The following is a 55,433-nucleotide window of genomic DNA, read 5'->3' on the forward strand; positions in this document are numbered from 1 at the left end:
GAAGAACAATAAGAAAAAGGCGAAGAAGTAACTCTTCTTCGCCTTGTCAATCGGGAACCGGCATCATCGATGCCGGTTTTGTTATGCCAGTTTACCGTCGATCTGTAGCGTAAGCTTGCCGCCCAGATAGGGGCCCAAGGCTTCAGGCAGGGTCACCGTGCCATCTGCGTTTTGGCCATTCTCAAGCACGGCGATCAGGCAGCGCCCGACAGCCAGACCAGACCCGTTCAAGGTGTGAACATATTCCGGCTTACCGCCAGCTTCTGGCCGGAAGCGTGCGTTCATGCGACGGGCCTGGAAATCACCGCAGGTCGAAACCGAACTGATCTCGCGATAGGTGTCCTGACCGGGTAGCCAAGCCTCGATGTCATAGGTGCGACGTGCGCCAAAGCCCATGTCGCCCGTGCAAAGAATGACGGTGCGATAGGGGATGCCCAGTTTTTCCAGAATACCTTCGGCGCAGCGCAGCATGCGTTTTTGCTCGTCGTCCGATTTGTCCGGATGCGTGACCGAGACCATCTCGACCTTTTCGAACTGGTGCTGGCGCAGCATCCCGCGCGTGTCCCTGCCTGCCGAGCCCGCTTCGGACCGGAAGCACAGGGAATGCGCGGTATAACGGCGGGGCAGATAGCTTTCCTCGATCATCGTGTCGTTGACGATGTTAGTCAGCGACACTTCGGAGGTTGGGATCAACCACCAGCCCTCGCGGGTCTGATAGCTGTCCTCGCCGAATTTCGGTAGCTGGCCAGTGCCTTGCATCATTTCCGAGAGAACCAGAACCGGGCCGTTAACCTCGGTCAATTCATTCTCATTGATATGCGTATCCAGCATCAACTGCGCCAGAGCGCGATGGATGCGCGCGACGCCGCCCGAGAGCAGTACAAAGCGAGAGCCGGACAGCTTGGCAGCGGTTTCGAAATCCATACCGCTCTGGACGGCTTCGATTTCAAAATGCTCTTTCGGTGCAAAATCCAATGCGCGCGGAGTGCCCCAACGGCTGATCTCGACATTGTCGTTCTCATCCGCACCTTCGGGCACATCCTCTGCCGGCAGGTTGGCGATACGGATCAGCTGGTCGGTCAGCAGAGCGTCCAGGTCCTTGGCTTCGGTCTGCATCTGGGCCACTTCGGCCTTTTTCTCGGCCACGAGCGCGCGCAGACGTTCGAATTCAGCCTCATCGCCGCGCCCTTTGGCGGCACCAACTTCTTTGGAGGCCTTGTTTTGCTCGGCCTGAGCCGTCTCGGCTGCCAGAATCTTGGCGCGGCGACTTTCGTCCAACCTCAGCAGATCTGACGACACCGGCGCGTCCCCACGGCGCGCAAGGGCGGCGTCGAAGGCGGCTGGGTTTTCGCGAATGGCGCGGATGTCGTGCATGGTTCAGATCCTTAAATGCGTGAATCACTGAAACCGCTTATGCACCATCTGAAAGGAAGGGTGTAGCGCCGGTTACGACTTATCCGCTTCGTCGTGCGTTTCATGTGCCAGATGGCCATCCCACTCTTCCGCTGGGATCTTCGGCTCGGGCGGATCAGCCATGTACGAAGGTGTCATGATTTGCACGTTGTTTTCGTTGAACACGGCAACGATGTTGCGATGCAAATCCGAGCGGATCTTCGGGATGATACTGCCCCGTGTGCTATATCCGTTGATCTGATAATTGATCGCGTAATCCGCCAAAGCAGTCCACAAAACAAAGGGTTCGGGTTTGGCTTTGATGCTCTTGGTACGATGTGCGGCCTCGATCAGCATCGCTTCGACCTTCTCGGGCGGTTCTTCATATCCGATCCCAACCGTTGTATGCAGCAGCAACCCATTGCCATCGGTTTTTTTCGAGAAGTTCACCACGTCCGAATTCATCAATTGCGCGTTCGGGATCGAGATCAGCTCATTCTTGATCGACTTCAGATGTGTCTCCATCAGCTTGATCTGCACTACATCTCCGATGTGGTCTCCGATCTGGATACGGTCCCCGAGCGAAGTCGAGCGGCGATAAATCACGAAAAGCCCCGCCAGCATATTCGAGACCACCGAGTTCGCGCCCAGCGAAAGCATCGCGCCGACAAGGATAGTCAGTCCCTGAAAGGCCGCAGAGTCTGATCCGGGAATGTAAGGGACAGCAAAGACCAGTGCGATCAGTATCACAACAACCCGGGCAATGTTAAACGTGGGGCCAATCCAGTGTTTCTCGAAATCGCCAAGATCGAACGATCCCGCTTCGACTGCGTCAAAGAATACGCGCATTCCCCGGATGATATACATCGTTATCCAGGTGATAAGCACCAGCATGATCAGGTTCGGGAAATAGCTGAGGATACCCTTGAAGATCAGCAGGACCGGCTCGGTCAGGTAGGTCAGCAGCAATTGCGCAAAGTATCGCGTTTCGGCAAAGGCCAGCAGAACGAAGGAGAGATAGTAATAGAAGCCAAGGAAAAAGATCACCAGCAATACGAAATTCAGGGCATACCGGATCAATGCCGCTATGGCCTCGGCCTGGACGCTCTTGGCGGTCGCGGTTTCGACGTTTTTGAGATAGCGTTTAACCAGTTTAAGCGTCCGCCGCCTGATGCGTCGGTGTAACCAGAGAATGATGACAACGAATAACGCGAAGCCGAGCGTCCAGGCCAGGGCCTCGATAGCACCCGAAACGCGTGCTTGTTCCGTGCGATTGGCGCGGTAGTTTTCGATCGCCTGTTCAATAGCTTGGCCGTGCAATAACCCGAGAACATTCAGATCCATTTGTTCAAGTTCGGAATCCGCATCGGTCACGATCGAAACCTGGATGCCATCGGCAAATATCCGGATCCCGAATTCAGAGTCCTCGAAGGTTATCGAAACTTTCTTTGCATCCGAGGATTCGGCTACTTCTATGATCTTGTTCTGAACACCCTCCGCCCGCTCGTTTGCGGGCAAAGCGCTGGAGCCGCGCACATGAAACAGGGTATCGCCATCAACGATAACCGGAGCCTGAAAGGTCTGTGTTTCAGAATCCTCTGTGTTTTGTTCTTCTCCGATTACGTTCTGTGACCAAAGTGGTGGTGCCAAGAGACAAAGAGAAACCGTCAAAAGGATTAGGCGAATAAACTTGCCAAAGGTCTGGATTAATTGAATCATTGGGCCCCCCTGGCCACAACTATATCCGACTTGCCGGGGCTGCCTAGAACATATCTGCAACGTCCCGCATCAATCCTGTGCACTTGATAGGTGAATTGCAGATGCGTTTGCTTGCAAACGTCTGAACCAAAGCATAGGTTCGCGCCAACTTTGCAGAGAGCCCTCTGCATTACCAGAACAAAGGAATATGTCATGGAAGGTGGCGCAATCGCCCAGTTTCTCCCGCTGATCCTGATTTTCGGGATCATGTATTTTCTGCTGATCCGCCCGCAGCAGAAGAAGATGAAGGAACATCAGGCCATGGTCGAAGCTGTGCGCAGGGGTGATCAGGTTGTCACGCAAGGTGGGCTGATCGGCAAGGTGTCCAAAGTCAAGGAAGGCGATAACGAGATTGAGGTCGAGATTGCAGAAGGCGTGAAGGTTCGCGTGGTCAAATCGACCATCGCTCAGGTTCTGAATAAGACCGAACCGGCGAAGTAACTTCGCGCGTCAAATCCTTGAAAAGGCAGGGTAATGCTGCAAATTGATTCCTGGAAACGGGTCCTAATATGGTCGGTCTGCGTGATCGGCCTACTGTTGGCCCTGCCGAATGCGTTCTATACACGCGTTGAGCAATCGAATGATGCCAAAGCCGCAATTGAGCTTGGCATCGATACACCTGAGATGCAGGCAGAGGCGGCGCAATGGCCGAACTGGCTGCCTTCATCGCTTGTCAATCTGGGTCTCGATTTGCGCGGCGGTGCGCATCTGCTGGCTGAAGTTAAGGTTGATGACGTCTACGAATCTCGGATGGAGGCGATGTGGCCCGAAATCCGCGATGCGTTGCGCGATGAGCGCGCCACGGTAGGCACCATTCGCCGCCAAGACTCGGCCCCTGATGAGATTCGCGTGCGCATCAGTCAGCCCGAAGGTATGTCGCGCGCGTTGGAAGTCGTGCGCGGTCTGGCACGTCAGGTGCAAACACTGACCGGGGTTGGGGCCACTGACATCGAAGCCCGCGCCGAAGGAGATACCATTGTTGTACAATTGTCCGAGGCCGAAAAGCTCGCCTCGGATGACCGTACGGTGCGTCAGGCGCTTGAGATTATTCGTCGCCGCATCGACGAAGTCGGCACGCGAGAACCGACAATCCAACGCCAAGGTGCTGACCGGATACTGATACAGGTGCCGGGCATCGGTAGCGCAGGTGAGTTGAAAGACATTATCGGCACCACGGCTCAGCTGACGTTCAACCCCGTGGTGGGGCGCGGTACTGATTCTGACGCCATCGCGGGTGTGGGTGAAGAAGTTGTTCCTTCGATCGATGAGGACGGGGTTTATTACACCTTGGAATCAGCGCCGGTGGTAACCGGGGAAGAGCTGGTCGACGCACAACCGTCATTCGATCAGAACGGACGCCCTGCGGTCAGCTTCCGTTTCAATACTTCTGGTGCCCGCAAGTTTGGTGACTACACGCTAGAAAATATCGGCGCGCCGTTCGCCATTGTTTTGGATGATGAGGTGATCTCGGCCCCTGTAATCCAAAGCCATATTCCTGGCGGTTCCGGCATCATCACCGGTAACTTCACGGTTGAGGAAAGCACCAATCTGGCGGTCCTGCTGCGTGCGGGGGCCTTGCCTGCGGGCCTGGAATTTCTTGAAGAGCGCACCATCGGCCCGGAGCTGGGGCAAGACAGCATCGATGCGGGTAAAGTCGCTACCATTGTGGCGTTTGTCGCAGTATTGGTGTTCATGGCGCTCAGCTATGGCCTGTTTGGCATCTTCGCCAATATTGCGCTGATCCTGAATGTGGGCTTGCTCTTCGGACTGCTCTCTTTGATCGGTGCGACGCTGACCCTTCCAGGTATCGCTGGGATCGTACTGACGGTCGGTATGGCTGTGGACGCCAATGTGCTGATCTTTGAACGCATTCGCGAGGAACTGAAATCTGCCAAAGGCCCTGCGCGCGCAATCGAGCTGGGCTATGAAAAGGCGCTTTCGGCCATTCTAGACGCGAACGTAACCACATTCATCACCGCAACCATTCTGTTTGCCATGGGTAGCGGGCCGGTACGCGGGTTCTCCATTACACTTGGTCTGGGTATTCTGACCTCGGTCTTCACCGCGATCTTTGTGACGCGCCTGATGATCGTAATCTGGTTCGAACGCCGCCGTCCGAAAACGATCGAGGTTTGACATGAGACTGAAACTCGTACCGCAAAACACCTCGTTCGATTTCTTCAGCCGCTGGAAGATCTGGCTGGGTATTTCGGGCCTGATGATGGTAATTGCGTTTACCTCGTTCCTTCTGCAGGGGCTGAACTTCGGCATCGACTTCCGCGGGGGCACCACGATCCGCACGCAATCCGCGCAAGAGATCGACGTGGGCGCCTATCGCGACGCCATCGCGCCGCTGGAACTTGGCGACGTGACCATCACGGAGATTTTCGATCCGACATTTGGCGAGGATGAAAACGTCGCGATGATCCGTATTCAGGCACAGGATGGAGCCGAAGCTGTGTCTGCAGCAATCGTGACCGCCGTTGAAGAAGCGTTGACTGTTGCAGCGCCGGACATTCAGTTCGTTTCGGTCGAATCCGTGGGCCCCAAGGTCTCGGGCGAGTTGATCCAGACCGCAGTGATTGCTGTCGCCTTGGCCATCGGCGCGGTGCTTGTCTATATCTGGCTCCGGTTCGAATGGCAGTTTGCTCTGGGTGCGGTCGCTGCGCTGGTGCATGACGTGATCCTGACCATTGGTATCTTCTCGGAACTGCAAATTCGCTTTGACCTGGCCATCATCGCGGCGCTCCTGACCATTGTCGGCTATTCGCTGAATGACACCGTGGTTGTCTTTGACCGCGTTCGCGAAAACCTTCGCAAATACAAGAAGAAAGACCTCAAAGAGGTTTTGAATATCTCGATCAATGAAACGCTCAGCCGGACGGTGATGACCTCGGTGACCACGCTGCTGGCGTTGATTTCACTCTATGTCTTAGGCGGGGATGTGATCCGCGGCTTCGTCTTCGCGATGATCTGGGGCGTGATTGTCGGGACCTATTCGTCGGTCTTCGTGGCCTCGACCATCCTGCTGTGGCTGGGGGTCAAACGCGACTGGTCGAAACCGTCGAATACGGCGGGCAACCAATTTGCCAACATCGATGCCTGAGTATTTCGGCCAGACCCCAACCGGTCTGGCCGTACTCATTTTCGCTGCTTTTATTGGGGGCATCGTGCGCGGCTTTTCCGGCTTTGGCACAGCCCTGATATTCTTGCCCATCGCCAGCCTCTATCTTGGACCTTTCGGCGCGATCATCGCGCTGACAGTTATGGACATATTCGGTCCCATCCCAAACCTACGCCGCGCATGGTCTGTGGTCGACAAAGGAGATTTGGCGCGCCTTCTACTCGGATGCGCATTAGTCCTGCCGGTCGGCTTATGGCTTCTGACGCGTACGCAACCCGAAGTATTTCGCTATTTGGTCAGTGTGATCTCGTTGTCGATGCTTGTCGTACTGATATTTGGTCTGCGCTATCGCGGGACGGTGCGGCGCCGCATGGTTGTAGCAATTGGCGGGGCAGCGGGGCTGCTCGGTGGAGTGGCCGGGATACCGGGACCAGCTGTCATCCTGTTCTACATGTCGCGCCCATTGCCGGTTGAGATAATCCGCGCGACGATCCTACTGTTCCTGTTTGTTTTCGATTTGCTGATCCTTGGATACCTCAGCGGGATGGAGCGTCTTTCGCTGGCAAGCATTGGATTGGGCCTCGCGCTGGCGATCCCCAACATCGCCGGTAACTGGCTGGGGGGCTGGATGTTCCGACCCGAACATGAAAGGCTGTACCGCGCCGCAGCCTATCTGGTGATCGCAACAGCGGCCTTGTCCGGCCTGCCGCTTTGGGGCTAGAACCCTCCGCATGCGCTTAAATGAGATCACATATACAAACGCTCAACCCGTCGATGGCTATGGCCCTGGGTTCTTTCGGATCGGTGGGCAGGTTCATAAAGGGGCAGTCTTGACCGGCCCCACCGGAACTTCGATTTGGGCAGGATTCTCGGAGGCGGATCCGCTTTTGGCCTTGTCCGAACATGTCGACGTTCTGTTCATCGGTACGGGCAAAGACCTGACCCACATCCCCACCGACCTACGCACTAGGCTAGAAGAGGCGGGGCTGGGTGTCGAAATCATGAACTCTCCGGCTGCCTGCCGCACCTACAACGTGCTACTTTCCGAAGGCCGCCGCGTTGCGCTTGCGCTAATTCCGGTCTGAGGATCTGTTCTTCATCTGGCTAAAAATATCCCAGGGCGTGTGAGGGGCCGGCCCCTCACTGCGATCCAACCAGCCGCTCTGCGGCAATTCCGACCTTTTGCCCACACGCACAATCCGCTAAGCGGGCTTCATGACTTTGAAGGTAACCGATCTGGCTATCGCACGCGGCGGTGTTCCCGTGCTCGAAGGGCTGAGCTTCTCGCTTGAGGCCGGAAGGGCGCTGATCCTGCGGGGGCCGAATGGGATCGGAAAGACAACATTACTGCGTACGCTTGCGGGCCTGCAGCCGCCGCTGGTGGGACAGATCGAAGGGGCAGAAGACCAGATCGCTTATGCGTCCCATTCTGACGGGTTAAAGCCGACCCTCACCGTGGTCGAAAATCTCAACTTCTGGGCGTCGGTCTTTGGCACCCGTGATATCCAGCATGCTCTGGATGCATTTGAGCTGAATGAGTTGGCTGACCGTCATGCGGGCAGCCTCTCGGCGGGGCAGAAACGGCGTCTGGGATTGGCGCGAATGCTGGTTACCGGGCGTCCAATCTGGATGCTGGATGAGCCGACGGTCTCGCTGGATCGTCACGCCGTGCAGATGTTCGCGGATGCGGTACGCGCGCATCTGGGGCAGGGTGGTTCGGCCCTCATCGCGACCCATATCGATCTTGGATTGGACGGCGAGGTTCTGGACGTTGGCCCCAACAAGGCAAAACCCAAACCCTTCGACGATTTCGACGGAGGCTTCCTGTGATCGCTTTATTGCTGCGTGATCTGAAATTGGCCTTCCGCGCAGGGGGTGGCTTTGGCCTCGGTCTTGCTTTCTTCCTGATCGTCACCGTTCTGGTGCCATTCTCGGTTGGCCCGCAATCCTCGTTGCTTTCGACCATCGCGCCGGGCGTTCTTTGGCTGGGCGCGCTTTTGGCGTGCCTGCTTTCGCTGGACCGTCTGCTGGCGCTGGATTGGGAAGACGGCTCGCTTGATCTGCTTGCCACCGCACCGCTGCCGCTGGAATCGGTCGTGACCATCAAGGCGCTGGCCCATTGGCTGACCACCGGATTGCCGCTGGTGCTGGCTGCGCCGTTCCTGGGCGTGTTGCTAAACCTACCTGTGCCCGGGTTTTCGTGGCTGGTAATCTCACTGTTGCTTGGCACCCCTGCGATGAGCGTTATCGGCACTTTCGGCGCCGCACTCACTGTTGGTCTGAAACGGGGCGGTTTGCTCCTTTCGCTTCTGGTTCTGCCGCTTTACGTGCCGACTTTGATTTTCGGGGCCGAGGTTGCCCGACGCGGTGCGACGGGGATGGAGACGCAAACGCCCCTGCTTATGCTGGCAGGGATTACCGCCGCTACGGTCGCACTTTTACCCTTTGCCAGCGCAGCAGTACTGCGCATCAATCTTAGGTGATGGCAACAAAGCTTGACTGAGGTCAATTGAGAACCATGCCGACTCGGACTAGATAGGGCCCATGACAATCGCAGCCAAAGCCAACGCCCTTTGGGAATACGCCAACCCGCGCAAGTTCCTCGCCACCAGCGAACGGGTCCTTCCGTTCTTCTGGATCGGCGCAGGCGTGTGTCTGGTCGTAGGATTGATCTGGGGCTTTTTCTTTACCCCAGATGACTACAAGCAAGGCTCGACCGTAAAGATCATCTACCTGCATGTGCCTGCCGCGCTAATGGCGATCAATTGCTGGATCATGATGCTGGCGACCTCGCTGGTCTGGCTGGTGCGTCGCCACCATGTCAGCGCGCTGGCCGCGCGCGCCGCAGCGCCCATCGGCATCGTCATGACACTGATCGCATTGGCCACCGGAGCGATCTGGGGTCAACCCATGTGGGGTACATGGTGGGCCTGGGATCCGCGCCTGACCTCGTTCCTGATTCTGTTCCTGTTTTATTTGGGATATGTCGCGCTATGGGAGGCGATCGAAGATCCGGACACCGCGGCTGATCTGACCTCGGTCCTTTGCCTCGTGGGCTCGGTCTTTGCATTCCTCAGCCGGTATGCGGTGAATTTCTGGAATCAGGGGTTGCATCAGGGGGCTTCCGTGATGCGTGCAGGGGCGATCACAGGTACGGATACCGAGGAGAAGGTTAGCAACATCTACTTCTATCCGCTGCTCCTGTGTATTATCGGCTTTGTGCTTCTGTTTATCGCGCTGGTCTTCTATCGCACGGGCACCGAAATCCGAGCCCGTCGAACCAAGGCGCTGATGGCGCGGGAAAGGGTGAACGGATGATCCCTGATCTTGGAAAATATGCCGATACTGTTTTGTGGTCCTATGTTGTATCCATCGGGCTTCTGATTGCGCTGGTGGGATTCAGCGTGATCAGAGGCCGCAAGGTGCGGGCTGAGATGGAGAAAGTCGAACAGAGGATGTCGCGCAATGGCTAAGTTTTCGCCCCTGATGATCGCGCCTCCTCTGATTTTCGGAGCCTTCGCTGTGCTTGCTGGCATTGGCATGTTCCGCGACGATCCCAACGCCTTGCCTTCGGCGCGCGAAGGGCAGCCTGCTCCGCCCGTCGTTCTGACAGAATTCGCGGGTAAACCCGGTTTCGACGATGCCACCCTGCGTGATGGTGAGGTCAAGCTGGTCAACTACTGGGCCAGTTGGTGCGCCCCGTGCCGCGTCGAACACCCCAACCTGCAGGCTTTGTCCGACGAGGGTATCCCGGTTTACGGCATCAACTACAAAGACCAGTTGGACAATGCCGAGGCTTTTTTGACTGAGCTGGGTGATCCCTATGCCGGGATCGGACGGGATGAACAGGGCCGTATGGGGCTGGATTGGGGCGTCTACGGCGTGCCCGAGACTTATGTGATCGACGGCGAGGGCACGATCATACTGCGCTGGGCCGGGCCGATTACGCAGCGGGTGATCGAAAGCACGATCCGCCCGGCGCTTGAGAAAGCCGCGGGGGGCTCATAAGCGATAGCCACCCGTCACGGTTAACACCTCGCCGGTGATAAACGACGCTGCATCTGAGGCTAAGAATCTGACGGCCTTGGCGATATCCTCGGGCCTTCCCGCGCGTCCTAGGGCGGTGTCGTTGACAAACAGAGCAGTCAGTTCCTCTGACCGAGGTGCTTCGGGAATGTTAATCGCGCCTGGCGCCACTGCGTTGACACGTATCCCCTCGGGCCCAAGCTCTTTGGCCATGGCGCGGGTCCACAGGTTCAAGGCCGCTTTACTTGCGCCATAGGTCACTGCGTCTCGGGGGGGCAGGACCGCGTTCATTGATGAGATGCTGACGATTGAGGCATCGCGTTTTAGATGCGGAAGCGCGGCGGTTAACAACGCGGCTGGAGCCAGTAGGTTAAGGTCCAGAATGGCGCGATGGTTCTCGGCCTGAAATTCTTCTTTCGGCGTAGCTTTCACCAGACCGGCGTTATTGACGATCACATCAAGCCGCCCAAAGTGCTGCACTACCTGTTCGATCACGTTGGCAGGCTGATCTGGCGCGGACAGGTCGGAACGTATGGCCAGTTTATCCCCGCCCAAAAGATCTGGCATCGGTTCGCTCGACAGCCACGTAAACGCGACGCGGTGATCACGGCCCAGGTCTTCGACGATCGCGCGCCCAATGCCGCGCGCGCCGCCGGTTATCAATGCGACTTTTTCCATAGTCGCAGAAAATCGGTAAAGCGGCAGGGATTCAAGCGGTTACTTGCGAACCAAAATCCAGATCATCGCGCCGATGAATGCAAAGGTGGTCAGATTCATAAGGGTATCTGTCAGATCACCGATCAGCATGGATTTGCCCCTCCTCTCGTAACCCTCGGAATAGGCAGACCATCAGCAGAACCGAGATGAACACAAAGGGCAGCGCTCCAAGTGAGATCAGGACTTTGACCGAGTCCACCGAGCCCGACAGGATCATCGCGACGCTCAACAGGCCCAGTAATGCGCCCCAGATCAGGCGCACGCGCGGTGGCGGATTTTCATCCCCCTCGGTCGAGAATGTGCCCAGCACAAAGGCCGCGCTGACAACGCTGGTTACGATGAACAGAAACGCCGCTGCTACGGTTGCGAGTGTTGTGATCAGCGACAAGGGCAAACGGTCGAGCAGGGCGAAGGTCACACGCTCGATGTTTGTTTGCGTATAGGCCAGCAATTCTCCGGCACCGTTGAGCGCCTCAAACAGACCGATGCCGCCAAAGGCGCCGAACCAGAGGATCGAGAACAGTGTGGGTGCGAAGAGCACTCCGATCACGAATTCTCGGATCGTGCGACCGCGAGAGATGCGCGCGACGAACACGCCGACAAATGGCCCCCAGGCGATCCACCAGACCATGTAGGTCAGGGTCCAGTCGCTGAACCATTTGGTGACGTCATCGCCAAAGAACGTGAAGGTCTGAAAGCCCCGAGGGATGACATTGGTGAGGTAATCGCCGAACCCCTGAACCACAGTGTTCAACAGATACTCTGTGGGGCCGAGGACCACTGTGTAGGCCACCAGACAGATCGCGATCAGCATTGCTGCATTCGACAAGCGTGCCATGCCTTGGCCTAGGTCGATCAACAGTGCAGGGATGTAGGCTGCGACCATCGCCAGAAAAACAACGCTGATCAGAAGGGCGCCAACCGTTTCCCGGCCACCTAGAACCGCGATCCCGTCTGCAACCTGAAACACGCCCATGGCCATGGAGCCGCCGACTCCGATGGCGATTGCGACGATGGCCATGAAGTCCGACAGCCAACCGACACGCTCGGCCCAGCGTTCTCCGGGGAACAGGCTTTTGATCGGGGCGCTGACCATCATGCCCGTCCCGCGCCGAAAGCTGAAATAAGCGATTGTCAGCGCGGTGGAGCCGTAAATCGCCCAGGCGTGCAGGCCCCAGTGGAAGTTCGTCGCCAGCATCGCCTGCTGCGCGGCAACATAATCGGGGGCCATGCCTGAGATGAAGTTGAAATGGGTTAGTGGCTCGGCGACGGCCCAGAACAGCAATCCGACGCCCATTCCGGCCGAGAACAGCATTGAGATCCAAGTGGCGGTCGAGAATTCGGGCTCTTCATCATCCCGGCCCAAACGAATGTTGCCATAGGGCGAAAATGCCAGAACCAAACACCCGATCAACATGCCCGAGGCCGCAAGCATCACGAACCAGCCACGGCTGTGGAAGGTTTGCTGCACGATGCCGTTGGCCCAAGTCACCAGGCTTTGGATATCGATCACGCCCCATATCCCTATCACCGAGATGACGCTGAGCGAGCAAACCAGCAAGGCGTTAGGTTTTTTCATAGTGATTGGGTTCCAGATGTGCTTTCGCCCAACAGTTTCAGATTTTTGAATGAATGGCCAGAAAACAAAACCCCCGGCGCTGGGCCGGGGGTCAAGATTGGGTTGTAAGCTATTGCGTTACGAAGATTTTGCGAGGTTGCGCAATACATATTGCAGCACGCCGCCGTTTTCGATGTACTCGATCTCGGGCGCGGTATCGATGCGGCACTTCAGAGTGATGGTCTTCTCGGTCCCATCGCCATAGACGATTGTGCAGGGCACCTCTTGTAGCGGTTCAACCGAGTCCAACCCATGGATTGAGACGGTTTCATCGCCTTTCAGACCCAGCGACTTGCGGTTATCGCCGCCTGTGAACTCGAACGGGATCACACCCATTCCGACGAGGTTCGAGCGGTGGATACGCTCAAAGCTCTCAGCGATCACGGCTTTGACGCCCAGCAAAGCGGTCCCTTTGGCCGCCCAGTCACGAGAAGATCCCGCACCATATTGTTCGCCGCCAAAGACAACCAGCGGCGTGCCATCGGCCTGATAGGCCATCGAGGCGTCATAGATCGACGTCTGCTCGCCATCGGGTCCTTTTGTATAGCCACCTTCGACGCCGTCCAGCATCTCGTTTTTGATGCGGATATTGGCGAAGGTGCCGCGCATCATGACCTCGTGGTTGCCACGGCGCGACCCGTAGGAATTGAACTCGCGCGGCTGAACCTGACGTTCAATCAGGTACTTACCAGCCGGAGTTGTTGTCGCAAAGGACCCAGCGGGTGAGATGTGGTCGGTGGTGACCATATCACCCAGAACGGCCAGAACCTTCGCCCCGTCGATATTCGAGATTGTGCCGGGTTCATGTCCCATGCCCTGGAAATAGGGCGGGTTCTGGATGTAGGTCGAAGCAGGTGGCCAGTCGTAGGTTTCTGCATCGGTGGTCTCAACCGACTGCCATTTCTCGTCGCCTTTGAAAACGTCGGCATATTTCGACTGGAATGCCTCGCGCGTCACGGTTTCCTGCACCAGATCGGAGATTTCCTTTTGGCTCGGCCAGAGGTCTTTCATGAAGGCATCGTTACCGTCCTTGTCCTTGCCGATTGGCTCGGATGTCAGGTCGATATCCATGGTGCCCGCCAGTGCGTAAACGACAACCAGCGGCGGTGAGGCCAGATAGTTGGCGCGGACATCAGGCGAGATTCGGCCTTCAAAGTTCCGGTTTCCGGACAGAACCGAAGTCGCGACCAGATCGCCCTCGGCAATCGCTTCGCTGATTTCTTTCTGGATCGGTCCAGAGTTACCGATACAGGTGGTGCAGCCATAGCCGACAAGGTTAAAGCCGATCGCGTCCAGATGTTCCTGCAGGCCAGCGGCCTCAAGATACTCGGACACCACTTGCGACCCAGGGGCCAGAGAGGTTTTGACCCAAGGCTGACGATTCAGGCCCAGCTCATGCGCTTTCTTCGCCACCAGACCAGCGCCAATCATGACATAGGGGTTCGACGTATTGGTGCAGGAGGTGATCGAGGCGATTACGACCTTGCCAGACTCCATTCCATATTCTTCACCTTTGACTTCGACCTGTTTGCCCATCGGGCGCTTGAAGCTCTCGGCCATTTCCTTGGTGAAAGCGGCTTTGGCATCGGTCAGGGCAACATAATCCTGCGGACGTTTCGGGCCCGAGATCGCGGGAACGATCGTGCCCATGTCCAGTGACAGGGTGTCGGTGTAGATCGGGCTGTAATTTTCATCCCTCCAGAACCCGTTTTCCTTGGCATAGGCTTCGACCAATGCCAAGCGATCCTCATCGCGCCCGGTATTGCGCATGTAACGCAGGGTTTCGCCGTCGATGGGGAAGAATCCACAGGTCGCGCCGTATTCGGGGGCCATGTTGGCGATGGTGGCACGGTCAGCCAGTGGCAGCCGGTCCAGTCCTTCACCGTAGAACTCGACGAATTTACCGACCACACCTTTCTCGCGCAGCATCTCAACGACCTTCAGAACAAGGTCAGTACCGGTTGTGCCTTCAACCATCGAACCTGTCAGTTCAAAGCCCACGACCTCGGGGATCAGCATCGAGATCGGCTGACCCAGCATCGCGGCCTCGGCCTCGATCCCGCCAACACCCCAACCGAGAACGGCCATGCCGTTGACCATGGTGGTATGACTGTCAGTGCCGACCAGCGTGTCGGGATAGGCGACTTCTTCTCCGCTCTGGTCCGTGTCGGTCCAGACGGTCTGGGCCAGATATTCAAGGTTCACCTGATGGCAAATGCCGGTGCCCGGGGGCACAACGCGGAAGTTATTAAACGCACCCTGACCCCACTTGAGGAACTGGTAACGCTCCATATTGCGCTCATACTCGCGGTCTACGTTCATCTGAAACGCGCGAGGGTTCCCGAACTCGTCGATCATGACCGAGTGGTCGATGACCAGATCAACCGGGTTCAGCGGGTTAATTTTCTGGGCGTCACCACCCAGCGCCTTGATGCCATCACGCATTGCGGCCAGATCAACCACCGCCGGAACGCCGGTGAAGTCCTGCATCAGCACGCGGGCAGGGCGGTAGGCAATCTCTCGCGGATTCTTGCCGCCATTCGCGCCCCATTCGGCGAAGGCCTTGATGTCATCAACGGACACCGAGAACCCGTCATCCTCGAACCGCAGCATGTTTTCCAACACCACTTTCAGCGCGGCAGGCAGGTTCGAGAAATCACCCAGGCCTGCTTCTTGAGCAGCTGGAATCGAGTAATAGGAAATGGATTTACCATTCACGTTCAGACTGCGGCGTGTTTGGGCTGTGTCCTGTCCGACCTTGATGGGCATCTTTGGCCTCCCTCTCGAATGATTTGGATACTGGAGTTCGCTATGGCTTATCTGCATCACGGCACGCGTTGTTTCAAGGTGCAACGGGTCTCATACATATAAAGTTGTATACCATTGCACACATTTTGCCGAAGATTGAAGGTTTCGGTCTCAAGAAACCTTGATTGGCAGTTTTTTCAGTTTCGATCTAAACCAGTTGAGCACTCCGCGAAAACTGAGAGAGATAATGTATAGATCAGCCGCCGTGACCGCGTTTGTTTCGCTTTTTCTTGCCGTTTCAGCAGACGCTCAGGATGATCCGGTTGTTGTCGAGCTGTTTACATCGCAAGGGTGTTCGTCCTGCCCGCCCGCGGACCGGATCATGCATGAACTGGCCAAGCGGGATGATGTGATCGGGCTGGCGCTGCATGTGGACTATTGGGACTATATTGGGTGGAAAGACGAATATGCCGATCCCGACCATACGGAGCGTCAGAGAGCCTATGCGCGCGAAGGTGGGCGGACGATGATTTATACACCTCAGATGGTTGTGAACGGTCAGCAGGACGTGGTGGGTGCAAAGTCGTTTGAGTTGGAACGGCTGATCGACGCGCACCAGACCGCAGCGCCCCAAGCCGAGGTAAGCGCCACGCGTACGGCTAACGACGTGACTGTGGACGTTGTCCCGGTCGAGTTGGCGGAAGATGAAACCTATGATGTGCGGGTCGTGCAGTACTCACCGATGCGTCACGCCTCAATCCGGCGTGGGGAACTGGCTGGGCACGAACTGGATTATGCGAATGTGGTTGAGAATTGGCAGGTGGCCGGTCACTGGGATGGCCAAACACCGCAGAGCTTCACTGCGTCGCTGTCATCGGATTTACCGGCGGTAGTTCTGATCCAACGTACAGAGCATGGTCCGATCGTCGCTGCGGCAAGAGTCGAATAATCAAGGCATATCTTTGGGTTGAACGCCTAGTCCACGCCAGGCCTTCCAGCGGCGGTGAATCCAGAACCATTGCCCCATATGTTGACGCACCATCGCCTCCAGATCGTCATTGGTGAACTGGGTCATGCTTTTGGCATCGGTATGAGGGACCGGGTCGTGCAGGACGATGTCAAAATCGATCCCATTGGTTTGGCGCACCGCATAGCAGGGGATCAGCACGGCCTTGTACTTGATCGCAAGTTCCGCGTTCAGCACCGACGTCACGGCGGGTTTGCCGAAAAAGGTCAACTCTTCGCCGCCATGCGCATGCAGATCGGATACGATGGCGATAATACCTCCGCTTTTGAGCGACCTGACCATCTCAACCATGCCCCGGCGCCCCTGTTCGAACATGGGGGAACCAGTCTGATGGAATGCTTCGACATACATGTCGTTGAAGTACGGGTTAGCCATGCGGCGATAAAGGCAGCCGATGGGTCGACCGCTGCGGGCCTGCAAAGCGACGCGCGCTGCCAGATAATGACCAAAATGCGCAGTGATCATCATCACCGGACGTCCCTCGGCGACGGCGGTATCAAACGCCTGGACACCCGATCCAGAAACTTTGGCCTTGCTTTGCCGATCAATGAAACCATCGGCCGAAAAGTGCTCCATGATCGCGCGTCCAGCATTGTCGGGCACGGCGCGGCAGATTCGTTTGACCTCGGCCTCGGGTAAGTCGGGGCAGGTGAGTTTCAGGTTGCGGCGCACACGGGTCCGGAAACCGACCAAAGGCGCAAGCCAGCGAACAATTGCTCCCATTGCGCCGATACGGCGCTCGTATGGTAGCAGGCGCATACAGCCGATCACACCTGTCAGAAACAAGTTGGCGATGTAGTATTTTCCAAGCTCAAAGCGGCTCAGTTCCGACTTTTCGACGGGCATGGGGAAGGACACCTGAGTGTTGTGAACTGCGCGCTCAGACATACAGTCCTCATGGTGCGATCACAAGTAGCCGCGCCGGGCCAGATTATTCTTCAGCCTCGTCCGTTTCGACAATTGTAATCGCGCCTTCGTCCAGAAGGGCGCGAATGGCGGCGACGATCTGAGACATCGCATCCTCGGTATCGGATTGTTTGACCTTGCCACGTTCGGCCATTTCTTCACGCAGATTATCTGCCATGCGAGAGGACATGTTCGCCAAAAAGAACTCGACCGTTGCAAGGTCTTCGTCGGTGCTGGCCCCGGCAAGTGCGGTGACAAGAACAGGTTGGTCCACGCCGCGCAGAATCGCAGGAATATCACGGGATTGGATTCGGGCGGGCACGTGCGAAAAGATGAAGATCGATTGCCGGACGGTATTGGCAAAATCGGCGTCTTCTTCATCCAGCGCGGTCAGCAAACCATCACGCGTCGCCGCAGCGGACTGGTTGAGGATCGCGCCCACACGCTCACCCGGTCCATCCCGAAAGGCGGGCTCGGGGCGTTGATCCAATTGAGCAGCCAAGGACCAACCAATCCGCTCAACCGCCTCAGGCGTCACGTTGGTCGTTTTCGATACCGCATAGGTTATCCGCCGCGCCGTGGGGCCGGGCAGGTGGCCCAGCAATTGTGCAGCCTTGGCGGTTTCTAGTTTTGACAGCATGACGGCTGCGACTTCGGTGCTTTCCGCTCTGGCCATCTCGGCCAGATCTTCTGCGGATACCTCGCGCAAGCGTTGCCATGGGTCACCGATCTGGCGTACCCCCGCCACCTTGCGCAACCGGGCAGCGGTGGCCGGTGCAATTTTGCCATTCACGGCATCCAGAGCGCCGGCCAGCCCATGTGGGAATGAAAGACCGACACCATCAAGCGCATCGGCAAACTCCTGTGCGACAGCGGCGAGCGTCACTCGGTCAACCAGTCCCATTTGACCCAGTTGATGGGTTAACTGCTCCTGCAGCAGGTCAGGCAGTTCCTCAAGCGGGATATCCGCGCCTTCGTTCAGAAGAAGCCTTACAACAACCGCAGCCTTTTCCCGATTGCTGAGATTGCGAGGCACGACACGTGGAGCGTCGTTCTCTTGGTCTGCCGCCGGGGCCTGAGCACACGGCGACATCTGTACCATTAGGTTCGTATCCTGCATCTGCCTGCATTGCCAATATTGCGTTACAGGTAGATTAGCGAGACTCAGGTAAAGAAACCCTGAAACTCAGTAGCTATAGGTCAGCCCGGTGCGAATAGCCTCGCGCAGCGATGCTTCGGCCCAAGTACCTTCGCCGCCGCGCGCCTTGATCTCGCGCCATTGCGCTATGGCCAGTTCGGTCTTTCCTTCGGCGACAAAGCCCTGACCCATATAGCTACGGGCGAGGATGTTATCAGGGTTGGTTTCGATGGCTTTCTGATAGAAGGTGTTGGCCAGTTCCAATTCACCCATTTTGCGATAGGTGAAGCCCCAATAGGTCTGCACCCGATCGTCATCTTGGTTCATGATACGCAGAATGCCCTGTGCGTTCTCATATTGCCCGTCATAGGCCAACTCACGCACGGCGTCATACAACTGATCGTCGGAGAAATTGGATTTGTCTGGTTTAACACAGCGCCCTGCAGACTCGTCGTAAACCCGACCAAACAGGCACTTCTTGGTGGTATTTGTCGGCTTGGGTGGGCTGCTATCACCACCACCCGCAGCAATTGCCATGGGTGCGAAGGTAAAGGCCTGAAGAGCGATGGCCGAGGCTAGTACGAGACGCATGTTCCTACTCCGTTGTCAAAGTGACTTGTTACAATCATAGCGTGATCTACAAAAAAGCTAACGATTGACCGATCGCTTTTATTCACAAGCAGGAAAAAAAATGTCAGCTATTGACGATTTTCATGCAGCTTTGGCTTTCGCTGTCCCATGTCGTGCCTTCCGCACAGGACTGGGTTTGCTTTGCATGACCGCTGCAAGCAAGCCCGGCGGTGCCTGCGCAAATCAAAGCAATTGCACATAGAGCAATTCTTAGCATCGTGTTTTCCTTTCGCGGAAAAGATGCCAGCAGATTACCCGAGTTTTGCCAATCTGGCAAAGAAACAAGGCCCGGCCTGAACAAACAGGCCGGGCCTTGCCTAAATCCGGTCCGGGTTTATTCGCCGAACACGCGCGCGAAAATCGTATCAACGTGTTTGGTGTGGTAGCCGAGGTCGAATTTCTCTTCGATCTCTTCCGGGCTCAGCGCGGCGGTTACATCAGCATCGGCCAGCAGTTCCTCTTTGAAATCGGTACGATGCTCCCAGACCTTCAGCGCGTTGCGCTGAACCATGGCATAGGCATCCTCGCGGCTGACCCCTGCCTGTGTCAGCGCCAGAAGAACCCGCTGGCTCATCACAAGACCAGGGAACTTGTTCATGTTTTCAAGCATGTTCTCGGGGAAGATCAGCATCTTGTCGATCACCCCTGTCAGGCGGGCAAGGGCAAAATCCAGAGTGATGGTGGCGTCCGGCCCGATCATGCGTTCGACCGAGGAGTGCGAGATATCGCGCTCATGCCACAGCGCCACGTTCTCCATCGCCGGGACCACGGCAGCACGCACCATACGGGCCAGACCGGTCAGATTTTCGGTCAGCACCGGGTTCTTCTTGTGCGGCATGGCCGACGAGCCCTTTTGGCCCATCGAGAAAAACTCGGCCCCCTCCAGCACTTCGGTCCGCTGCATGTGGCGGATTTCGATGGCGATGTTTTCGATGCTGCTGGCGATCACGCCCAGTGTGGCAAAGAAGGCCGCGTGACGGTCGCGCGGGATGACCTGCGTGCTGATCGGCTCGGGCACCAGACCCAGTTTGTCGCACACATGCTCTTCAACCTGCGGGTCGACATTCGCGAAGGTTCCAACCGCGCCGCTGATCGCGCCGGTGGCGATTTCCGCGCGGGCGTCGCGCATACGGGACAGGTTGCGGTCCATCTCGGCATAGAAACGCGCGAAGGTCAGACCCATGGTAGTGGGCTCTGCGTGAATACCGTGGCTGCGACCGATGCGGATCGTGTTCTTGTGCTCGATAGCGCGGCGCTTGAGGGCGGCCAGCAGACCTTCGAGATCAGCGATCAGGATGTCAGCGGCACGGGTGAGCTGCACGTTAAGGCAGGTGTCCAACACGTCGGAGGAAGTCATGCCCTGATGCACGAAACGGGCCTCTTCGCTGCCTACATGTTCGGCCAGGTGGGTCAGGAAGGCGATGACGTCGTGCTTGGTAACGGCTTCGATCTCGTCGATGCGGGCAACGTCGAATTCGACGTCCTTGGCTTTCCACACCGCCTCGGCGTTTTCACGCGGGATCACGCCCAGATCGGCCATTGCGTCGCAGGCATGGGCCTCGATCTCGTACCAGATGCGGAACTTGCTCTCGGGCGACCAGATGGCGACCATCTCGGGGCGGGAATAGCGGGGAATCATTGGCGGCAGCACCTTTTTGTGATTGGGATGAGGCGTTGGCGCGGGGTTTAGCCGCGCATTGACCAAGGAACAAGGCGCGAGTGCTGGGATGAGACGGTTTGCCCTGATTTTGTTGCTTTGGCCGGGAATTTTATCCGCTGAGGAGTTTCGGCGGCTGACAGGGGATGAAATCCTGATGGAGCTTGTGGGCAAGAAACTCGACTACGGTGAAGGTATCAGCCAGACCTTCGATGACAGCATGCACACGCAGTACTTTTCCGGTCGCCCTAGTGCGGGGCGCTGGGCTGTGCGTGAGGATCGATATTGTTCGGTCTGGCCGCCATCTGATATCTGGGCTTGCTACGATGTCGCGCAAAGCGGAGATACGATCCGGTTTGTAGATGACGCAGGCAATACGACTGACGGAACCTTTGTGAAGTGAACCTACCCAGGAATATCGCGGATTTCCAAGGGGTTTGGAGCCTGACACGCCTCATCCGGGATGAGCGTGCGGGCCAGATCATTCATGCGGATGGTCAAGCAGAGTTGCAGCAAGATGCGCTGGGGTTGGTGTATGACGAGACGGTCACGCTGCGCATCCCGGGGCAGCCTGCAATGACGGGAACGCGTCGATACCTTTGGCGTGATGCTGGGGATCAGATTGCCATTCACTTCGACGATGACCGGTTTTTTCACGCACTCCAGCTAGGTCAGCCCCGCGCCGAGGACCACCACGATTGCCCGCCAGACAGCTATGATGCAGTATATGATTTCTCGGGATGGCCACGCTGGACTGTCCGTTGGAAAGTGACCGGACCGCGAAAATCCTATGAAATGGAGACCAAATACGCGCTGCGATAGCGTAATCATCTTGCAGCAACGCTTCGGAACGGGCATTGCTGCAGTTGCAAATAAGTCCGAATGTGGAGATATGAGATGAACGCAAACGTATTGGCCAATGCTTTTGGCCCGCGTGAGGGGATGGCGCTGCGCGTCAAGCAGGTGGCTCTGGTTGCCCTGGGTATCGTTGCTCTGGCTGTTGCTGCCAAAATCAAAGTGCCGATGTGGCCGGTTCCGATCACCATGGGCACATTCGCCGTTCTGACCATCGGCACCGCTTATGGCGCGCGCCTTGGCCTGATCACGATGCTGGGATACCTGCTGGTTGGCGCTCTGGGCTTTGACGTGTTTGCGGGTTCCTCGGCCGAAAAATTCGGCCTGACCTACATGATGGGTGGCACCGGTGGCTATCTTGTCGGTTACCTGATGGCGACCATTCTGCTGGGCGCACTGGCCGCGCGCGGCTGGGACCGCTCGGTCGGCAAGCTGGCGCTAGCGCTGGTACTGGCCAACGTGCTGATCTACGTGCCGGGACTGCTGTGGTTGGGTCAGCTGTATGGCTGGGACAAGCCGATCCTGGAATGGGGTCTGACACCCTTCCTGCTGGGTGATGCGATCAAGCTGGCGCTGGCCGCTCTGCTGATCCCTGGCCTGTGGAAGCTGCTGGGCGACGCACGCACCTGATAGCGCGCACTTGCGCAAGACACACCCGCGTTCGGAGCTTTCCGGACGCGGGTTTTTTATTGTCTGCAGAACAGGATACTGGACAAAGTCAAACTGCATGGGCAACCTGACATCAGAAAACTGATCAGGTTATTGAGATATGCGTATTTTGTTAAGCTTGGCGCTTGCTGCAAGTGCCGTGACTTGGTTGGCTGTAACGCCTGTGCAAGCCGACACACCGGTGACCTACACCGATGAAGGGCGCGCCCTGTTCCGCTTTGAGGTTCCCGACTTCTGGACATTGCGCACCGGTGGCCCGCGTGAAATCGAGGATACCAATCTGGGCGATGCCCGTGCGGTTTCGCGCGTCATGGGGATCAGACCGGTCACCGACGATAATGTCTGGATGGGCTTCGTCTCACCATCACGGGTTTCAAGCATTCAGGGCGGGGTGCGGTATCTTGAGGATATCGACAAATTCCTCGTCAAAGACCCGACCGTGACCAGTACCAGTGATACAAGGATTGGTGGGCGGCCCGCCCATGTCATTCGCGGGACTGGCAATAGGGATGGGCGGGGTGTTAACTTTACCGCCACCGTGATCGACCTGCCGCGTGACCGTGTGGCCATCGGGGTTGCGATCCTGCGGGACGGGGCCGACCCGTCTTATGTTGATGCCTTGAACGCCGTTTTCGTGTCGTTCCGGTCTTTGCAGTAAGGAGGCTCGGATGACTCGCAAAGTGATAAAACGGTCCGTTCTGGCACTGGGACTTGGTGCAGCAACCATTACTTTGTCTGCCTGCGATGGCGTAACGGTCGGGGTAGGGTATGGCGTCGGCTATGACCCATTCTACGATTCGATGCTGTGGAATGACTATTACCACGATCACGATGTAGACGTGGACGTGGATATCAATCGGCCCGACAGACCCGACAGGCCTGACCGCCCGGTGCGCCCGAACCCACCGCAACGGCCCAAACCTCCAGTCGCCAAACCACCTTCGCGCCCGCATCCGCCAGTGGCGCGCCCCCCCGCGGCGCGGCCGCCGATCCATCGGCCGTCGCCAAGACGTCGCTGAAGAACTCGGGGCAGATTGGTCTGCCCCGACCCGATCGGGGATTGGTACGTTAGGCCCCACAGATTATGCGAATTGCAAATCCGTGATAGAGTGCAAATTGGGTGGGCTTGATTTAGAAGTTCCGTAATAACAACCGCATCGAATGTCACAGCCCGCTCGACCTTTGCCAAAAGGAGTCGACGATGCTGACTGAAGAACAGCTAAGAGCCATTGCAGCCGCGTTCTGCGGTATCCTGATTGTGCCCAATATCGGTCTGCCGAACCCGTTTCGCATAAACCTGAATGCCAGGGCCATTCCCGAAGATATTATCGACGAGATCGAAGATGATATGGGCGACTTTGGATTTGCCGCTCATCCACGCGGACCGTTTGGAAAGGATATCCGCGACGCCTTTATGGAGATTTCGTTCGATCAGAGGGGATGCGTCTATTCGATCTCGGTTGTTGGTGGGGTCAAGCGCGGTATTGGCGCTACCAGACGCCGAGAGACGCACTCGACAGATTGGAAAGCGCCCTGATCCAACCGCATTTTACTGCAGAAGTTCAGTCGTGATATGGGCCGAGCCTTCAAGAGTTCGGTGAACAGGACATTTGTCGGCAATCTCCAGCAGCTTGGCCTTCTGATCCGTGTCCAGCGGGCCCTCCAGCCGAATTTTACGACGAAACTGATCGACCTTGCCTTCGCTGGCAAGCCCGGCATCCTGCGCGTGAACTTTATCATGACAGACATCGACCGTGATACCAGTCAGCGGCCAGCGCTTGCGGCGGGCATACATGCGAATGGTCATCGAGGTGCATGCCCCCAACCCGGACGACACGAACCCGTAAGGTGACATGCCCCGATCCGAACCACCATAAGATGCGGGCTCGTCCGCGACCGCGTGATGACGCGGGCCTGACTGAATGTCCTGCAGAAAACCCGACGGGTCTGCCTCGGTCACGCGGACGACACCTTCCGGTGCCCCAGGTGGCGGGGCCGGAGGGCACAGCTTGACATAGCGGGAAACCCAGGCGGTGATGACATCAGCCGCATAATCCGCATCCTGTGCACGCGTGATCAGGTGGTCGGCATCATCCAGTGTAACAAAGCTTTTGGGATGTTTTGCCGCCATGAAGATGGTGCTGGCATTGTCAATACTGACCGTGCTGTCGCGTGGTGCGTGCAGGATCAGCAAGGCAGCTTTCAGATCAGCAATGGCCGGAGTGAGCGCGGTCGCCGAAATATCTTCAACAAACGCCCTGCCAATGAGGAACGGACGCCCTCCCAACGACACTTCGGCGCTGCCTTGAGATTCGATTTCGGGCAAGGCGGTCTCGAAATGGTGGGACACATGGCCGGGGTCGGCGGGTGCGCCGAGCGTTACCACGGCTTTGATTGACGGAATTCCTGCACGTGCTCGCAGTACGGCAGCGCCACCAAGCGAATGGCCGATCAGAAGCGACGGTGCCATATTACGGCCCGCAAGGTATTCTGCGGCTTTGATCAGGTCCTCGACATTCGAGGTGAATGTCGTATTGGCGAATTCGCCGTCCGAGTGACCAAGGCCGGTAAAGTCGAACCGCAGGACCGCGATGCCCATCGCCGCCAGGCGCGCCGAAATTCGCCGTGCTGCCGGAATGTCTTTCGAGCAGGTAAAGCAATGTGCAAATAACGCCGTCGCCAGAACCGGCCCGTCTGGCAAATCCAGGCGCGCGGCCAGTTGGCTGCCGTCGTGACCGGCAAAGGTAATGCGTTCGGTGGGCATGATTATTCCTAGGTTGTCAGGTTTCGACAATACTGTGCGCTGAGGGCGGGCGGCTCAACCCTTGTGTCAGGCGCGTCACGGGAAGGTGAGAGATCGGGAAGTGATCTTATCTGGGCACCAAGTTCTTTGTACAATTTTCGTCAAAGAGCCTGATAAATCAAGATTGGTGATGGATTGCCGTAAAAATATTCATTTTACTTATTTGCTGTCGCCTCCCAACTAATAGTCATTCCAATGACTCTCTGTGGAGGCCAAAATGGCACATTCGACACCTGTACCTCTGAGTCCGGCAATTCGTCCCGGAGTACTGATTGCGATCCTGCTGACGGGCGCAATCGGTTTCGCGCTTGGGCAAAACTGGCCACTGAGAACCTTGCCCCAGGAAACACAGATCATCACCGCGCCCGAGGATTGGCACGGTAACGTCAGGCGATCTCACTGGTCGAAATAGCGCTTAGTTTGCGCCCATCAACTGTGCGTCGAACGGATACTTGGTCAGGTTTTCGTAGCCGTCTTCTGTAATCAGCACCTGATCTTCCAGCTTGATTGAGAAGTCGCCACCTACCTCACCAACTGCCGCTTCGACGCACAGCACCATTCCTGGTTCAAGCGGGTAGTCATAGGCCCCTTCCACCGCCTTGTCTGGATAAGCCACCAAAGGCCATTCATCGCACAATCCCACGCCATGCATCAGGCAACCATATTTCTGTGCCTGGAATTTGTCGTCCAGCCGGTGTGCATTTGCGGTCAGTTCTGGGATCATGACACCCGGTTTCAGCATTTCCATATTGGTCATGATATGCTCGTGCGCGTGCTGCATTGCATAAATCATGTCAGGCCGTGGCTTTTGATCGCCGATCCACCATGTGCGCGAAATGTCGATGCAAATGCCGTATGATCCAATCAGGTCGGTATCGAATGCGATGATCTCGTTCTGTCTCGTGATACGTGGGCCACATTCCTGAAACCATGGATTGGTACGCTGGCCTGAAGCCAGAAGCCGAGTTTCGATCCACTCGCCTCCGCGTCGAATATTTTCAGCATGTAAAACGGCCCAGATGTCATCCTCCGACGTCTTACCATCCCCGACATTGGCACGTGCGAACCGCTCCATTTCAGCGACGGCGGTTTCACAGGCGTGGCTGGCACAGCGCATGGCGAGGATTTCGTCGGGGCCTTTAACAGCGCGGGTTTTCTCGGTGAGCTCTTCCCCTTCCATAACTTGAAACCCTTGCGCCTCGAGCGCGCGTAGGCCGTGCAACATGATCTTGTCTACACCAAGTCGCTTATTTCCGCCGCCATGTTCCTCGATCAACACGCGCACTTCGTTCGAGAACACATCCGCCGCGATATCGATTTTGTCGCCCCGGTCGAAGTAGAACAGATCCGCACCCGAGCGTTGCTCGCGCACCAGCGGGTTGAACTTCGACAGGAAAGGAGAGTTTTTGTAGTCCCAGATGACCATATAGCCATCTGCGCAAACCAACACCGCCCGGAACGGATTGTGAGTGTTCCAAAGCTGCATATTGGTGCTGTCGGTCGCGTAGCGAATGTTGAGGGGGTCAAACAACAAGACACCACCCCAGCCACGTTTCACAATGGCTTGGGTTAATCGCGACCAGCGGTATTCCCGCATCCGTTCGAGATTGGGCAGGCTCAGCCCTGCGGCCGTCCATTCATCAAAGGCCAGCTGTGTCGGTCCGATTTCGATCCGATCATTGTCATTTGGGGTTCCATCGCCGAGAGTGGTGCCCCTGGTGGGATCAATCTTACGGGTGTCGCGATAGGGTGTGTTCACGGGCGGGCCTTTCTGCTTGCCAGCCCAGCCTGCAAAGCCAAAGACGATACGTCTCGAAAGTTTGCGACTGTCTAGAAGTCGCTTTTTGACCGGCAAAGCCAGTTTGGGATGCTATGCCTCAGTCATGACGGAGATATTGCAGCATTCCATCCCCCACAATCCGCTTGCCCCAAACCCGCTACCTGGGATCAAGCCGGCTGATCCTAACAACTGGTTGCACCAGGACGATGCCTTTGCGGCTCAAATGCAACGGCGGACAGATTTGTTAGAAGAGCGGACGTTAGATGTTCTGGCCCAGAGCCCCGAAGCATCGAAGCCCGCGCAGGAGTTGCTTGAATTGGTTCTCAGGCAAGCCTACCCGGATGCTTCCGATCAAGTTGTTAGGCCAGATGGGATCAAAATCGAAATTGATAGGGACCACCCGTTGGAAACGCTTTGCCAATTGGTACAGGAAGATTTCTGCATATTGCAGAAGCACGGTGATGAGCATGTACTGACAGGCGCGATCCTGTGCTTTCCTGCAAGCTGGATGTTATCCGAAAAATTCATGCGCCCACTGACCGGAATTCATGAACCCGTGGATGTCTACGACGCAAACATAGCACGTAGGGTTCAGCGTTTATTTGATGGGATTCAACCGAACCGCCCGCTGTGGCGGTTTAATGCGCTTTGGTATCATGACGCTGAACTGTTCCAGCCACGCAGTATGGCGCAAAGACGTGCGCCACAGAACGAAAACACCGCCCGGTATCTGCGCAGCGAACGACAAACTCTCTTGCGTCTACCACAAACAGGCGCGGTGGTATTTGCCATCCACACATACGTGATGATGGCAGAGCAGATCTTAGAACTGGAAAACCCCGCCTGATGGCGGGGCTTCCAAGGAGGGTCTTGGGTCGTTTGGTTACATGCCTAGGGCGTTTGCGACCTCGCCAAAAGCATTTGTAAGGTTCAGGCCGAAAATCGCGGTTGTAAATGCCAACACCTGAGTGTTGAGGCGAAAGTCCTCACCGCGGATCAGATTGACAGCCGCCAAGGAAACGGCAACCGGGGCAGATATGCTGGCAATCGCGCCTGTCATGCCCCAACTAGTCAGCCTAAGGATATCGCTTGGGCGATCGGTTTCCTCAGCGCTGTCCTGAGAAAGGTTTGCCGACGGCGACGGATCGGTTTCAGTGCGAAACGCAATACTGAGGAGTTGGTCATCGCTCAGCTTTATTGGGCGCGGCTTGCTCCGGGTTTTGGTTTCCAGTTGCTCTGGATTGGAATCGGGCAAGTCGAGCCCGGCAAATGGACCGCTGATCGCTTCGAAAATCTGTTTACGATTTCGGGAATTGCGGGGGCTGATCGAGTCGAACGCGCTCATGAATTGTTCAATCGTCAGCACTGTTTTGGGCGATAACCATTCAACCCGACGTGTCGTGCAGATATCGACCATGCGGTAAAGCATCACAACCAGCATCAGCTCTGATATTTCGCTATCATCAAGCAGCTTTGAAACCGGACAAATTGTAATCGTCAACCGGTTGTCTGGGGGGGCTACGACACGACGCGCCTTAGTTCTGAGACCCGCAGTTTTGTCCATCCGTTCATGGTGGCTGTGTTCAACTGCCTTGGATTCTGAATCAAGGGTCAACCGCACAAGATACTGGCTGCAGACGATGCTTGCCTCGGACGCGCTGAGAAGCGTCTTGCGCTCAACCAGATGGCCATAATCCGCGAGTGTGGTGGATACGACATCGCAAACGCGTTCAAGTGCGCCATCCGCAGAGCCGTCGAATTGGAGACCGCCGTGGTACATATGCTTCGAAGTCACAGCATGTTCCTTTGCCGTAATAATCTTCACAACAATGTAGCAACCGAAATGGTGCAAATTTTGACGAAAATGCAAAAAAGTCAGAGATTTCCATCATTGATTACACTTTGGAAACCAAGAAAAACGCGGTTTTCTTTAATATATGTGGCGAGAATGTGGCTGAAATCGGATCTGCCGGGCCAGATAAGTTGCTCGACTCAACCGTCGATTCGAGCAGCCATAATAGCGATGGATTGCTGATAAACAGTGGCGGCATTCCACTGTTGGATAACCGCAAAATTCGGCTCGCCGGATTGGTAGCCACGTCCTGGCTTCCACCCTTTCTTACGTAAGAAATTTGCAGTTGAGGCAAGGGCGTCGGTCATGTTGTAGAAATCGACCCGACCATCACCGGTTGCGTCCACGCCATAGGTCAAAGCATTGCCAGGCAAAAATTGCGTATGACCCAGCTCGCCATGTTTTGCCCCTTTTGTCGCCATCGTGACGCTGCCTTGATCGACCAATTTTAGCGCACCAATGGCATGCGGGATAAAGAACTCGGATCGGCGACAATCATAGGCCAATGTTGTGATTGCGGAAACAACCTGGCTGTCGCCCATGAAGTTACCGAAGCCGGTTTCCATGCCGTGGATGGCAATCAGAACACCCGCGGGCACGCCGTATTGGCGCTCCAGAGCAGCATAGAATTGCGGGTTGCGCGCCTTACGCTTACGTCCCTGAGCGACGATGGTATCCGCTCCGCGAATTTTCATGAACTTGTCCAGCGAGTATTTGAAGCTTTTTTGATTGCGATCAGCTGCAATGGTGCGGGTCGCGTATTGGGTCTGCGCCAATGCCTGCAGGCCTTTCTTTTTCACCCCAGCACGCTTGGCCGTTTTGGCGAAGTCGGCTTTCCAAGCCTCAAATCCGCTACCGGTATTGCCGCATGGGGCCGTGAACGCCATCGAGGGCATGAGAATAGCGATAGCAACGCTGGTGCAAATTCTAAGCATGAAGGAAATCCGATTGCAGAATAACTACTTCAGCCTAAGCTTTGATCGCTGTCTGGCAAAGCGGTTTAATACAGATCAAGTTCACCTGTGGTTTTCAGGGTTTCGAACCACTCGTCCGGAGTTTTATCGATCTTGGCATGCTTGACCATCATCGCGTTCATATTGGGCAGATGCGAAGAATCCGGCCATTCCTCTGGCTGCCACAGGTTTGAACGGATGATGCATTTGGGGCAGTGCGCAAAGATGGTTTCGACATGGATCAACAAGGCCAGTTTGGGGGCATGACCTCCAACATCCATGGTAGAAAGCAGTTCAGAATCCGCACAAATCCTTGCGGTGCCGCGAAGTCGCAGCGTTTCCATTTTTCCGGGGACGAAGAAGATCAAACTAACGCGCGGGTCCTTCAGAACGTTGTGAAAGGTATCTACGCGCTTGTTTCCGGGGCGGTCGGGCAGGGCGATCAGTGTGTCAGAAATGATGAATGTAAACCCTGCCGGGTCCCCGCGTGGAGAAATATCTAGATAGCCGGACGGGTTCGCCGACGCGATGAGGCAGAAAGGTGAGGTTGCGATAAAGTCACGGCACATCTGATCCAGCGCCGGAAGTTCTTTGTCGATGATCTGAGGCAGGGGGTGCCCGCAAATCTGTTCGAGTTCGGCTTCTGAGGTCACGAGATTTGCGAACTCTGAAAAAGGTGAAGCATCGACGGGCATGCGCGTTCCTCCTTTGGTGCTGGTTCAACGAGTTTGGAAGATCGCGCCAAACGAAACAAGGGCGCCCCGAAGGGCGCCCTTATAACAGTCCGATATGCTATTGGATCAGCAGCTGTAGTACATGCCGTACTCAACCGGGTGCGGCGTGTGCTCGTAGGTTTCGACCTCTTCCATCTTCAATTCGATGTAGCCGTCGATTTGATCTTTTGTGAACACGTCGCCTTGCAGCAGGAAATCGTGATCGGATGCCAGAGCTTCCAGAGCCTCACGCAGCGATCCGCAAACGGTCGGGATGTCGGCCAGTTCCTCGGCGGGCAAATCGTACAGGTTCTTGTCCATGGCTTCGCCCGGATCGATCTTGTTCTTAATGCCGTCCAGACCGGCCATCAGCAGCGCAGCAAACGCCAGGTAGGGGTTTGCGGCGGGATCGGGGAACCGAGCCTCGACGCGCTTGGCTTTCGGGCTTTCGGTCCACGGAATACGCACACAGCCAGAGCGGTTGCGGGCCGAGTAGGCGCGCAGAACAGGGGCCTCGAAGCCCGGGATCAGTCGCTTGTAGCTGTTGGTCGCCGGGTTGGTGAAGGCGTTCAGCGTTTTGGCGTGCTTCAGAACGCCACCGATGAACCACAGCGCCTCATCCGACAGATCAGCATATTTGTCGCCTGCAAAGAGCGGCTTGCCGTCTTTCCAGATCGACATGTTCACGTGCATGCCGGTGCCGTTATCACCTGCGATGGGCTTCGGCATGAAGGTGGCCGATTTGCCGTAGGCGTGGGCGACGTTGTGGATCACGTATTTGTACTTCTGCAGCTCGTCGGCCTGTTTGGTCAGGCTGTCAAAGATCAGACCAAGCTCGTGCTGGCACGAGGCGACTTCGTGGTGGTGTTTGTCGACCTTCATACCCAGACGCTTCATGGTGCTGAGCATCTCGGAACGCAGATCCTGGCTCTCGTCCACCGGGTTCACGGGGAAGTAACCGCCTTTGACCCCGGGACGATGGCCCATGTTGCCCATCTCGTATTCTGTGTCAGTGTTCCACGATGCATCAGTTGCATCAACTTCGTAAGATACCTTGTTGATACTGTTAGAGAAACGAACATCGTCGAACAGGAAGAATTCGGCCTCAGGGCCCATATAGGCCACATCACCGATACCGGACGCCTTCAGGTAGGCTTCGGCTTTTTGCGCGGTGCCGCGCGGGTCACGCTCATAGGCTTCGCCGGTGTCGGGCTCGACAACCGAGCAGTGCAGGCAGATGGTCTTTTCCGCATAGAACGGATCGACATATGCGCTGTCAGTATCGGGCATCAGCTTCATGTCGGATGCTTCGATCGACTTCCAGCCTGCGATGGACGATCCGTCGAACATGAAGCCTTCTTCCAGAAAGTCTTCGTCGACCTGATCGGACATGATGGTTACGTGCTGAAGCTTGCCGCGCGGGTCGGTAAAGCGGATGTCGACATATTCGGCGTCCTCATCCCGGATCAGCTGAAGAACTGCGTCCTTGCTCATACTCTCTATTCCTCTGATTTGAGTTTAGTCGGTTACAGCGCGTCCGAGCCGGTTTCACCGGTGCGGATGCGGATAGCTTGTTCAACGGGCGAGACAAAGATTTTGCCGTCGCCGATCTTGTCTGTCTTGGCTGCGCCAACGATGGCTTCGATGGCGGCGTCAGCCTGATCGTCGTCCAGCACCACCTCGACCTTTACCTTGGGCAGAAAGTCGACCACGTATTCAGCGCCGCGATAGAGCTCGGTGTGACCTTTCTGACGGCCAAAGCCCTTGACTTCGATCACGCTGAGGCCCTGTACGCCCACGTCCTGCAGCGCTTCTTTCACTTCGTCCAGCTTGAACGGCTTGATGATCGCTTCGATCTTTTTCATTCCGGCTCACCTTGCATGGTTGTCTTGAAGGCACTGATCACGTCTAAGATTGGGCGGCAATCTGATTGCTGTGTTGCAGGCTGCCAGAGACAGTGAAAGCTATAATTGGATCAAATTTTGATCGCTGTGCACAAAAAGTAATCAAATTTGAATCGCCTGAGGGGCCAGAGATGACGAAACTGCTGACCGCTGCGCAAATGCGCCTCATCGAGACCACCGCGATTGGTCTTGGGCAGGCGACGGGTCTTGAGTTGATGGAGCGCGCAGGACAAGGCGTTGTGGCCGCGATTTTTGAGGAATGGCCATACTTAGCGAATTCCGGAGGTCGCGCGGTGATATTAAGTGGCCCGGGCAACAATGGCGGAGACGGCTTTGTGGTCGCGCGGTTGCTGCAAGGGCAGGGGTGGCAAGTCGAAGTGTTGCTCTATGGTGACCCTGCCAAATTGCCACCGGATGCGCGCGTGAACTATGAACGGTGGGAAGGAAGGACGCTTGGCGTGGCTGATTTTGGTAAGGCTGAAATTCAGCATCCTGACCTTTCCATTGATGCATTGTTTGGCACCGGATTGACGCGACCAATCGAAGATCCGGTTTTGTGGGAATACCTATGGGCGCATGATGATGCGGAAGACGCATGGGAAATGCGCAGGCAAGGTCGTGGAACCGATATCGTACCACCACGAACAGTCGCAATTGATCTGCCTTCAGGTCTCTGTTCGGATTCAGGCAAAATTATTGGGGGCGCCTTTGCACAGCATGGTCGCCGTTGCGCACGGTCCGCCCTGACCGTTTCATTCCACGCGCGAAAGCTTGGGCATGTTCTGAGCGAGGGTTCATCTTATTGCGGTCGGCTGGTCGTGAAAGATATCGGATTGAATCGGGATGAGGGAGAGATTGAGGCAGCAACTTCTGTCGAAGCGCCATCTGGCACTCATCTCAACAAAAGTGAGCACAGCCATAAGTACTCGCACGGTCATGCGCTTGTCCTGTCGGGCGGCGTCCGCAAAACCGGGGCCGCACGTTTGGCAGCCCGAGCGGCGCTGCGGATAGGGGCGGGGTTGGTGACACTGGGTGCGCCACCTGCCGCGCAAATGGAGATCGCGAGCCAGATCACCGCTCTGATGCTGAAGCGGGTTGATGGGGCAGGGGACTTACTTGAAACTCTGCAGGATGAGCGGTTTAACGCATTGTGCCTTGGACCGGGCCTGGGGGAAACGCGATCTCGGGAATTGGTGCCGGTTGTACTAAGCGCAGCGCGGCCGACTGTGTTGGATGCGGATGCCTTGTCAGCGTTTGCCGAAGAACCGGGGGCACTATTAGAACTGCTGCATGAAAGATGCGTGCTGACGCCGCATACAGGAGAGTTCGCGCGTTTGTTCCCGGATATCGCAGAAAAGCTGAATGAAGTGCCCGCCAAGGGCCCGGCATTCTCTAAGGTTGATGCGGCTCGTGAGGCGGCGGTGCGAGCTGGATGTTGTGTACTGGTGAAAGGGCCTGACACGGTCATTGCCACGCTGGACGGGCGGTGCTCGGTCAATTCTGCACATTACAACCGGGCGGCCCCCTGGCTCGCAACAGCCGGATCGGGCGATACGTTGGCTGGCTTCATCACTGGATTGCTTGCGCGAGGGTTCGAGCCAATGCAAGCGGCAGAAACGGCGGCCTGGCTGCATGTTGAATGCGCTCGGATCTTTGGGCCAGGCTTGATCGCCGAAGATTTAGCCGAGCAGTTGCCCGCCGTATTGCAACAGATTGAAGTATAAATCGATCGGCGGTTAATGGCCGATCACAGCCCAAAGCGGCGAATTTATGCCGTTGCGTCCCGCCAGTCGCATAGCGGCTGTTTGCAGTATGCAACGATCGGCGTCACAATTTTCTTGCGTGGTTATTAGAGTCGCTTCTGGGACTCGATCAATGAATTGAAATTAATGCAGAATTCTTGCCTTCGACACAGATACCTGTGACGATAAAGCAATGAATGCTGAACTTGAGCCGGGTATCATTGGAAATGCAGGAACCGATGAGCATTTGGGCAGTATCAAACTTAAAGAACCATCTACGGTGAATGACATGACAGTGAATTATAAACTGACTTCCTTAGCAGCAGCTTTTGCCGCAACAACCGCAATACCTGCCGCCGCCGAACTTAAATATGAAAACAACACAGGTGGTTATGTGTTGCTATACGGACAGTTGCACCCTGCGTTGATTTCGGTCGATGACGGAGAAGACACCGAGACCCGCGTGCTGGACAACGACCTTTCGAACAGCCGGGTCGGACTTGAGCTGTTACAGCCTTTTGGCAATAACGATTTCACATTCCGGTTGGAAACCGGATTGGGACTTCCGAATTCAAGCGAGTGGAACCAGCTAGGCACTGATTTCAGCGGTTGGACTCGCGAAGACATCCGGCATGTAGATTTCGCTCTGGCGGGTGACTGGGGTAAATTCTCCGCTGGTCAGGGCAGCATGGTAGCGGACGGTGCCGCCGAAGTGGACCTGTCCTATGTCGGGACCGCGCTGTATTCTTTCACTAATGACGAGAACGGCGGTTTTTTCTATCGTGGGACTGACGGTTTCCTAAGCGATATCACCGTAGGCGATTCCAGCAGCAACTTTGACGGTGCGCGTCGTGGCCGTGTTCGTTATGATACACCCGAGTTCAGTGGATTCACCGCTGGGCTGGCATATGGTCAGAACATCCTGTCCAGCGGCGATGACGATGACTATTATGATGTTGGCCTCAGATACAACAACACCTTCGGTGGCGGGGTCGAGTTCGCTGCAGCCATTGCTTACTCGGTTCGTTCGGCTGACGATGGATCAGGGGATCGCAAGGATACGATCGGTTCCGCGTCCGTTCTGCTGCAGAGTGGGTTGAGTTTCACCATCGCTGCTGGCACGCGCGATAATGATGCGGACGGTGCGTCTGATCCGAACTACTTCTATGGGAAGATCGCGTATGAAGATCAGTGGGTCTCCTGGGGCAAAACCGGTATCGGGATCGACTACTATTCGGGTTCGGACTTCGTGGATGACGGGTCCAGCACAGACGCTTGGGGCATCGCTGTCGTTCAGCGTATCGACAGCATCAATACAGATGCCTACCTGAAATACCGCAATCACGACTTTGAAGATGGCGCTTCGTTCGACAACAACGAAGCCTGGGTGTTGGGCGCCCGCTGGAAGTTCTGAGCTCTTAACTCAGCAATGATCAGACGCTCCGGCCTGCGCCGGGGCGTTTTTTCGTCTGTGATATGGGCAAAACGGGGCTGAAAAGGCCTTTGCCTCTTGCACGCGAGCGGCTGGGCAAATAGAAGGCGTCAAATTTGCCCGGCGCGCCCGTTTTGCGCGCCCCGAATCCTATGGGGACTACCATAATGCAGGTTACCGAGACGCTGAATGAAGGTCTGAAACGCGGGTACAACATCGTTGTGACCGCAGCCGAGCTGGACAACAAGGTCAACGAAAAGCTGACCGAAGCGCAGCCCGAAGTCGAGATGAAGGGCTTCCGTAAAGGTAAGGTGCCGATGGCACTGCTGAAGAAGCAGTTTGGCCAGCGTCTGCTTGGCGAAGCGATGCAGGAAACCATCGACGGTGCGATGAATAAGCACTTTGAGGACAGCGGCGAGCGTCCTGCACTGCAGCCCGAGGTCAAGATGACCAACGAGGACTGGAAAGAAGGCGATGACGTAGAAGTTGCTATGTCCTACGAAGCACTACCCGAAATTCCAGAGGTTGACCTGAAATCGGTCGAGCTGGAGAAGCTGGTTGTCAAAGCTGATGATGCAGCCGTGGAAGAAGCGCTGAACAACCTGGCCGAAACCGCCCAGAACTTCAAAGCGCGCCGCAAGGGTTCCAAAGCCAAGGATGGCGACCAGATCGTTTTCGACTTTGTTGGCAAGGTTGACGGCGAAGAGTTCGAAGGTGGTTCGGCTGAAGATTACCCGCTGGTTCTGGGTTCGAACAGCTTCATCCCTGGCTTTGAAGAGCAGCTGGTTGGCGTAAAAGCCGAGGAAGAGAAAGACGTGAATGTTACCTTCCCTGAAGAATACGGTGCCGAGCATCTGGCCGGTAAAGACGCCGTATTCACCTGCACCATCAAAGAGGTGAAGGAACCGGTTGCTGCCGAGGTTGACGACGAACTGGCCAAGAAATTCGGCGCCGACGATCTGGCTGCACTGAAAGAACAGATTGGTGAACGCCTGGAAGCCGAATACGCAGGCGCATCGCGTGCGGTTATGAAGCGCGCGCTATTGGACGTGCTGGATGAGAAAGTTTCGTTCGACCTGCCGCCCTCATTGGTGGAAGCCGAAGCCAAACAGATCGCACATCAGCTATGGCACGAAGAGAACCCTGAAGTTGAAGGCCACGATCATGATCCGATCGAGCCGACCGACGAGCACAACAAGCTGGCCGAGCGCCGCGTGCGTCTGGGCCTGTTGCTGGCTGAACTGGGCCAGAAAGCCGAGGTTGAAGTCACCGATGCCGAGATGACTCAGGCGATCATGAACCAGGCACGTCAGTACCCAGGTCAGGAACGTCAGTTCTTTGAGTTCGTGCAGCAGAACGCTCAGATGCAGCAGCAATTGCGCGCGCCGATCTTTGAAGACAAGGTTGTCGACTACATCGTCGAGCTGGCTCAGGTCGCAGACAAAGAAGTCGGCAAAGACGACCTGCAAAAAGCCGTTGAGGCACTGGAAGAGGAATAATCCTCTTCCTCCCCCCCAGCCAGGGGCCACAAAAAAAGCGGAGCCGTCTGGAAATTAGACGGCTCCGCATGGGTGGCTTTGTACTATGAGGTGAGGGGGTCAGGCCTCATGAGCAAAAGCACGGGGGGTCTGTAACAGAGCGGTCTTTTGCTCTGGGGTGAATGTATCGGTCAGCGCTTCGATCAGTTTCAGCACTGCCTGTCTTTCCACTTCGGTCTTGGCCGCACTCATCTGTTCGACAAAGTACTTCTCAAGATCGGTGAGCGGCTTGTGGTCGCGGTTTGCCGGGTTGGCAGCCGCTGCCTTTTTTGCCTCAAAGAACTCCAATGCCTTTTCTTCTTCGATAAAGACATCGTGGTGGATTTCAGCAAATTCTCGAAGGCCCGAAATCCTTTCTTCGGAGCAATCCAACAAGGCTGCCATCGCCGGCACTTTGCCCATCGGTACTGTTTCGCCAACATAATCGTAGGGCGCACAGTTCGAGCGTTTGAGAACGCGGTTCATGACCGGGTCGATGACGGTGATGATGTCTTGAATACCCGCGCTGCGGCAATATTCCAGTGATCCAATCATCAACTCACAGGTCGCATATGAGACTGAGTTTTTCTCTTTTCCTCGAGTCAAACGCTGCGTATCGACACAGAAGCGGGTCGATTCCCACATGGTCGCGCTGCGCATTGGTGCTTCGCCGCATAAGATATCCGAGAACACATCTGAAAGCATGTGCGGGCCGGTGGTTTGGAGTGCACGTACTGCGGCCACGACGTTCCCCTCATCGTCGAGACCGATTACATATGCAGGATCCAGATGATCGAATTGATCGATTTCTTTCCCATCTTCGATGTTAACGTCCCAACCAAGTCGCCCGCCAAAAACCCGAGCGCGCAATTCGAACATATCGTCGAGAACTTCGGTGAACAGATGTCTGTTCAGCCCATCAACTACCAAAATCATGTTAACCCCCTTCGAGTGATCTGTCTGTGGATAAGACGTTACTCGGTTTCCACAGCGAATCTATTGGGGGTTTCCCGTAATATCGGCTTTTTTTAGCCCAATTTTGGCAAGATTTGGCTTTATCCTGGGTAGATTAAGCCGATTCCGATGGCGCGACCGACGGCCTGCGGAGTCGTCAGTGCATTAAGCTTTTCGCGAGAAGAGCGCAAGTGCACCTCAACCGTACGGTGCGAAATCGACAGAATATCGCCGATATCCTGCTGTGATTTGCCTGCTGCCGCCCATTGCAAAATCTCCAACTCGCGGCTGGAGAGGGTCGGGTGGTATAGCATTCGGCTGATTGAATCCGACGTCATGACGTTGTCATGAATGTGTACGGCCAAAGATTGCAGGTCACTTATCACGTTGGGCACCAGTTTCTTCCACTCTTCCCGGCTGCATTCACGCACGGCGCTGAGCAGGCCGATATCTCCGTACGGCCCGCGCACAGGAATCGTAATGCCCTGATCTGGAATGCCAAAATCATGTGCATCACGAAAAACGCGCTGGAAATCTTTGCCCCGTTCAAGACGACTCCAATCTACGGGCGCGATGCTACGTTGACTCATGTGCAACGTCGGATCGATCAGATGCAGACCTTGTTCTTGATAATGAGCTTTCCAGTCATCGCTATAGGTCACATGGCCGTGGATGGTTCCTGCGGCAGGGTTCATGCCAGCATAAGCGGCATGGTCCATTTCGTATTTGTCACAGACTTGGCGCAGGAACTCGTCATACCGAGTATCCTGTTCTGGAAGGGTGCTGAGATCAACAATATCCATACGGCAACGACCAGCTAAACCCGAGTGAGCGGGCGGATCCCTTTTTCCAGGAAAAAAGATACTGTCTTCCCTGACGTCAACAAGGACACCACATTTCCCACATCATGACAAGAAGCTAGGGGAAATGTCTGCCTTTTAAAGGGAAATGTGCCATTGGTGCACATCTTTATGGCGTCCTTTGCTTAGGTCAATGTCAGATTTGTGGTGCCCATTCCGAAGTTTATCGGGTGTTTGAGTGGTTATGCGCATACTTTACGAGGTGAATGCGCATTAATAACGTCTATTTTGTGGCGGAAACTAGACCAGTTTCAACTAGCATACCCCTCTTCTTAGCTTCGGGGTAGTACCCTTTCGCATAGAGAAAAATAGCGCGCTGTTGATCGCCGTCCGACAATAGCCAGGCACCGCGTAGGTATTTACCTGCAAATTCCAGATTTGTGTCTGCGTCCAGCAATCCCTGGGCATTACCAGCATAGCCCATAGATCGCGCGGTCGCAGGCAGGATTTGCAGCAGCCCATAGTAGGGGCGGTTCACCGCCCAGGGGCGATGTGTGCTTTCGCGGATGGCAAGTTTGTGCACCAACTCTCGTGGAAGCTCATAGTGATCGGCCCATTTGTTGATCGAGGCACGCAGTTCCGGCGTCTCATTGGGATAGAGGGGCGGGTCGGAGGTGTCGGTGCCACCTGAAGCGTTTGGGCCACCACAGGCGGCAAGTGGCGCAATGAGCAACAAGGTCAAAACGCTGCGGCGAAGGAGAGGGGTCATATATATGCTCCTGATATCGAAGGGCGATGATATGAAACCTTCGCCGGTCCGCAAGTCTAGGCGATCAATCGGGCTAAATCTTGCTGGTGGCGATAAGAAAACAAAAAAAGGCCGCACATAAGTGCGGCCCTTTGGATTCGTAGAAGCAGCCGGATCAGGCTTTGGCTTCGTCTTCTTCAGCCGGAGCTTCTTCGGCGACCAACTCATCGTCATCCGACGCGGCCGAGCCGATGTCGTCAAAGAGTTCAGCGATTTCGAATTCAGCGGCGGCTTCTTCTTCAGCAGCCAGTTCCTGAATCGATTTACCCGATGCCTGCAGTTCGGCTTCTTCTTCCGAACGGGCAACGTTCATCTTGATCTCGACTTCAACCTCGGGGTGCAGTTTGACTGCCAGCGAGTGAAGACCAAGTTCTTTGATCGGGGCGATCAGAACAATCTGTTTCTTGTCGACGGTGAAGCCTGCGTCGGTCGCAGCGTCTGCGGCGTCACGCGGGGTGACCGAACCGTACAGAGCGCCGGCATCTGACGCCGAGCGAATCACGATGAACTGCTGACCGTCCAGCTTTTCAGCCAGCGCTTCAGCTTCTTTCTTGGTTTCCAGGTTGCGTGCTTCAAGCTGCGCTTTCTGGGCCTCGAACGATGCGATGTTCGATTCGGATGCGCTCAGTGCTTTGCCCTGAGGCAGCAGGAAGTTGCGGGCGTAGCCGGGCTTGACGTCAACGACGTCGCCCATCTGACCCAGTTTCGCAACGCGTTCCAGAAGGATAACTTGCATGTCAGTCTCTCCTTACTTCACGGCGTAGGGCAGCAGGGCGAGGAAGCGGGCGCGCTTGATAGCACGGGCCAGTTCACGCTGCTTTTTCGCCGAAACGGCGGTGATGCGCGAAGGTACGATCTTGCCGCGCTCAGAGATGTAGCGCTGCAGCAGACGGGTGTCTTTGTAGTCGATTTTCGGCGCGTTCTCACCCGAGAACGGGCAGACCTTGCGGCGGCGGAAAAATGGTTTTGCGGCCATGGTTTATGTCCTTTCGTCAGGCGTTGATCAGCGGCGCTCGCGGCGGCCTTCGCGCTCATCGCGCTTTTGCATCTGGACCGAGGGGCCCTCGTTGTGCTCGTCGACCTTGATGGTCAGAACGCGCATAACGTCGTCATGCAAGCGCATCAGGCGTTCCATTTCCTGAACCGCGCCCGAAGGGGCATCGGTTTTCAGAAAGGCATAGTGGCCTTTGCGGTTCTTGTTGATCTTATAAGCCATCGTCTTAACGCCCCAGTACTCGCTGTCGACGACGTTGCCGCCGTTGTCAGCCAGAACGGTGCCGAAATGTTCGACAAGGCTTTCTGCCTGCGCGTTGGACAGATCCTGACGCGCGATCATTACATGCTCATACAGTGGCATGTGCACTCCTGTTTATATCAAGGCGCATTTCAAAGGCGGGGTCATTGGTCCTTCGCGACCCTGCCACGAGAGGCTGCGCGATTCATAACCTTTGCGAAGGATGGCCCCGTATACACGTTTGCGCGGTCGGGGCAAGCCCTGCGATGGGTGCCTTGGTGAAGTCGCCCAATTTCCTTTGGTGTGCCCAATTCCTGACGCTTTTCGCCCCGAGGTTGTTCATGAAGACCGGAGTACCCGGCAGTTTGGAAAAATTAGACAGGGCAAGACAATGGCCGTCATGAACACAAACACTTTTGAACAATCTGCGTCTCGCGCAGCATTTGAGAAATCAGTTCCCGTTCTGATTACCTTCGCGCCGAACTGGCGCGCACGGATGGTTCTTATGCGTGTCGTAGGTGCTTTTCTGATCCTCTCGGCATTTTCAATGTGGCTTATGCCTGGCTCTGTCATGGGGGCCGAGGTTTGGCCGATCAAACTGGCCGCATCGATGATGTTCCTGATTGTTGGCGTCAGTCTGCTGACCATCGAGGTCATGGATTCACGCCCAGATGCTTATTTTGATCCGATCCGCCGCGAAGTTCGCATTTTGCAGAAAAATGAAAACGGTCGGCCGCAAACGGTTCTGCGCCGCAGCTACGACTCGCTGGGCGGTGCAAGATTTGCGGATGATCAGGTTGAATTGTTTGATGTGGATGGCAGCCTGCTGATGAAGCTGCCGCTACAATCGGCGGATGTCAGCTCAGCGCTGAAAGGTCAACTCAGCCAAAACGTAACAATTTTCGCCTGAATTTTATTCTGTTCAAAAAGGAACAGATTCTGTGAATCAAAAAAACTTGTGTGCTGCCCTTGGGCAGCACATTTTTGTTGGTGAGCAACCCACCCGGTTTGCGACAACACCATTGCGGAGATTGTTATGAAATCCACCCTTCTTGCCGCTGCTCTGGCTGTTTCGGCCACGACTGCAATTGCCAGCGCTGAAAAATATACTCTGGATCCAAGCCATAGCCAGGTCATCTTCAACTACAACCATCTAGGTTTTTCGACCACCTACGGCATGTTTTCGGGCTTTGAAGGCGAGATCATGTTTGATCAGGAGAATCCTGCTGCTTCAAGCGTGAATGTGTCGATGCCCGTTGTTGAGATGTTCACGGGCTGGAAGCCGCGTGAAGACCACTTCATGACCGAAGATTTCTTCGGCGTGACTGAGGGTGATCTGATAACGTTTACCTCGACCGGTATTGAAGTTACCGGCGAAAACACTGCCAACATTACGGGCGATCTGACCATGAACGGTGTTACCAAATCGGTCGTACTGGACGCCAAGTTAAACCAAGTGGGCGAACACCCAATGGCGGGCAAACCCTGGGCCGGTTTTGACGCCACTACAACACTGGTGCGCAGCGAGTTCGATCTTGGCCAGTTTGCACCCTTCGTCAGCGACGAAGTCGAGGTTCGCATTTCGGTAGAGGCCCAGAAGGCCGACTAATCCGACGTTGACGAACTCTATTACCGCCGGAGGCAACTCTCCGGCGGTTTTTTCATTCTTGGTCGCGCTCTGCCGTCAATTCAACTGTGACAACGACAGTGAATCCTAACGAATCTTCAGTGGGTTGCGATGTGCCGACGTTGAATTCCATGCGGTTGAGCTCCAGATTGCCGGACATGGTCGCTTCGTCGTCCGCAATCTCCAGGGAGAACGGCAGAACAACATCAACCGATTTATCCCGGATCGTCAGAGGCCCACGTGCTTCGTAACCTGTTTCTGTTTTGAAAAGGTCAGCTTTGAATTGAGCGGTGGGAAATGTCTTGCTGTCGAAGAAATCCGCACCCATCGCCTGATCGGTGACCGTACCAAGGCTAAGTGATCCGATTGCAATGGTCACATCGACCGATCCCGCCAGTCCCGGTTCGGTGGGGTCCTCGAACGCAATCGCCGCAGTCCAGTCGGCGAATTCACCGGTCACCGGGCTCCCCAACTGGGAAATCGTGATCGAGAGGGTGCCTTCCTCAACCTCCCACTCTGATTGGACATCTTCAAGCTCTGCAGTGTCCACCGAGGCTTTGCCGTGGTCGTCAAATTCGCCAGTGGCCCAGCCGCCGACGAGCACCGCAGCCCATATTGCCAAAGCGGCAAACGCGGGTACGGTCGAATGGTGCTGTGCTGGTGGCTGTGGCGCCTCGGACCAACCCGGCAGCATGCGGCGCAGTGTGCTGTCTCTATCCACGACATGGTGTTTCAACGCGCCCGCGATATGTAGCAAGAGCGATCCGGCCAGTACCAAGATGAATAACCAATGAAAGGCGGCGGTTAGCTCGGCGAGAAATGCCGATTTTGGAACAAACGGCAGGTTCTGACCAAACGGCCAGAGAATTGGGGCAAAGCCTTCGGCGGTGGCGTGGTGGATCCAGCCGCTGAGTGGAACCAATACCAGCGAGCCGTAGAGTAACCAGTGCACGGTTTCGGCGGCAAAGGCCTCGGGCTTGTTATCGGCGTTGAGCAGACCGGGTTTTGTTTGGGTTAGAGCCCAGAGGATTCGTGTCATAGCTACGAAGAACACGGTGACCCCCACGGTCTTATGCAACGAAAATAGCCGGGCGGCGCGGGCGATATCATCCTCGGTCGTTCGGATGTTTGGATCATATATCGCGTGGGCCAGTTCATTCGCGAACCAACCCAGTGGCAGAGCCGTTAGGATTAGCAGTGCAGTCAACCAATGAAATGCTTTGGTTACACCACCATAGCTGGACTGGGTATTTGTCAGGGGCATTGTTTAGCTCTCCGCATTTCTGGGTTGCGGGTAAGTTAAAGGGATGCTGTGCGGACACAAGGCGGAGAAATGCACAGTCAAGGTGTCCTGATGCAGAACGCATGCAACGCTTGTGCAGCGTCGTCAGTCAGTTTACACCCCGCCGCAATCTAACGTCATCCATGAGGTTGCAATGACACGCGCATTCGTTTTCCCAGGGCAGGGTGCCCAGACCATCGGAATGGGCAAAGCACTGGCGGAGGCCTATCCCGCCGCGCGCGCCATTTTCGATGAGGTCGATGAGGCCTTGGGCGAAAAGCTGAGCGATCTGATCTGGGAAGGCGATATTGCTGAATTGACGCTGACGCAAAATGCCCAGCCTGCGTTGATGGCGACATCGATGGCAGCGATGCGTGCACTGGAGGCTGAAGGGGCGTCAATTTCGATGGCATCCTTTGTGGCGGGACACTCGCTGGGTGAATACTCGGCTTTGGCCGCTGCCGGTGCTTTGTCGGTTGCTGATACCGCACGGCTGTTGCGGACGCGCGGACAGGCGATGCAAAGCGCTGTACCGGTAGGTGAAGGCGCAATGGCCGCAGTCCTGGGGCTGGACCTAGAAGCAGTGCGTCAGGTGGCCGAAGAGGCCGCGCAGGGAGAAGTTTGTCAGGCTGCCAATGACAATGATCCAACGCAGGTTGTCGTGTCTGGTTCAAAGGCCGCTGTTGAGCGCGCAGCCGAGATCGCCAAGGAAAAAGGCGCCAAACGCGCAATTATGTTGCCGGTAAGTGCTCCATTTCACTGTGCGCTGATGCAGCCTGCGGCAGATGTAATGGCGGAGGCTTTGGCTTCTGTGGAAATCAAGGCACCTGCCGTGCCGCTGATCGCCAATGTGCGCGCCGAGGCTGTGACTGATCCGGATGTGATCCGTCAGTTGCTGGTTGAACAGGTCACCGGCTCGGTTCGGTGGCGCGAAAGTGTGCAGTACATGGTCGCGCAGGGTGTGACTGAGGCGTGGGAGATCGGCGCGGGCAAAGCTTTGACGGGCATGATCCGCAAGATCGATCGTGCACTGGCCTGCACAGCGGTCGGGGCGCCCGAGGATGTACAAAAAGCCGTTAACCCCGGCGCATAAACAAAGGACAGTCGCCGGATTTCGGCGGCCAGAGAGGAAACATAGATGTTTGATTTGACAGGTAAGAATGCGCTGATCACTGGCGCTTCGGGTGGCATTGGCGGCGATATCGCCCGCGCGCTGTACGACGCTGGTGCCACAGTTGGCCTATCCGGAACGCGCGTGGAGCCTCTGCAAGCCTTGGCCGAGAGCCTCGGTGAACGCGCCCATGTCCTGCCTTGTAACCTGAGCGATTCCGAAGCTGTCGAGGCTCTGCCGAAACAGGCGGTTGAGGCGATGGGCTCGGTGGACATTCTGGTCAACAACGCAGGCATCACGCGCGACAACCTGTTCATGCGCATGTCGGACGAAGAATGGCAGAGCGTGATTGACGTGAACATGACTGCCACGATGAAGCTGTGCAAAGGCGTGATCCGGGGCATGATGAAAGCGCGCTGGGGTCGGATCGTGAATGTCTCGTCCGTTGTTGCTGCGATCGGGAACCCGGGACAAGCGAATTATGCTGCATCTAAAGCAGGGATGATCGGGTTTTCCAAGGCGTTGGCGCATGAGGTGGCAACCCGCGGCATCACTGTGAACGCGGTCGCTCCGGGCTTTATTACCACGGCCATGACCGAGAAGCTGACAGATGAGCAAAAGAAAGGTCTGCTGCTCAAGGTTCCGGCTGGCCGCATGGGCGATCCGCAAGAAATCGCAGCCGCCGTTCTGTACCTCGCAAGCCCCGAAGCCGGGTATGTTACCGGAAGCACCTTGCATGTGAATGGCGGTATGGCCATGTTGTAATCGCAATTCGGGGCGGATGCGAAAGCGTTTGCCTTGTGCGTTGTCTGTGCTATAGGCGGCGCATATGCGCAGGAACCGGTCCAAGGGCCGGTTCTCTGATTTCCCGGGGACCCGGGACCCAAACCGCCCGGAAAGGGCAAAACCAGTCCATCCCGAACGGGCAAGGGCAGAACCGGGCGGACAGCCCTGAAATGAAATGAGGAATAGACATGAGCGACGTCGCAGATCGCGTAAAGAAGATCGTTGTTGAGCACCTGGGTGTTGAAGAGGACAAGGTTGCTGAAAACGCCTCGTTCATCGACGATCTGGGCGCAGACAGCCTGGACACCGTTGAGTTGGTAATGGCGTTCGAAGAAGAGTTCGGCATCGAGATTCCAGACGACGCTGCCGAGACCATCCAGACCTTTGGCGACGCGGTCAAATTCATCAGCGAAGCTTCCTAAGCTTATCGTTCGAAGACAAAAGCGGCGCTTCCGGGCAACGGAAGCGCCGTTTTTTTTTGCCTGACGTAATTCGCACTTGCCTTGATCTGTTGAGAATTCGCAATCTGGCGCTTGAGGCAAAAAATGAGCGGGTAAGGGCATGATAAGATCCATCCCGATGATCAATACGGCGCGTCTGACCTTGTGTGCGATGCGCCCCGAGGATTTCAACCGTTTCGCCGAGATCTGGCGTGATCCGAAAGTTGTGCGCCATATCGGTGGCACCCCGAAGACGCGTGGCGAGGCCTGGGATTCCTTCTTGCGCAACGCTGGCCACTGGCAGATGACCGGTTTCGGTCAATGGGGTGTGATGCTGCAATCGAATCGCACTTTGATCGGGCAGGCCGGGTTCTTTTTCGGCAACCGCGAGCTTGGAGAAGATTTTGATGGCTTCCCCGAAGCAGGGTGGGTTCTGGACCCAGAATTGCAAGGGCAGGGGTACGGGCGCGAGGCCGCACAAGCTGCGCATGACTGGTTCGATCGCGTCATACCCGGCCCGCTTGTCGCGCTAATTGATGCCGACCACGCAACGTCTCAGCGACTGGCTGAGAAGTTGGGCTACAAGCTGCTGCGTGAGGCAGAGTATCTTGACACGGCGGTTCATTTGTTTCGCCGAGATGGGCCTCCGACGCGGGTCTGAAACGCTTATGCTTGAGCGATGCCGCAAACGGCATTTACTTTGCCGATCCCGGGAAAAGATGGGAGGGGCGGCGGAGATATGGTATCGTGGTATTGCCATTTGAGTGAGCGGAGGAAAAGGCTCATGAGAATTTATCCCACGATGGAACTACAGAACGGTCGCTGTGTGACGCTGGACAAGGGGCGTCTGGATGACGCGATGATCTGGCATGTGAATCCGGTAGAGACCGCGCGAAGCTGGTCGGCTGCAGGCGCAGCATGGATGCAACTGACGGACTTCGATGCCATCGAAGGACGTGACACCAATGCAGAGCTGGTTGAAGAGATCATTCGTTCGTCCGAGATGTCCGTGCAGTTGGCCGGTGGCATGCGGACGCGCGAGCAGGTTGAATATTGGATCAACAAAGGCGCTGGACGAATCGTAATCGGGACGTTGGCGGCCTGGGACCCTCAATTGGTCAAAGAACTGGCTAAGCTGTATCCTGATCAGATCGTATTGGCGGTTGATGTCTGGCAAGGCCAGGTGATGACCGAAGGTTGGCGAAGCCAGAGCGCCTTTACACCGGAAGCGTTCATTGAAGCATTTGCAGATACACCATTTGCGGCCATTTTGGTCACTGACATCGATAGCGACATGGAAGATGTCGAGGCGCAGCTGGGGCTGATCTCGGGTCTCGCCGAGAAATCACGCACACCGATCATTGCAAGCGGCGTCGTCCGTACTGCAGATGATATTTCGCGCCTTGCCTATATATCGAATATTTCAGGTGCAATCGTTGGTCGCGCACTGTTCCGCAAAACAGTTGATTTGTCCGAAGCGTTGGAAGTTGCAAAATCGGCGCATGAGCCGGTCGCTGAATTCCAGTAAACATAGCGCAACAGAAAACCCGGCCGTTATATACTTGATGTCGGTCGGGTTTTCACTTTTTCACGCATTTTAGATTACATGGCAGAGTTTTGAACGATTTCCGGTTTGGGGATACCGAGCCAGATTCTGCCGTTGCTCTTGCCCCCGCACCCCGGGCCGGGGTATGAGCGGTTCTCATAACAGGAAGCAGGCAAGAGGCACTTCATGCGCAGAGTCGTCGTAACCGGTCTTGGATTGGTCACTCCTTTGGCCAGTGGGGTTGAGGAAACATGGTCGCGGCTGCTGGACGGCGAGTCCGGTGCAGGCCCGATCACACATTTCGACGCTGAGGAAAGCGGGGTCACCACGACCTATGCCTGCGAAGTGCCGCGCGGAGATGGCACCGACGGGACGTTCAATCCCGATGATTGGATGCCACCGAAAGAGCAGCGCAAGATTGAGGATTTCATCCTCTATTCGATCGCGGCTGCCGAGATGGCCTGCAAGGATGCCAATTGGCTGCCCGAGGACGAAGAAGACCGTCTGCGCACGGGCGTTCTGATCGGATCGGGTATTGGCGGGCTTGGGTCGATTGCCAACACAGCAAATCTGATCCGTGACAAGGGTCCGCGTCGAGTGTCACCGTTCTTTATTCCGGGCGCTCTGATCAATCTGGCCTCGGGTCAGGTATCTATCCGGCATGGATTTAAGGGGCCGAACCACTCGGTCGTGACCGCGTGCTCGACCGGTGCCCATGCGATCGGCGACGCCAGCCGCATCATCCGCGCCGGAGATGCAGACGTGATGATCGCGGGCGGCGGCGAGGGCTGCATATGCGAAATCGGTATCGCAGGCTTCAACGCCTGCAAGGCCTTGTCGACCAAATATGCCGATGATCCGAAGAAGGCGAGCCGCCCCTATGATATTGACCGCGACGGTTTCGTCATGGGTGAGGGCGCGGGTATCGTGGTTCTTGAGGATTACGAACACGCTAAAGCTCGTGGTGCGAAAATTTACGCGGAGGTGCTGGGTTACGGTATGTCCGGCGACGCCTATCACATCACTGCTCCGTCTGAGGATGGCGACGGGGCCGAACGCTCGATGAAAGCAGCGCTGCGCAGCGCGGGGCTTGAGCCGAAGGACCTAGACTACATCAACGCGCATGGCACTTCGACCATGGCGGATACGATTGAATTGGGCGCGGTCGAGCGCCTGCTAGGGGATCACGCCAGCAACGCGACCATGACCTCGACCAAATCGGCCACCGGTCATCTGTTGGGCGCTGCTGGCGCGATTGAGGCAATCTTCTCGATTCTTGCGATCCGCGATCAGGTCGCCCCGCCGACCATCAATCTGGACAACCCGGCGGTTGAAACTCCGATCGATCTGGCCCCGAATGCCAAGCGCGAGCGTGAGATCAATGTGGCCTTGTCAAACTCGTTCGGATTTGGCGGCACCAACGCAAGTGTGATCTTCGGAAAGGTCAGCTAAATGTGGCGAGCGCTCGCTTCGAACGCGTTGACTATTCTGATCGTTGGCCTGTTCCTGATGGGTGGCGTCATCCTGTGGGGGCAGTCGCAATACAAGTCCGAAGGTCCCCTAGAAACTGCGATCTGCCTGCAGGTAAAGCCGGGCTCTAACATGACAAGAGTCAGCCGTGATCTAGAGGATCAGGGGGCAATCAGCAGCGGATTGATTTTCCGCTTAGCTGCTGATTACGCAGACAAATCTCAGCAGCTGAAAGCGGGTAGTTTTCTGGTTCGCGAAGGCGCGTCGATGGAACAAATCGTCGACGACATAACCCATAGCGGCGCCAGCACCTGCGGGACCGAAATCGAATACCGCATCGGTGTGACCCGTATGCAGACCCGCGTGCGCGAACTGAACCCGGCGACGCTGGATTTCGACGAAGTCGCATCCTTCGTAGTCGGTGAAGAGGAAGCGCCTGAAGCCTATGCAGAAAAACGCAGCGAGGCGGATACGCGCTATCGCATTTCTCTGGCCGAAGGCGTCACCAGTTGGCAGATTGTCGAGTCGCTGAAAGCGATGGATTTGCTGACCGGTGAAGTGGCCGAATTGCCTGCCGAAGGGATGTTGGCCCCTGATAGCTACGAGGTCAGACCCGGTGAAGATCGGAATGCAATTCTTGCTGAAATGCAGGAAAAACAGCAGCTTAGAATTAATGCGGCGTGGGAGGGGCGTCAGGACGGTTTGCCTTTGAACAGCCCTGAAGAGATGCTGGTTCTGGCTTCGATCATCGAAAAAGAAACGGGTCAACAGGAAGAGCGCGGCCAAGTGGCCAGCGTTTTCGTTAATCGTCTGAACCAAGGTATGAGGCTGCAGACTGACCCGACCGTGATCTATGGCGTGACCAAGGGGCAAGGCACCTTGGGTCGCGGATTGCGGCAAAGCGAACTGCGCCGCGCGACGCCTTGGAACACCTATGTCATCGAGGGGTTACCGCCCACCCCGATCGCCAATCCGGGTCTTGCGAGCCTTGAGGCTGCGGTGGCACCTGACAACACGGATTTCATCTTCTTCGTTGCAGACGGGACCGGTGGTCATGCCTTTGCCGAGACCCTGCAAGAGCACAATCGCAACGTTGCCAAGTGGCGCGAGATCGAGGCAGAGCGAAATTCAGGGAACTGATCTGATCGTCCGCCTAGTACAGGTTTGAAACGCATGTTGTCCGACTTGTACAACTTGAATTCATAGCCTCAATAAAGAAACGGCCCGGTCATTCGACCGGGCCGTTTCTTGTTCAGGCCGCCTTGGCGCGACGTGGACGGCGGCGTTTCTGACCGCCCGGCTTCGGTGCGCCGGAGTGCTGAGGTTTCGGGCCACGACGACGATTGTTCGGACGGCGTGGGGATTTCTTGGGTGCGATGGCTTCGGGCATCTCACCGCTGGCGACCGGGATCTCGATCTTCATCAGCTTCTGGATCTGACGTAGCAGGTCGACCTCTTCTGCCGAGCAGAAGGCGATGGCCTCACCCTCGCGGCCTGCACGGGCGGTGCGGCCGATGCGGTGGACATAGTTGTCGGGCACTTCGGGCAGGTCGTAGTTGATCACGTAAGCCACGCTCGGAATGTCGATGCCGCGCGCAGCGACGTCTGTTGCGACGAGAACGTTAATCTCGCCCGCGCGGAAAGCCTTGATCGCGCGATCACGCTGGCCCTGACTTTTGTTGCCGTGGATCGAGGCTGCGTTGAAACCATCGGCAACGAGGCCTTTCATCAGTTTCTCGGCCCCGTGCTTGGTGCGAGAGAAGACCAGCGTTAGGGCGTCCATATCTGCCGACAGGATCTCGCGCAGTTTGGCGGGTTTTGCAGGCTTTTCAACAAAGTGGATCGACTGCGTGATCTTGTCTGCCGCTTTACCGGGTGGCGAGACCTGCACCCGTTGAGGGTTTGTCAGATAGGCCTGGCTGAGCTCTTCCATCTGTTTCGGCATCGTGGCCGAGAACAACATGGTCTGACGCGGCGTGCCCAGTTCCGGCGCGATGCGGCGGAGAGCGTGAATGAAGCCCATGTCGAGCATCTGATCCGCCTCGTCCAGCACCAGATGACGGACCGAACCCAGATCGACCGCGCCGCGATCCATCAGGTCAATCAGGCGACCGGGAGTGGCGACAAGAATATCGGTGCCGCGAGACAGGAACATGATTTGCTTGTTGATCGATTGGCCTCCGACCACGGTGGCAACGCGCAATTTGGTCTTTTTGGTCAGGTTGCGCAGGCTGTCGGCGATCTGATTAACCAGCTCGCGTGTGGGCGCAAGGATCAACGCCTTGGCGGTTTTTGGCGCAGGTTTACCGGGCTGAGCCAGCAGGTGGTCAATCAGCGGCAGACCGAAGGCCAGTGTTTTACCTGTACCGGTCTGCGCAAGGCCGAGGATATCGTGACCGTTCAGCGCCAGAGGGATCGCCTGGTTCTGGATTGGGGTCGGTTGAGTGAAGTTGGCGCGTTTGAGCGCATCATTCAGAGCGGGCGCGAGGCCCAGCATGTCGAAGTCGAACAAATAACTATCCTTTGCAGCCCGAGGCAATGGCCCACGGGCAAGTCGTGATGGGCCGCATCCGCGACCGGCAGGGGTTGTGCGAAACCTCAGGACGCGCAGGCGTTTCCTGCAGCATCTGGTTGCCGCGTCAAGAACCCTGCGTGATGGGGAACTATGGGTGAATCGGGCGCTGTTGGGGGGCGGTGTCGCCCACGTGCTCACGCGGTAGCGCTGTTTGAGGGGCACATGCGGGTTGGAAGAACGATTGTCAAGCAAACATTACGGAGATGAGACAGTAAAACACTGGTTTAACTGCGATCGATTAACCCGTGGCGCACCAGGCCAGAAAAAAGGATGTCGTCCCGTTCGTCCTCATACGGACACCATTTACTAAGGCGCGCGACACTTCCAGGTGAAAGCTGCTCGCACGTGACCAAAGCTTTTGATGCGTCGTCCACCCGGTCAAGCGCTGCAAGGCAGATCGCACGACGATACACCATATTGGCGTCGGTCGGGCGTGTGCTGACAGCGCGATCGGCCCAGTCAAGTGCATCAAACGCTTCACCTGCCACTAGGTTGATGCGTGCGATGGACCAGAAATAAAATGCGCGGTCAGGTTCGCGCGGTGAAAGAGCTAGCGCCTTTCGAATCTCTTCGGCGGCTTCCAATCCCTGTGAAGGATCGGCCAATTCCTTTCGGTTGTGATATGCGACTTTTGCGCGGGTGAAATAGGGATTCAGCCGAATTGCATGCTCAAGCTCATTGAGGCTGAGTTCTTTTTCTCCGCGCCAGACATAGGCTGTGGACATAACGTAATGGGCGAATGGCGATTTTTTAGAAAGAGACAGAGCCTTTCGCGCAGCATCGAACCCATTTTCGAGGGCGGTGTCACGGTTCTTCGACAAGCCAAAGCCATACTCTTTTAGGTAGGCCCAACCTAGAGCCGCCCAGGCCTCGCCATAGTCCGGCTCAATATCGATGGCGGCACAAAAGTCCCTTTGCGCTTCTTTGAGGTCCTGCAGCGCCGCGTTGCGCAGATTTGCCATGCCACGCAGATAGAGTTCCCAAGCGCCCAAGTGGCGTGGTCTCTGCTGGCGCAGGCGGTCAATCTCACCCTCGACCAGTTCCACATCGAGCGCGGTGACAACGCGCAAAGTGATATCGTCTTGGATTCCGAAAAGATCCTTGAAATCACGGTCATACTTTTCGGACCAAAGTGATTGTCCGGTGTCACCCTCGATCAGCTCAACTGTAACTCGAATGCGCTTGCCAGCGCGCCGAACCGTTCCTTTGACCAAATATCGGGCACCTAGAACGCGCGCCGCATCCTGCGGCGAAAGAGCGGGATCGATAATGAGGCTCGACGCGCTGGCGATAACAGGGAGGCGGCCCATATGTTGCAGAGCAGAGATGATGTCTTCGGCGAGACCTTCGGCAAAGAATGACTGGTCGGGATCAGGAGCGTGATCCAGAAACGCAAGGACAGCAACCGTTGGCGGGGAAAAAGATTGATTGGGCTCGGTATGCTGCAATTCACGATCCGCTGCCCAACGCCATACTGTCAGTGAGCGCGAGATATTCTTAACGGTGTGTTGCCCATCCTGATCCAGATGAGCAACAAGACCTTTCTGTAGGGCATGCGCAAATTCGGAAGAAGCCGCGATGCCGCTAGGGTGTGCTAGCCCTTCGAGGCGGGCAGCGATATTGACACCATCGCCGAGGATGTCTTCACCTTCGATAATGACGTTGCCGATATGGGCGCCTATGCGCAGGAATAGTCGCCGATCTACTGGCACCGCGCGTGCTTGTTCAACGCAGGCATTTTGAATCTCGAGCGCCGAAGTCATAGCTGCATCTGCTGTACCAAATTCAGCCAGGAACCCGTCGCCCATTGTCTTGACCAATCTCCCTCCCGATGCCTCTAATGCAGGGAGGATGATCCGATTTCGTAGACTCCGCACCGCTCGCACGGTTCCCAGTTCATCCGCCTCAATTAGTTGCGAATACCCAACGACATCCATGACCAAAATGGCAGCGAAACGCTTTTGATCTAATGCGACTGTCATCGTTTCGATGCCCCATAGATGATACGCGATGCGTATAGGTTACGAATTGATGCCGATATTACCAAGTGTCATAGGGTGATCGGCCTGAGATGACGCTGGAATGGCGGACCAGTTCTTGGCTAGAGTTTAAGAAAAAGTAATATTTATAGTACGTTGGGTGTTGCGGCTGTTGCATGAAGCCTTGACTTTGCGAGCGGTTTCTCGTATAGGTTGTGTCATGCTAGAAGAAGTGGGCAACGGCCCCGGGGTGACCCGGTGGCCGTTTTTCATTTCTCTCGTGCGGAAAAACTCACGCATGAGGTCAAGACGCAAACATGACTTTGATTACCCCGGAAGAGCGGATTTCTCAGACGGCTGATTTGTTGCAGTCGCTCGAAAGGTCCATTCGCGATCTGCGCCAGGCAGCGGAAGAACTGCGAAAACAGATCAGTGCCGGGGAGGGTGCAGACCTTGCCGGAACAGGCAAGCAACTGGGTCAGCTAGAGGGGCTGATCCGCAGTTGCCAGAAAGTGGAGACAAGCTTTGTCGAACAACATCACAGACAAGCCGGAATTGTCCAAGGGGGCTATGCGCTCGACCTTGATCGGGCACGATCTGAGATCGGGTGCAGGCTGGCTCGCCTCCGCGCCTGCTGCGGTGCAGGACAGATTTCTGAGTGAGATCGGGGAGGGGGGGCTGTGCGCCCTCCCTTTCCTGTTCGAGTTCTGGGCGCTGCCGCATCAGTTGCCGCCCGAGGGCGACTGGCGGTCATGGGTGATCATGGGCGGGCGCGGGGCGGGCAAGACGCGGGCCGGGGCCGAATGGGTTCGGTCGATGGTCGAGGGGTCATTGCCATCGGACAAGGGTGAAGCCTGTCGTGTTGCTTTGGTCGGGGAGACCTTTGATCAGGTGCGTGATGTGATGATCTTTGGCGATAGCGGGATTTTGCAATGCTCTCCGCCGGATCGGCGACCTGTCTGGAAGGCATCCGAGCGCAAACTGGTCTGGCCCAACGGGGCCGAGGCGCAGGCGTTTTCGGCGCATGATCCCGAGGGACTGCGCGGCCCACAGTTCGATGCGGCCTGGGTGGATGAGTTGGCCAAGTGGAAGAAGGCGGGCGAGACCTGGGATATGCTTCAATTTGCGCTGCGCTCGGGGAATCGGCCTCGGGTTTGTGTGACCACCACGCCGCGCAATGTGACGGTTTTGAAGGAGCTTCTGGCATCGCCTTCAACGGTACAAACCCACGCACCAACTGAGGCGAACCGGGCTAATCTGGCGGATTCGTTTCTGGACGAGGTGCGCGCGCGGTACGCGGGTACACGGCTGGGGCGGCAGGAGTTGGACGGGGTGTTGCTGTCGGATGCTGAGGGCGCGTTGTGGACGGGTTCGATGCTAGAGGCGGCGCGCTGTGCGCAGGTGCCTGCATTGGATCGCATCGTCGTCGCGCTGGACCCGGCGGTGACGGCGGGGTCGGATGCGGATGCCTGTGGGATTGTGGTCGTGGGTGCTCAGGTGCAGGGGCCACCGGAGGAGTGGCGCGCCTATGTGCTGGCCGACCGGACTGTGCAGGGCGTTGGCCCAGCTGGTTGGGCGCGGGCGGCGATTGACGCGATGGATGAGTTCGGGGCCGAACGGCTGGTGGCCGAGGTCAATCAGGGCGGGCAACTGGTGGAAGAGGTCGTGCGGCAGGTAGACCCTCTGGTGCCTTATCGCGCGGTGCGGGCGTCGCGCGGCAAGGTCGCGCGGGCCGAGCCCGTTGCAGCCCTGTATGAGCAGGGGCGGGTGAGCCATGTCGCCGGGCTGGACGCGCTGGAGGAGCAGATGTGCCAGATGACCGCGCGTGGTTTCGAGGGGCAGGGTTCGCCCGACCGGGCC

General features: G+C 56.5%; 59 protein-coding genes (2 of these 59 only partly in view). 34 read left to right on the forward strand and 25 right to left on the reverse strand.

Translation table 11 applies throughout. From position 1 onward, the window contains the following. Window positions 1-31, forward strand: partial view of a helix-hairpin-helix domain-containing protein gene (locus ACR0IU_RS04750; protein WP_480715432.1) — the 3' end only. It extends 578 nt beyond the left edge of the window; 31 of the gene's 609 nt are visible here — the last part of the coding sequence; its start codon lies beyond the left edge, outside the window; it ends in the stop codon at window positions 29-31. A gap of 50 nt (window positions 32-81) precedes the next feature. Here the strand turns inward: ACR0IU_RS04750 and serS are convergent, their stop codons facing one another. Together serS and ACR0IU_RS04760 are read right to left on the reverse strand one after the other, a co-directional pair. Further along, a complete protein-coding gene (gene serS, locus ACR0IU_RS04755) occupies window positions 82-1,374 on the reverse strand; it encodes a serine--tRNA ligase (RefSeq protein ID WP_480715433.1) in 1,293 nt (430 codons plus the stop codon). 72 nt (window positions 1,375-1,446) lie between these two features. Then, a complete protein-coding gene (locus ACR0IU_RS04760) occupies window positions 1,447-3,111 on the reverse strand; it encodes a mechanosensitive ion channel domain-containing protein (protein WP_170779828.1) in 1,665 nt (554 codons plus the stop codon). A gap of 192 nt (window positions 3,112-3,303) precedes the next feature. Between ACR0IU_RS04760 and yajC the strand changes: the two genes are divergently transcribed. The 10 genes from yajC to ACR0IU_RS04810 all read left to right on the forward strand — a co-directional run bounded on the left by yajC (window position 3,304) and on the right by ACR0IU_RS04810 (window position 10,282). Next, a complete protein-coding gene (gene yajC, locus ACR0IU_RS04765) occupies window positions 3,304-3,591 on the forward strand; it encodes a preprotein translocase subunit YajC (protein WP_010442042.1) in 288 nt (95 codons plus the stop codon). A gap of 33 nt (window positions 3,592-3,624) precedes the next feature. After that, window positions 3,625-5,286, forward strand: coding sequence for a protein translocase subunit SecD (secD, locus tag ACR0IU_RS04770; RefSeq protein ID WP_480715434.1), 1,662 nt, complete (start codon window positions 3,625-3,627; stop codon window positions 5,284-5,286). Window position 5,287: 1 nt separating this feature from the next. Further along, entirely contained in the window at window positions 5,288-6,256 is a 969-nt protein-coding gene (secF, locus tag ACR0IU_RS04775) for a protein translocase subunit SecF (RefSeq protein ID WP_010442044.1), read from the forward strand. Beyond that, window positions 6,237-6,995: a TSUP family transporter gene (locus ACR0IU_RS04780; protein ID WP_480715435.1), complete on the forward strand. Its 759-nt coding sequence runs from the start codon at window positions 6,237-6,239 to the stop codon at window positions 6,993-6,995. Before secF ends, ACR0IU_RS04780 begins: the two co-directional genes overlap by 20 nt. Before the next feature lie 10 nt (window positions 6,996-7,005). Then, on the forward strand, window positions 7,006-7,359 hold the full coding sequence (locus ACR0IU_RS04785; RefSeq protein WP_480715436.1) for an Mth938-like domain-containing protein: 354 nt from the start codon (window positions 7,006-7,008) through the stop codon (window positions 7,357-7,359). Window positions 7,360-7,489: 130 nt separating this feature from the next. Beyond that, complete coding sequence (ccmA, locus tag ACR0IU_RS04790; protein WP_480715437.1) at window positions 7,490-8,104, forward strand: heme ABC exporter ATP-binding protein CcmA; 615 nt, start codon at window positions 7,490-7,492, stop codon at window positions 8,102-8,104. After that, on the forward strand, window positions 8,101-8,757 hold the full coding sequence (gene ccmB / locus ACR0IU_RS04795; protein WP_074733966.1) for a heme exporter protein CcmB: 657 nt from the start codon (window positions 8,101-8,103) through the stop codon (window positions 8,755-8,757). The genes ccmA and ccmB overlap by 4 nt, the downstream gene beginning before the upstream one ends. A 61-nt stretch (window positions 8,758-8,818) precedes the next feature. Next, on the forward strand, window positions 8,819-9,592 hold the full coding sequence (locus ACR0IU_RS04800; protein ID WP_480715438.1) for a heme ABC transporter permease: 774 nt from the start codon (window positions 8,819-8,821) through the stop codon (window positions 9,590-9,592). Further along, the gene (ccmD, locus tag ACR0IU_RS04805; protein ID WP_010442050.1) at window positions 9,589-9,747 is read left to right on the forward strand and encodes a heme exporter protein CcmD; all 159 of its coding nucleotides are present in this window, start codon (window positions 9,589-9,591) and stop codon (window positions 9,745-9,747) included. The genes ACR0IU_RS04800 and ccmD overlap by 4 nt, the downstream gene beginning before the upstream one ends. Next, complete coding sequence (locus ACR0IU_RS04810; protein ID WP_170779837.1) at window positions 9,740-10,282, forward strand: DsbE family thiol:disulfide interchange protein; 543 nt, start codon at window positions 9,740-9,742, stop codon at window positions 10,280-10,282. Before ccmD ends, ACR0IU_RS04810 begins: the two co-directional genes overlap by 8 nt. Here the strand turns inward: ACR0IU_RS04810 and ACR0IU_RS04815 are convergent. The 3 genes from ACR0IU_RS04815 to acnA form a co-directional block, all read right to left on the reverse strand. Next, window positions 10,277-10,978: an SDR family NAD(P)-dependent oxidoreductase gene (locus ACR0IU_RS04815; RefSeq protein ID WP_480715439.1), complete on the reverse strand. Its 702-nt coding sequence runs from the start codon at window positions 10,976-10,978 to the stop codon at window positions 10,277-10,279. The genes ACR0IU_RS04810 and ACR0IU_RS04815 overlap by 6 nt on opposite strands. Before the next feature lie 115 nt (window positions 10,979-11,093). After that, the gene (locus ACR0IU_RS04820) at window positions 11,094-12,596 is read right to left on the reverse strand and encodes a BCCT family transporter (protein WP_480715440.1); all 1,503 of its coding nucleotides are present in this window, start codon (window positions 12,594-12,596) and stop codon (window positions 11,094-11,096) included. Window positions 12,597-12,713: 117 nt separating this feature from the next. Beyond that, window positions 12,714-15,404: an aconitate hydratase AcnA gene (acnA, locus tag ACR0IU_RS04825; RefSeq protein ID WP_480715441.1), complete on the reverse strand. Its 2,691-nt coding sequence runs from the start codon at window positions 15,402-15,404 to the stop codon at window positions 12,714-12,716. 226 nt (window positions 15,405-15,630) lie between these two features. Between acnA and ACR0IU_RS04830 the strand changes: the two genes are divergently transcribed. After that, window positions 15,631-16,332, forward strand: a complete 702-nt coding sequence (locus ACR0IU_RS04830; protein ID WP_260022642.1) for a DUF1223 domain-containing protein — start codon at window positions 15,631-15,633, stop codon at window positions 16,330-16,332. On the opposite strand, the gene ACR0IU_RS04835 is transcribed toward ACR0IU_RS04830, so the two are convergent. The 4 genes from ACR0IU_RS04835 to purB form a co-directional block, all read right to left on the reverse strand. Then, window positions 16,333-17,256 carry a lysophospholipid acyltransferase family protein gene (locus ACR0IU_RS04835; RefSeq protein ID WP_480715628.1) on the reverse strand — a complete coding sequence of 308 codons (924 nt, stop codon included), beginning with the start codon at window positions 17,254-17,256 and terminating at the stop codon, window positions 16,333-16,335. An 85-nt stretch (window positions 17,257-17,341) separates the two neighbouring features. Continuing rightward, window positions 17,342-18,418, reverse strand: coding sequence for a flagellar motor switch protein FliG (locus tag ACR0IU_RS04840; protein ID WP_480715442.1), 1,077 nt, complete (start codon window positions 18,416-18,418; stop codon window positions 17,342-17,344). An 84-nt stretch (window positions 18,419-18,502) separates the two neighbouring features. Next, window positions 18,503-19,045, reverse strand: a complete 543-nt coding sequence (locus tag ACR0IU_RS04845; protein WP_480455773.1) for a tetratricopeptide repeat protein — start codon at window positions 19,043-19,045, stop codon at window positions 18,503-18,505. A 373-nt stretch (window positions 19,046-19,418) separates the two neighbouring features. Next, on the reverse strand, window positions 19,419-20,723 hold the full coding sequence (gene purB / locus ACR0IU_RS04850; protein WP_480455774.1) for an adenylosuccinate lyase: 1,305 nt from the start codon (window positions 20,721-20,723) through the stop codon (window positions 19,419-19,421). Window positions 20,724-20,811: 88 nt separating this feature from the next. Here purB and ACR0IU_RS04855 point away from each other — a divergent pair, with 88 nt between their 5' ends. The 6 genes from ACR0IU_RS04855 to ACR0IU_RS04880 all read left to right on the forward strand — a co-directional run bounded on the left by ACR0IU_RS04855 (window position 20,812) and on the right by ACR0IU_RS04880 (window position 23,802). Beyond that, the gene (locus ACR0IU_RS04855) at window positions 20,812-21,144 is read left to right on the forward strand and encodes a hypothetical protein (RefSeq protein WP_480715443.1); all 333 of its coding nucleotides are present in this window, start codon (window positions 20,812-20,814) and stop codon (window positions 21,142-21,144) included. Then, complete coding sequence (locus tag ACR0IU_RS04860) at window positions 21,141-21,563, forward strand: DUF6314 family protein (RefSeq protein ID WP_480455778.1); 423 nt, start codon at window positions 21,141-21,143, stop codon at window positions 21,561-21,563. The genes ACR0IU_RS04855 and ACR0IU_RS04860 overlap by 4 nt, the downstream gene beginning before the upstream one ends. 75 nt (window positions 21,564-21,638) lie before the next feature. Beyond that, a complete protein-coding gene (locus ACR0IU_RS04865) occupies window positions 21,639-22,226 on the forward strand; it encodes a biotin transporter BioY (RefSeq protein WP_480715444.1) in 588 nt (195 codons plus the stop codon). Between the two features lie 139 nt (window positions 22,227-22,365). Then, the gene (locus tag ACR0IU_RS04870) at window positions 22,366-22,923 is read left to right on the forward strand and encodes a hypothetical protein (RefSeq protein WP_480715445.1); all 558 of its coding nucleotides are present in this window, start codon (window positions 22,366-22,368) and stop codon (window positions 22,921-22,923) included. Between the two features lie 10 nt (window positions 22,924-22,933). Beyond that, a complete protein-coding gene (locus ACR0IU_RS04875; protein ID WP_480715446.1) occupies window positions 22,934-23,284 on the forward strand; it encodes a hypothetical protein in 351 nt (116 codons plus the stop codon). Between the two features lie 182 nt (window positions 23,285-23,466). Then, the gene (locus tag ACR0IU_RS04880; protein WP_480715447.1) at window positions 23,467-23,802 is read left to right on the forward strand and encodes a hypothetical protein; all 336 of its coding nucleotides are present in this window, start codon (window positions 23,467-23,469) and stop codon (window positions 23,800-23,802) included. A gap of 12 nt (window positions 23,803-23,814) precedes the next feature. On the opposite strand, the gene ACR0IU_RS04885 is transcribed toward ACR0IU_RS04880, so the two are convergent. Then, a complete protein-coding gene (locus ACR0IU_RS04885; protein ID WP_480715448.1) occupies window positions 23,815-25,029 on the reverse strand; it encodes a bifunctional alpha/beta hydrolase/OsmC family protein in 1,215 nt (404 codons plus the stop codon). A gap of 256 nt (window positions 25,030-25,285) precedes the next feature. Here ACR0IU_RS04885 and ACR0IU_RS04890 point away from each other — a divergent pair, with 256 nt between their 5' ends. Next, window positions 25,286-25,480 carry a hypothetical protein gene (locus tag ACR0IU_RS04890; protein ID WP_170472274.1) on the forward strand — a complete coding sequence of 65 codons (195 nt, stop codon included), beginning with the start codon at window positions 25,286-25,288 and terminating at the stop codon, window positions 25,478-25,480. A gap of 3 nt (window positions 25,481-25,483) precedes the next feature. Here the strand turns inward: ACR0IU_RS04890 and dddP are convergent, their stop codons facing one another. Continuing rightward, window positions 25,484-26,827, reverse strand: coding sequence for a dimethylsulfonioproprionate lyase DddP (dddP, locus tag ACR0IU_RS04895; protein ID WP_170540625.1), 1,344 nt, complete (start codon window positions 26,825-26,827; stop codon window positions 25,484-25,486). Between the two features lie 124 nt (window positions 26,828-26,951). Between dddP and ACR0IU_RS04900 the strand changes: the two genes are divergently transcribed. Further along, the gene (locus ACR0IU_RS04900) at window positions 26,952-27,695 is read left to right on the forward strand and encodes a heme-dependent oxidative N-demethylase family protein (protein ID WP_480715449.1); all 744 of its coding nucleotides are present in this window, start codon (window positions 26,952-26,954) and stop codon (window positions 27,693-27,695) included. A gap of 36 nt (window positions 27,696-27,731) precedes the next feature. Here the strand turns inward: ACR0IU_RS04900 and ACR0IU_RS04905 are convergent, their stop codons facing one another. The 5 genes from ACR0IU_RS04905 to ACR0IU_RS04925 form a co-directional block, all read right to left on the reverse strand. After that, complete coding sequence (locus ACR0IU_RS04905) at window positions 27,732-28,643, reverse strand: hypothetical protein (protein WP_480715450.1); 912 nt, start codon at window positions 28,641-28,643, stop codon at window positions 27,732-27,734. Between the two features lie 197 nt (window positions 28,644-28,840). Continuing rightward, on the reverse strand, window positions 28,841-29,635 hold the full coding sequence (locus ACR0IU_RS04910; protein WP_170540619.1) for a lytic murein transglycosylase: 795 nt from the start codon (window positions 29,633-29,635) through the stop codon (window positions 28,841-28,843). Between the two features lie 65 nt (window positions 29,636-29,700). Then, window positions 29,701-30,348: an MSMEG_1061 family FMN-dependent PPOX-type flavoprotein gene (locus tag ACR0IU_RS04915; protein WP_170472264.1), complete on the reverse strand. Its 648-nt coding sequence runs from the start codon at window positions 30,346-30,348 to the stop codon at window positions 29,701-29,703. A 105-nt stretch (window positions 30,349-30,453) separates the two neighbouring features. After that, entirely contained in the window at window positions 30,454-31,860 is a 1,407-nt protein-coding gene (gene glnA, locus ACR0IU_RS04920) for a type I glutamate--ammonia ligase (protein WP_170472262.1), read from the reverse strand. 32 nt (window positions 31,861-31,892) lie between these two features. After that, on the reverse strand, window positions 31,893-32,231 hold the full coding sequence (locus ACR0IU_RS04925; RefSeq protein ID WP_260022631.1) for a P-II family nitrogen regulator: 339 nt from the start codon (window positions 32,229-32,231) through the stop codon (window positions 31,893-31,895). Window positions 32,232-32,401: 170 nt separating this feature from the next. Between ACR0IU_RS04925 and ACR0IU_RS04930 the strand changes: the two genes are divergently transcribed. The 3 genes from ACR0IU_RS04930 to tig all read left to right on the forward strand — a co-directional run bounded on the left by ACR0IU_RS04930 (window position 32,402) and on the right by tig (window position 36,943). Further along, window positions 32,402-33,994, forward strand: a complete 1,593-nt coding sequence (locus ACR0IU_RS04930) for an NAD(P)H-hydrate dehydratase (RefSeq protein ID WP_480715451.1) — start codon at window positions 32,402-32,404, stop codon at window positions 33,992-33,994. Window positions 33,995-34,205: 211 nt separating this feature from the next. Continuing rightward, window positions 34,206-35,426 carry a porin gene (locus tag ACR0IU_RS04935; protein ID WP_480715452.1) on the forward strand — a complete coding sequence of 407 codons (1,221 nt, stop codon included), beginning with the start codon at window positions 34,206-34,208 and terminating at the stop codon, window positions 35,424-35,426. Window positions 35,427-35,611: 185 nt separating this feature from the next. Continuing rightward, complete coding sequence (gene tig / locus ACR0IU_RS04940) at window positions 35,612-36,943, forward strand: trigger factor (RefSeq protein ID WP_480715453.1); 1,332 nt, start codon at window positions 35,612-35,614, stop codon at window positions 36,941-36,943. Between the two features lie 99 nt (window positions 36,944-37,042). On the opposite strand, the gene ACR0IU_RS04945 is transcribed toward tig, so the two are convergent. From ACR0IU_RS04945 to rpsF, 6 genes are all read right to left on the reverse strand, one after another. Continuing rightward, window positions 37,043-37,897, reverse strand: coding sequence for an acyl-homoserine-lactone synthase (locus ACR0IU_RS04945; protein WP_480715454.1), 855 nt, complete (start codon window positions 37,895-37,897; stop codon window positions 37,043-37,045). Window positions 37,898-38,016: 119 nt separating this feature from the next. Further along, window positions 38,017-38,718, reverse strand: a complete 702-nt coding sequence (locus ACR0IU_RS04950; protein ID WP_480715455.1) for an autoinducer binding domain-containing protein — start codon at window positions 38,716-38,718, stop codon at window positions 38,017-38,019. 280 nt (window positions 38,719-38,998) lie between these two features. Continuing rightward, window positions 38,999-39,484, reverse strand: coding sequence for a lytic transglycosylase domain-containing protein (locus ACR0IU_RS04955; protein WP_010442080.1), 486 nt, complete (start codon window positions 39,482-39,484; stop codon window positions 38,999-39,001). A gap of 154 nt (window positions 39,485-39,638) precedes the next feature. Beyond that, complete coding sequence (gene rplI / locus ACR0IU_RS04960) at window positions 39,639-40,259, reverse strand: 50S ribosomal protein L9 (protein ID WP_010442081.1); 621 nt, start codon at window positions 40,257-40,259, stop codon at window positions 39,639-39,641. A gap of 12 nt (window positions 40,260-40,271) precedes the next feature. Then, a complete protein-coding gene (rpsR, locus tag ACR0IU_RS04965) occupies window positions 40,272-40,499 on the reverse strand; it encodes a 30S ribosomal protein S18 (RefSeq protein WP_005608650.1) in 228 nt (75 codons plus the stop codon). 27 nt (window positions 40,500-40,526) lie between these two features. Next, window positions 40,527-40,880 (reverse strand): 30S ribosomal protein S6, encoded by a 354-nt coding sequence (rpsF, locus tag ACR0IU_RS04970; protein WP_029622013.1) that lies wholly within the window; start codon window positions 40,878-40,880, stop codon window positions 40,527-40,529. A gap of 268 nt (window positions 40,881-41,148) precedes the next feature. On the opposite strand from rpsF, the gene ACR0IU_RS04975 reads away from it, so the two are divergent. Together ACR0IU_RS04975 and ACR0IU_RS04980 are read left to right on the forward strand one after the other, a co-directional pair. Then, window positions 41,149-41,667 carry a hypothetical protein gene (locus tag ACR0IU_RS04975; RefSeq protein WP_319544826.1) on the forward strand — a complete coding sequence of 173 codons (519 nt, stop codon included), beginning with the start codon at window positions 41,149-41,151 and terminating at the stop codon, window positions 41,665-41,667. A 126-nt stretch (window positions 41,668-41,793) separates the two neighbouring features. After that, the gene (locus ACR0IU_RS04980; RefSeq protein ID WP_480715456.1) at window positions 41,794-42,366 is read left to right on the forward strand and encodes a YceI family protein; all 573 of its coding nucleotides are present in this window, start codon (window positions 41,794-41,796) and stop codon (window positions 42,364-42,366) included. Between the two features lie 52 nt (window positions 42,367-42,418). Here the strand turns inward: ACR0IU_RS04980 and ACR0IU_RS04985 are convergent, their stop codons facing one another. After that, a complete protein-coding gene (locus ACR0IU_RS04985) occupies window positions 42,419-43,648 on the reverse strand; it encodes a cytochrome b/b6 domain-containing protein (protein WP_480715457.1) in 1,230 nt (409 codons plus the stop codon). A gap of 172 nt (window positions 43,649-43,820) precedes the next feature. On the opposite strand from ACR0IU_RS04985, the gene fabD reads away from it, so the two are divergent. From fabD to mltG, 7 genes are all read left to right on the forward strand, one after another. Then, a complete protein-coding gene (gene fabD, locus ACR0IU_RS04990) occupies window positions 43,821-44,759 on the forward strand; it encodes an ACP S-malonyltransferase (protein WP_480715458.1) in 939 nt (312 codons plus the stop codon). A gap of 45 nt (window positions 44,760-44,804) precedes the next feature. Then, the gene (fabG, locus tag ACR0IU_RS04995; RefSeq protein WP_480715459.1) at window positions 44,805-45,542 is read left to right on the forward strand and encodes a 3-oxoacyl-[acyl-carrier-protein] reductase; all 738 of its coding nucleotides are present in this window, start codon (window positions 44,805-44,807) and stop codon (window positions 45,540-45,542) included. Window positions 45,543-45,751: 209 nt separating this feature from the next. Further along, a complete protein-coding gene (locus tag ACR0IU_RS05000) occupies window positions 45,752-45,985 on the forward strand; it encodes an acyl carrier protein (RefSeq protein ID WP_008756330.1) in 234 nt (77 codons plus the stop codon). Window positions 45,986-46,124: 139 nt separating this feature from the next. Then, a complete protein-coding gene (locus tag ACR0IU_RS05005) occupies window positions 46,125-46,664 on the forward strand; it encodes a GNAT family N-acetyltransferase (RefSeq protein WP_480715460.1) in 540 nt (179 codons plus the stop codon). Window positions 46,665-46,787: 123 nt separating this feature from the next. Continuing rightward, window positions 46,788-47,531: a 1-(5-phosphoribosyl)-5-[(5-phosphoribosylamino)methylideneamino]imidazole-4-carboxamide isomerase gene (locus ACR0IU_RS05010; RefSeq protein ID WP_010442089.1), complete on the forward strand. Its 744-nt coding sequence runs from the start codon at window positions 46,788-46,790 to the stop codon at window positions 47,529-47,531. Between the two features lie 204 nt (window positions 47,532-47,735). Next, on the forward strand, window positions 47,736-49,001 hold the full coding sequence (gene fabF / locus ACR0IU_RS05015) for a beta-ketoacyl-ACP synthase II (RefSeq protein ID WP_480715461.1): 1,266 nt from the start codon (window positions 47,736-47,738) through the stop codon (window positions 48,999-49,001). Continuing rightward, window positions 49,002-50,159: an endolytic transglycosylase MltG gene (gene mltG, locus ACR0IU_RS05020; RefSeq protein WP_480715462.1), complete on the forward strand. Its 1,158-nt coding sequence runs from the start codon at window positions 49,002-49,004 to the stop codon at window positions 50,157-50,159. A 112-nt stretch (window positions 50,160-50,271) separates the two neighbouring features. Here the strand turns inward: mltG and ACR0IU_RS05025 are convergent, their stop codons facing one another. Together ACR0IU_RS05025 and ACR0IU_RS05030 are read right to left on the reverse strand one after the other, a co-directional pair. Beyond that, window positions 50,272-51,531, reverse strand: coding sequence for a DEAD/DEAH box helicase (locus ACR0IU_RS05025; protein WP_480715463.1), 1,260 nt, complete (start codon window positions 51,529-51,531; stop codon window positions 50,272-50,274). Between the two features lie 287 nt (window positions 51,532-51,818). Further along, the gene (locus tag ACR0IU_RS05030) at window positions 51,819-53,576 is read right to left on the reverse strand and encodes an adenylate/guanylate cyclase domain-containing protein (protein WP_480715464.1); all 1,758 of its coding nucleotides are present in this window, start codon (window positions 53,574-53,576) and stop codon (window positions 51,819-51,821) included. 314 nt (window positions 53,577-53,890) lie between these two features. Here ACR0IU_RS05030 and ACR0IU_RS05035 point away from each other — a divergent pair, with 314 nt between their 5' ends. Together ACR0IU_RS05035 and ACR0IU_RS05040 are read left to right on the forward strand one after the other, a co-directional pair. Next, a complete protein-coding gene (locus tag ACR0IU_RS05035; protein WP_480715465.1) occupies window positions 53,891-54,235 on the forward strand; it encodes a hypothetical protein in 345 nt (114 codons plus the stop codon). Continuing rightward, window positions 54,144-55,433: the 5' portion of a DNA-packaging protein gene (locus ACR0IU_RS05040; protein ID WP_480715466.1), read on the forward strand. The gene runs 81 nt beyond the window's last position; only the first 1,290 of its 1,371 coding nucleotides appear in the window; it begins with the start codon at window positions 54,144-54,146; its stop codon lies off the right edge, out of view. Before ACR0IU_RS05035 ends, ACR0IU_RS05040 begins: the two co-directional genes overlap by 92 nt.

This window comes from Ruegeria sp. CL5 (genome assembly GCF_056536485.1).

What these genes read in the sequence shown, in the direction of transcription:
- ACR0IU_RS04820 (WP_480715440.1), bottom strand. Translation starts at nt 12,596, where the DNA reads ATGAAAAAACCTAACGCCTTGCTGGTTTGCTCGCTCAGCGTCATCTCG.
- ACR0IU_RS04945 (WP_480715454.1), bottom strand. Translation starts at nt 37,897, where the DNA reads ATGATTTTGGTAGTTGATGGGCTGAACAGACATCTGTTCACCGAAGTT.
- ccmD (WP_010442050.1), top strand. Translation starts at nt 9,589, where the DNA reads ATGATCCCTGATCTTGGAAAATATGCCGATACTGTTTTGTGGTCCTAT.
- rplI (WP_010442081.1), bottom strand. Translation starts at nt 40,259, where the DNA reads ATGCAAGTTATCCTTCTGGAACGCGTTGCGAAACTGGGTCAGATGGGC.
- fabF (WP_480715461.1), top strand. Translation starts at nt 47,736, where the DNA reads ATGCGCAGAGTCGTCGTAACCGGTCTTGGATTGGTCACTCCTTTGGCC.
- tig (WP_480715453.1), top strand. Translation starts at nt 35,612, where the DNA reads ATGCAGGTTACCGAGACGCTGAATGAAGGTCTGAAACGCGGGTACAAC.
- ACR0IU_RS04915 (WP_170472264.1), bottom strand. Translation starts at nt 30,348, where the DNA reads ATGCCCGTCGATGCTTCACCTTTTTCAGAGTTCGCAAATCTCGTGACC.
- ACR0IU_RS04810 (WP_170779837.1), top strand. Translation starts at nt 9,740, where the DNA reads ATGGCTAAGTTTTCGCCCCTGATGATCGCGCCTCCTCTGATTTTCGGA.
- ACR0IU_RS05030 (WP_480715464.1), bottom strand. Translation starts at nt 53,576, where the DNA reads ATGACAGTCGCATTAGATCAAAAGCGTTTCGCTGCCATTTTGGTCATG.
- purB (WP_480455774.1), bottom strand. Translation starts at nt 20,723, where the DNA reads ATGATTCCCCGCTATTCCCGCCCCGAGATGGTCGCCATCTGGTCGCCC.
- ACR0IU_RS04980 (WP_480715456.1), top strand. Translation starts at nt 41,794, where the DNA reads ATGAAATCCACCCTTCTTGCCGCTGCTCTGGCTGTTTCGGCCACGACT.
- ACR0IU_RS04900 (WP_480715449.1), top strand. Translation starts at nt 26,952, where the DNA reads ATGACGGAGATATTGCAGCATTCCATCCCCCACAATCCGCTTGCCCCA.
- glnA (WP_170472262.1), bottom strand. Translation starts at nt 31,860, where the DNA reads ATGAGCAAGGACGCAGTTCTTCAGCTGATCCGGGATGAGGACGCCGAA.
- ACR0IU_RS04760 (WP_170779828.1), bottom strand. Translation starts at nt 3,111, where the DNA reads ATGATTCAATTAATCCAGACCTTTGGCAAGTTTATTCGCCTAATCCTT.
- ACR0IU_RS04880 (WP_480715447.1), top strand. Translation starts at nt 23,467, where the DNA reads ATGCTGACTGAAGAACAGCTAAGAGCCATTGCAGCCGCGTTCTGCGGT.
- secF (WP_010442044.1), top strand. Translation starts at nt 5,288, where the DNA reads ATGAGACTGAAACTCGTACCGCAAAACACCTCGTTCGATTTCTTCAGC.
- ACR0IU_RS04935 (WP_480715452.1), top strand. Translation starts at nt 34,206, where the DNA reads ATGAATGCTGAACTTGAGCCGGGTATCATTGGAAATGCAGGAACCGAT.
- fabD (WP_480715458.1), top strand. Translation starts at nt 43,821, where the DNA reads ATGACACGCGCATTCGTTTTCCCAGGGCAGGGTGCCCAGACCATCGGA.
- ACR0IU_RS04840 (WP_480715442.1), bottom strand. Translation starts at nt 18,418, where the DNA reads ATGGTACAGATGTCGCCGTGTGCTCAGGCCCCGGCGGCAGACCAAGAG.
- ACR0IU_RS05000 (WP_008756330.1), top strand. Translation starts at nt 45,752, where the DNA reads ATGAGCGACGTCGCAGATCGCGTAAAGAAGATCGTTGTTGAGCACCTG.
- ACR0IU_RS04830 (WP_260022642.1), top strand. Translation starts at nt 15,631, where the DNA reads ATGTATAGATCAGCCGCCGTGACCGCGTTTGTTTCGCTTTTTCTTGCC.
- ACR0IU_RS04800 (WP_480715438.1), top strand. Translation starts at nt 8,819, where the DNA reads ATGACAATCGCAGCCAAAGCCAACGCCCTTTGGGAATACGCCAACCCG.
- ACR0IU_RS04890 (WP_170472274.1), top strand. Translation starts at nt 25,286, where the DNA reads ATGGCACATTCGACACCTGTACCTCTGAGTCCGGCAATTCGTCCCGGA.
- serS (WP_480715433.1), bottom strand. Translation starts at nt 1,374, where the DNA reads ATGCACGACATCCGCGCCATTCGCGAAAACCCAGCCGCCTTCGACGCC.
- ACR0IU_RS04910 (WP_170540619.1), bottom strand. Translation starts at nt 29,635, where the DNA reads ATGCTTAGAATTTGCACCAGCGTTGCTATCGCTATTCTCATGCCCTCG.
- ACR0IU_RS05035 (WP_480715465.1), top strand. Translation starts at nt 53,891, where the DNA reads ATGACTTTGATTACCCCGGAAGAGCGGATTTCTCAGACGGCTGATTTG.
- ACR0IU_RS04930 (WP_480715451.1), top strand. Translation starts at nt 32,402, where the DNA reads ATGACGAAACTGCTGACCGCTGCGCAAATGCGCCTCATCGAGACCACC.
- ACR0IU_RS04975 (WP_319544826.1), top strand. Translation starts at nt 41,149, where the DNA reads ATGGCCGTCATGAACACAAACACTTTTGAACAATCTGCGTCTCGCGCA.
- ACR0IU_RS04870 (WP_480715445.1), top strand. Translation starts at nt 22,366, where the DNA reads ATGCGTATTTTGTTAAGCTTGGCGCTTGCTGCAAGTGCCGTGACTTGG.
- ACR0IU_RS05005 (WP_480715460.1), top strand. Translation starts at nt 46,125, where the DNA reads ATGATAAGATCCATCCCGATGATCAATACGGCGCGTCTGACCTTGTGT.
- ccmA (WP_480715437.1), top strand. Translation starts at nt 7,490, where the DNA reads ATGACTTTGAAGGTAACCGATCTGGCTATCGCACGCGGCGGTGTTCCC.
- fabG (WP_480715459.1), top strand. Translation starts at nt 44,805, where the DNA reads ATGTTTGATTTGACAGGTAAGAATGCGCTGATCACTGGCGCTTCGGGT.
- secD (WP_480715434.1), top strand. Translation starts at nt 3,625, where the DNA reads ATGCTGCAAATTGATTCCTGGAAACGGGTCCTAATATGGTCGGTCTGC.
- rpsF (WP_029622013.1), bottom strand. Translation starts at nt 40,880, where the DNA reads ATGCCACTGTATGAGCATGTAATGATCGCGCGTCAGGATCTGTCCAAC.
- ACR0IU_RS04885 (WP_480715448.1), bottom strand. Translation starts at nt 25,029, where the DNA reads ATGCCCACCGAACGCATTACCTTTGCCGGTCACGACGGCAGCCAACTG.
- ACR0IU_RS05010 (WP_010442089.1), top strand. Translation starts at nt 46,788, where the DNA reads ATGAGAATTTATCCCACGATGGAACTACAGAACGGTCGCTGTGTGACG.
- ACR0IU_RS04955 (WP_010442080.1), bottom strand. Translation starts at nt 39,484, where the DNA reads ATGACCCCTCTCCTTCGCCGCAGCGTTTTGACCTTGTTGCTCATTGCG.
- mltG (WP_480715462.1), top strand. Translation starts at nt 49,002, where the DNA reads ATGTGGCGAGCGCTCGCTTCGAACGCGTTGACTATTCTGATCGTTGGC.
- ACR0IU_RS04835 (WP_480715628.1), bottom strand. Translation starts at nt 17,256, where the DNA reads ATGCCCGTCGAAAAGTCGGAACTGAGCCGCTTTGAGCTTGGAAAATAC.
- ACR0IU_RS04875 (WP_480715446.1), top strand. Translation starts at nt 22,934, where the DNA reads ATGACTCGCAAAGTGATAAAACGGTCCGTTCTGGCACTGGGACTTGGT.
- rpsR (WP_005608650.1), bottom strand. Translation starts at nt 40,499, where the DNA reads ATGGCCGCAAAACCATTTTTCCGCCGCCGCAAGGTCTGCCCGTTCTCG.
- ACR0IU_RS04845 (WP_480455773.1), bottom strand. Translation starts at nt 19,045, where the DNA reads ATGCGTCTCGTACTAGCCTCGGCCATCGCTCTTCAGGCCTTTACCTTC.
- ACR0IU_RS04815 (WP_480715439.1), bottom strand. Translation starts at nt 10,978, where the DNA reads ATGGAAAAAGTCGCATTGATAACCGGCGGCGCGCGCGGCATTGGGCGC.
- ACR0IU_RS04985 (WP_480715457.1), bottom strand. Translation starts at nt 43,648, where the DNA reads ATGCCCCTGACAAATACCCAGTCCAGCTATGGTGGTGTAACCAAAGCA.
- yajC (WP_010442042.1), top strand. Translation starts at nt 3,304, where the DNA reads ATGGAAGGTGGCGCAATCGCCCAGTTTCTCCCGCTGATCCTGATTTTC.
- ACR0IU_RS04950 (WP_480715455.1), bottom strand. Translation starts at nt 38,718, where the DNA reads ATGGATATTGTTGATCTCAGCACCCTTCCAGAACAGGATACTCGGTAT.
- ACR0IU_RS04865 (WP_480715444.1), top strand. Translation starts at nt 21,639, where the DNA reads ATGAACGCAAACGTATTGGCCAATGCTTTTGGCCCGCGTGAGGGGATG.
- ACR0IU_RS04855 (WP_480715443.1), top strand. Translation starts at nt 20,812, where the DNA reads ATGAGACGGTTTGCCCTGATTTTGTTGCTTTGGCCGGGAATTTTATCC.
- ACR0IU_RS04785 (WP_480715436.1), top strand. Translation starts at nt 7,006, where the DNA reads ATGCGCTTAAATGAGATCACATATACAAACGCTCAACCCGTCGATGGC.
- ACR0IU_RS04925 (WP_260022631.1), bottom strand. Translation starts at nt 32,231, where the DNA reads ATGAAAAAGATCGAAGCGATCATCAAGCCGTTCAAGCTGGACGAAGTG.
- acnA (WP_480715441.1), bottom strand. Translation starts at nt 15,404, where the DNA reads ATGCCCATCAAGGTCGGACAGGACACAGCCCAAACACGCCGCAGTCTG.